Annotated in this window: 51 protein-coding genes (2 of these 51 only partly in view); 21 read left to right on the plus strand and 30 right to left on the minus strand. The window is 66.8% G+C overall.

The features are described from left to right. The 6 genes from HF203_RS09655 to HF203_RS09680 all read left to right on the plus strand — a co-directional run. Positions 1-572 carry the 3' portion of a DUF3683 domain-containing protein gene (locus HF203_RS09655; RefSeq protein WP_168669088.1) on the plus strand. 3,286 nt of this gene lie to the left of the window's left edge, so the window shows 572 of its 3,858 coding nt (coding positions 3,287-3,858); its start codon lies off the left edge, out of view; the stop codon is at positions 570-572. A 487-nt stretch (positions 573-1,059) separates the two neighbouring features. Next, positions 1,060-1,983, plus strand: a complete 924-nt coding sequence (locus HF203_RS09660; RefSeq protein ID WP_168669090.1) for a chemotaxis protein CheV — start codon at positions 1,060-1,062, stop codon at positions 1,981-1,983. A gap of 111 nt (positions 1,984-2,094) precedes the next feature. Further along, a complete protein-coding gene (locus HF203_RS09665; RefSeq protein WP_281349814.1) occupies positions 2,095-2,388 on the plus strand; it encodes a PilZ domain-containing protein in 294 nt (97 codons plus the stop codon). Positions 2,389-2,456: 68 nt separating this feature from the next. Beyond that, positions 2,457-4,199 carry an AAA family ATPase gene (locus tag HF203_RS09670; RefSeq protein WP_168669094.1) on the plus strand — a complete coding sequence of 581 codons (1,743 nt, stop codon included), beginning with the start codon at positions 2,457-2,459 and terminating at the stop codon, positions 4,197-4,199. After that, complete coding sequence (locus HF203_RS09675) at positions 4,196-4,678, plus strand: retropepsin-like aspartic protease family protein (protein ID WP_168669096.1); 483 nt, start codon at positions 4,196-4,198, stop codon at positions 4,676-4,678. The genes HF203_RS09670 and HF203_RS09675 overlap by 4 nt, the downstream gene beginning before the upstream one ends. Before the next feature lie 118 nt (positions 4,679-4,796). After that, positions 4,797-5,471 (plus strand): putative metalloprotease CJM1_0395 family protein, encoded by a 675-nt coding sequence (locus tag HF203_RS09680; RefSeq protein ID WP_168669098.1) that lies wholly within the window; start codon positions 4,797-4,799, stop codon positions 5,469-5,471. A gap of 97 nt (positions 5,472-5,568) precedes the next feature. Here the strand turns inward: HF203_RS09680 and HF203_RS09685 are convergent, their stop codons facing one another. Next, on the minus strand, positions 5,569-5,799 hold the full coding sequence (locus HF203_RS09685; RefSeq protein WP_168669100.1) for a putative motility protein: 231 nt from the start codon (positions 5,797-5,799) through the stop codon (positions 5,569-5,571). A 430-nt stretch (positions 5,800-6,229) separates the two neighbouring features. On the opposite strand from HF203_RS09685, the gene HF203_RS09690 reads away from it, so the two are divergent. The 5 genes from HF203_RS09690 (at position 6,230) to HF203_RS09710 (ending at position 10,284) form a co-directional block, all read left to right on the plus strand. Beyond that, positions 6,230-6,511, plus strand: a complete 282-nt coding sequence (locus HF203_RS09690; protein WP_168669102.1) for a hypothetical protein — start codon at positions 6,230-6,232, stop codon at positions 6,509-6,511. 70 nt (positions 6,512-6,581) lie between these two features. After that, entirely contained in the window at positions 6,582-6,872 is a 291-nt protein-coding gene (locus tag HF203_RS09695) for a PilZ domain-containing protein (RefSeq protein ID WP_168669104.1), read from the plus strand. 182 nt (positions 6,873-7,054) lie between these two features. Beyond that, positions 7,055-7,990, plus strand: coding sequence for a hypothetical protein (locus tag HF203_RS09700; protein ID WP_168669106.1), 936 nt, complete (start codon positions 7,055-7,057; stop codon positions 7,988-7,990). A 110-nt stretch (positions 7,991-8,100) separates the two neighbouring features. After that, a complete protein-coding gene (locus HF203_RS09705) occupies positions 8,101-9,312 on the plus strand; it encodes an HDOD domain-containing protein (RefSeq protein WP_168669108.1) in 1,212 nt (403 codons plus the stop codon). Between the two features lie 114 nt (positions 9,313-9,426). Further along, complete coding sequence (locus HF203_RS09710) at positions 9,427-10,284, plus strand: HDOD domain-containing protein (protein WP_168669200.1); 858 nt, start codon at positions 9,427-9,429, stop codon at positions 10,282-10,284. A gap of 6 nt (positions 10,285-10,290) precedes the next feature. Here the strand turns inward: HF203_RS09710 and HF203_RS09715 are convergent, their stop codons facing one another. From HF203_RS09715 to motA, 4 genes are all read right to left on the minus strand, one after another. Next, entirely contained in the window at positions 10,291-11,019 is a 729-nt protein-coding gene (locus HF203_RS09715; protein WP_168669110.1) for an OmpA/MotB family protein, read from the minus strand. Next, positions 11,016-12,107 carry a hypothetical protein gene (locus HF203_RS09720; RefSeq protein ID WP_168669112.1) on the minus strand — a complete coding sequence of 364 codons (1,092 nt, stop codon included), beginning with the start codon at positions 12,105-12,107 and terminating at the stop codon, positions 11,016-11,018. Before HF203_RS09720 ends, HF203_RS09715 begins: the two co-directional genes overlap by 4 nt. Before the next feature lie 178 nt (positions 12,108-12,285). Then, a complete protein-coding gene (gene motB, locus HF203_RS09725; RefSeq protein WP_168669114.1) occupies positions 12,286-13,149 on the minus strand; it encodes a flagellar motor protein MotB in 864 nt (287 codons plus the stop codon). 6 nt (positions 13,150-13,155) lie between these two features. Continuing rightward, the gene (motA, locus tag HF203_RS09730) at positions 13,156-14,016 is read right to left on the minus strand and encodes a flagellar motor stator protein MotA (RefSeq protein ID WP_168669116.1); all 861 of its coding nucleotides are present in this window, start codon (positions 14,014-14,016) and stop codon (positions 13,156-13,158) included. Positions 14,017-14,204: 188 nt separating this feature from the next. Between motA and HF203_RS09735 the strand changes: the two genes are divergently transcribed. After that, on the plus strand, positions 14,205-15,638 hold the full coding sequence (locus HF203_RS09735) for an HDOD domain-containing protein (protein WP_168669118.1): 1,434 nt from the start codon (positions 14,205-14,207) through the stop codon (positions 15,636-15,638). On the opposite strand, the gene HF203_RS09740 is transcribed toward HF203_RS09735, so the two are convergent. The 3 genes from HF203_RS09740 to HF203_RS09750 form a co-directional block, all read right to left on the minus strand. Beyond that, positions 15,595-16,593 (minus strand): response regulator, encoded by a 999-nt coding sequence (locus tag HF203_RS09740; protein WP_168669120.1) that lies wholly within the window; start codon positions 16,591-16,593, stop codon positions 15,595-15,597. The genes HF203_RS09735 and HF203_RS09740 overlap by 44 nt on opposite strands. Positions 16,594-16,599: 6 nt before the next feature. After that, a complete protein-coding gene (locus HF203_RS09745) occupies positions 16,600-20,700 on the minus strand; it encodes a response regulator (RefSeq protein WP_168669122.1) in 4,101 nt (1,366 codons plus the stop codon). A 396-nt stretch (positions 20,701-21,096) separates the two neighbouring features. Continuing rightward, positions 21,097-22,035: a 2-dehydropantoate 2-reductase gene (locus HF203_RS09750; RefSeq protein ID WP_168669124.1), complete on the minus strand. Its 939-nt coding sequence runs from the start codon at positions 22,033-22,035 to the stop codon at positions 21,097-21,099. Between the two features lie 280 nt (positions 22,036-22,315). On the opposite strand from HF203_RS09750, the gene HF203_RS09755 reads away from it, so the two are divergent. Continuing rightward, positions 22,316-22,606, plus strand: coding sequence for a hypothetical protein (locus HF203_RS09755; RefSeq protein ID WP_168669126.1), 291 nt, complete (start codon positions 22,316-22,318; stop codon positions 22,604-22,606). A gap of 187 nt (positions 22,607-22,793) precedes the next feature. On the opposite strand, the gene HF203_RS09760 is transcribed toward HF203_RS09755, so the two are convergent. The 6 genes from HF203_RS09760 to HF203_RS09785 form a co-directional block, all read right to left on the minus strand. Continuing rightward, entirely contained in the window at positions 22,794-24,524 is a 1,731-nt protein-coding gene (locus HF203_RS09760) for a nickel-dependent hydrogenase large subunit (protein WP_168669128.1), read from the minus strand. Positions 24,525-24,582: 58 nt separating this feature from the next. Continuing rightward, positions 24,583-25,890: a (Fe-S)-binding protein gene (locus tag HF203_RS09765; protein WP_168669130.1), complete on the minus strand. Its 1,308-nt coding sequence runs from the start codon at positions 25,888-25,890 to the stop codon at positions 24,583-24,585. Further along, positions 25,887-26,549 (minus strand): hypothetical protein, encoded by a 663-nt coding sequence (locus tag HF203_RS09770; protein ID WP_168669132.1) that lies wholly within the window; start codon positions 26,547-26,549, stop codon positions 25,887-25,889. The genes HF203_RS09765 and HF203_RS09770 overlap by 4 nt, the downstream gene beginning before the upstream one ends. Beyond that, complete coding sequence (locus HF203_RS09775; protein WP_168669135.1) at positions 26,546-27,643, minus strand: hydrogenase small subunit; 1,098 nt, start codon at positions 27,641-27,643, stop codon at positions 26,546-26,548. Before HF203_RS09775 ends, HF203_RS09770 begins: the two co-directional genes overlap by 4 nt. Before the next feature lie 17 nt (positions 27,644-27,660). Continuing rightward, the gene (locus tag HF203_RS09780) at positions 27,661-28,101 is read right to left on the minus strand and encodes a hydrogenase expression/formation C-terminal domain-containing protein (protein WP_168669137.1); all 441 of its coding nucleotides are present in this window, start codon (positions 28,099-28,101) and stop codon (positions 27,661-27,663) included. A 97-nt stretch (positions 28,102-28,198) separates the two neighbouring features. Then, positions 28,199-28,711: a hydrogenase maturation protease gene (locus HF203_RS09785; protein WP_168669139.1), complete on the minus strand. Its 513-nt coding sequence runs from the start codon at positions 28,709-28,711 to the stop codon at positions 28,199-28,201. A gap of 77 nt (positions 28,712-28,788) precedes the next feature. Between HF203_RS09785 and HF203_RS09790 the strand changes: the two genes are divergently transcribed. After that, positions 28,789-29,019: a HypC/HybG/HupF family hydrogenase formation chaperone gene (locus tag HF203_RS09790; RefSeq protein WP_168669202.1), complete on the plus strand. Its 231-nt coding sequence runs from the start codon at positions 28,789-28,791 to the stop codon at positions 29,017-29,019. A 9-nt stretch (positions 29,020-29,028) separates the two neighbouring features. Here HF203_RS09790 and HF203_RS09795 read toward each other — a convergent pair whose 3' ends face one another. After that, positions 29,029-29,487 carry a hypothetical protein gene (locus tag HF203_RS09795; RefSeq protein WP_168669141.1) on the minus strand — a complete coding sequence of 153 codons (459 nt, stop codon included), beginning with the start codon at positions 29,485-29,487 and terminating at the stop codon, positions 29,029-29,031. A gap of 419 nt (positions 29,488-29,906) precedes the next feature. On the opposite strand from HF203_RS09795, the gene ppsR reads away from it, so the two are divergent. The 5 genes from ppsR (at position 29,907) to HF203_RS09820 (ending at position 35,235) form a co-directional block, all read left to right on the plus strand. After that, the gene (ppsR, locus tag HF203_RS09800) at positions 29,907-30,743 is read left to right on the plus strand and encodes a posphoenolpyruvate synthetase regulatory kinase/phosphorylase PpsR (RefSeq protein ID WP_168669143.1); all 837 of its coding nucleotides are present in this window, start codon (positions 29,907-29,909) and stop codon (positions 30,741-30,743) included. Positions 30,744-30,940: 197 nt separating this feature from the next. Next, the gene (locus HF203_RS09805; protein WP_168669145.1) at positions 30,941-32,035 is read left to right on the plus strand and encodes a Re/Si-specific NAD(P)(+) transhydrogenase subunit alpha; all 1,095 of its coding nucleotides are present in this window, start codon (positions 30,941-30,943) and stop codon (positions 32,033-32,035) included. 44 nt (positions 32,036-32,079) lie between these two features. Continuing rightward, positions 32,080-32,376 (plus strand): proton-translocating transhydrogenase family protein, encoded by a 297-nt coding sequence (locus HF203_RS09810; protein ID WP_168669147.1) that lies wholly within the window; start codon positions 32,080-32,082, stop codon positions 32,374-32,376. Between the two features lie 13 nt (positions 32,377-32,389). Continuing rightward, on the plus strand, positions 32,390-33,790 hold the full coding sequence (locus HF203_RS09815; protein WP_168669149.1) for an NAD(P)(+) transhydrogenase (Re/Si-specific) subunit beta: 1,401 nt from the start codon (positions 32,390-32,392) through the stop codon (positions 33,788-33,790). A 287-nt stretch (positions 33,791-34,077) separates the two neighbouring features. Beyond that, positions 34,078-35,235 carry an AI-2E family transporter gene (locus HF203_RS09820; protein WP_168669151.1) on the plus strand — a complete coding sequence of 386 codons (1,158 nt, stop codon included), beginning with the start codon at positions 34,078-34,080 and terminating at the stop codon, positions 35,233-35,235. An 81-nt stretch (positions 35,236-35,316) separates the two neighbouring features. Here HF203_RS09820 and ppsA read toward each other — a convergent pair whose 3' ends face one another. Next, positions 35,317-37,692: a phosphoenolpyruvate synthase gene (ppsA, locus tag HF203_RS09825; protein ID WP_168669153.1), complete on the minus strand. Its 2,376-nt coding sequence runs from the start codon at positions 37,690-37,692 to the stop codon at positions 35,317-35,319. A gap of 792 nt (positions 37,693-38,484) precedes the next feature. Here ppsA and HF203_RS09830 point away from each other — a divergent pair. Continuing rightward, positions 38,485-39,444 carry a hypothetical protein gene (locus tag HF203_RS09830; protein WP_168669155.1) on the plus strand — a complete coding sequence of 320 codons (960 nt, stop codon included), beginning with the start codon at positions 38,485-38,487 and terminating at the stop codon, positions 39,442-39,444. Positions 39,445-39,697: 253 nt separating this feature from the next. Here the strand turns inward: HF203_RS09830 and lpdA are convergent, their stop codons facing one another. The 4 genes from lpdA to fusA all read right to left on the minus strand — a co-directional run bounded on the left by lpdA (position 39,698) and on the right by fusA (position 48,350). Further along, entirely contained in the window at positions 39,698-41,389 is a 1,692-nt protein-coding gene (gene lpdA, locus HF203_RS09835) for a dihydrolipoyl dehydrogenase (protein ID WP_168669157.1), read from the minus strand. A gap of 115 nt (positions 41,390-41,504) precedes the next feature. Beyond that, on the minus strand, positions 41,505-43,217 hold the full coding sequence (gene aceF / locus HF203_RS09840; RefSeq protein ID WP_168669161.1) for a dihydrolipoyllysine-residue acetyltransferase: 1,713 nt from the start codon (positions 43,215-43,217) through the stop codon (positions 41,505-41,507). A gap of 32 nt (positions 43,218-43,249) precedes the next feature. Continuing rightward, positions 43,250-45,904, minus strand: coding sequence for a pyruvate dehydrogenase (acetyl-transferring), homodimeric type (gene aceE, locus HF203_RS09845; protein WP_168669162.1), 2,655 nt, complete (start codon positions 45,902-45,904; stop codon positions 43,250-43,252). A gap of 397 nt (positions 45,905-46,301) precedes the next feature. Next, positions 46,302-48,350: an elongation factor G gene (gene fusA, locus HF203_RS09850; RefSeq protein ID WP_168669165.1), complete on the minus strand. Its 2,049-nt coding sequence runs from the start codon at positions 48,348-48,350 to the stop codon at positions 46,302-46,304. Between the two features lie 374 nt (positions 48,351-48,724). On the opposite strand from fusA, the gene HF203_RS09855 reads away from it, so the two are divergent. Next, a complete protein-coding gene (locus tag HF203_RS09855) occupies positions 48,725-49,213 on the plus strand; it encodes a YbhB/YbcL family Raf kinase inhibitor-like protein (RefSeq protein ID WP_168669167.1) in 489 nt (162 codons plus the stop codon). A 44-nt stretch (positions 49,214-49,257) separates the two neighbouring features. Here the strand turns inward: HF203_RS09855 and ccmI are convergent, their stop codons facing one another. From ccmI to rlmKL, 10 genes are all read right to left on the minus strand, one after another. Then, positions 49,258-50,544 carry a c-type cytochrome biogenesis protein CcmI gene (ccmI, locus tag HF203_RS09860; RefSeq protein ID WP_168669169.1) on the minus strand — a complete coding sequence of 429 codons (1,287 nt, stop codon included), beginning with the start codon at positions 50,542-50,544 and terminating at the stop codon, positions 49,258-49,260. 6 nt (positions 50,545-50,550) lie between these two features. After that, a complete protein-coding gene (locus tag HF203_RS09865; protein WP_168669171.1) occupies positions 50,551-51,042 on the minus strand; it encodes a cytochrome c-type biogenesis protein in 492 nt (163 codons plus the stop codon). Continuing rightward, complete coding sequence (locus tag HF203_RS09870) at positions 51,039-51,584, minus strand: DsbE family thiol:disulfide interchange protein (RefSeq protein ID WP_168669173.1); 546 nt, start codon at positions 51,582-51,584, stop codon at positions 51,039-51,041. Before HF203_RS09870 ends, HF203_RS09865 begins: the two co-directional genes overlap by 4 nt. A gap of 26 nt (positions 51,585-51,610) precedes the next feature. Further along, entirely contained in the window at positions 51,611-53,602 is a 1,992-nt protein-coding gene (locus HF203_RS09875) for a heme lyase CcmF/NrfE family subunit (RefSeq protein ID WP_168669175.1), read from the minus strand. Beyond that, a complete protein-coding gene (ccmE, locus tag HF203_RS09880; protein WP_168669177.1) occupies positions 53,602-54,069 on the minus strand; it encodes a cytochrome c maturation protein CcmE in 468 nt (155 codons plus the stop codon). Before ccmE ends, HF203_RS09875 begins: the two co-directional genes overlap by 1 nt. Beyond that, positions 54,066-54,239, minus strand: a complete 174-nt coding sequence (gene ccmD, locus HF203_RS09885; RefSeq protein WP_005221019.1) for a heme exporter protein CcmD — start codon at positions 54,237-54,239, stop codon at positions 54,066-54,068. The genes ccmE and ccmD overlap by 4 nt, the downstream gene beginning before the upstream one ends. Then, on the minus strand, positions 54,236-54,994 hold the full coding sequence (ccsA, locus tag HF203_RS09890) for a cytochrome c biogenesis protein CcsA (RefSeq protein ID WP_168669186.1): 759 nt from the start codon (positions 54,992-54,994) through the stop codon (positions 54,236-54,238). The genes ccmD and ccsA overlap by 4 nt, the downstream gene beginning before the upstream one ends. 27 nt (positions 54,995-55,021) lie before the next feature. After that, complete coding sequence (ccmB, locus tag HF203_RS09895) at positions 55,022-55,696, minus strand: heme exporter protein CcmB (protein WP_168669188.1); 675 nt, start codon at positions 55,694-55,696, stop codon at positions 55,022-55,024. Between the two features lie 7 nt (positions 55,697-55,703). Then, positions 55,704-56,321 (minus strand): cytochrome c biogenesis heme-transporting ATPase CcmA, encoded by a 618-nt coding sequence (gene ccmA, locus HF203_RS09900; protein ID WP_168669190.1) that lies wholly within the window; start codon positions 56,319-56,321, stop codon positions 55,704-55,706. 128 nt (positions 56,322-56,449) lie between these two features. Next, positions 56,450-56,611, minus strand: the 3' portion of a protein-coding gene (rlmKL, locus tag HF203_RS09905) for a bifunctional 23S rRNA (guanine(2069)-N(7))-methyltransferase RlmK/23S rRNA (guanine(2445)-N(2))-methyltransferase RlmL (protein WP_168669192.1). Its footprint extends 2,025 nt past the window's final position; 162 of the gene's 2,187 nt are visible here — the last part of the coding sequence; its start codon lies beyond the right edge, outside the window — the gene reads right to left on this strand; its stop codon occupies positions 56,450-56,452.

Genomic DNA, 56,611 nt, shown 5'->3' on the forward strand with positions numbered 1-56,611 from the left:
ACTACATGGATATCCGTACCGTGGTGGTCTCCTGCGGGACCTGTATGGATCAGCTGCTCAAGTACGAGTTCGAGCGGATCTTCCCGGGCTGCCGGCTGCTCGATATCCACGAGTGGCTGATGGAGAAGGGGATGAGCCTGCAGGGCGTCGACGGGGTCAAGTATCTCTACCACGACCCCTGCCACACCCCGATGAAGACCCATGCGCCACTCAAGGTCGCCTCGAGTCTGATCGGCGATCCGGTGACCCTTTCCGACCGTTGCTGTGGTGAGGCCGGGACGCTGGGTTCGCAGCGTCCTGACATCGCCAACCAGGTGCGTTTCCGCAAGCGTGAGGAACTCGAGGCCGGGATCCGTGCGCTCACCGGAGCCCCCCGTGTCGAGCACGGCGAGGCCAAACTGCTGACCGCCTGCCCGGCCTGTCAGCAGGGGCTGGCGAAGTATCGTGACGAGACCGGTCTCGAGACCGATTACATCGTCGTCGAGATGGCGCGTCGTCTGATCGGCGAGGACTGGCAGCAACGCTTCATCGAGCAGGCCCGCGCCGGCGGCGTCGAGCGCGTACTGCTCTGATCCAGCGGCTATGCCCGGCCGCCAGCCGCCAGTCAGTGTGGTGGGTTGGTGCGCGGCGGCGGGGCGCCGATGAGCCGGCGACTGGCTGCTGGAGGCCGCCTTGGGTGCGGATCAGCCTCTAACGGTCAGCCTCCGGTCGACAGTGGAGGCGCTCGGCGCTCGTGGCCGGCGGGTGACAGCCAGGATGCCCCTTGCCGTCCAATCCCGCCGGTCGCCGGTCGCCGGTCGCCGGTCGCCGGTCGCCGGTCGCCGGTCGCCGGTCGCCGGTCGCTGTCCCCTTTGCGCCCTTCGCGCCTTTGCGGTTCAATCTTTCTGGCCGCTGGCCGCTGGCCGCTGGCCGCTGGCCGCTGGCCGCTGGCCGCTGGCCGCTGGCCGCTGGCCGCTGGCCGCTGGCCGCTGGCCGCTGGCCGCGCAATCTTGAAAGCGTGCGCGAGCGCCGTGTAGCATCGCCCGATACCTCTAGTGTCTGAAGCGGTTGAATTTACTCATGTCGAAGCACAACACCGGGTCGACCCTCGAGTCCAATCAGGCCGCTGGCACCCGGCTCGAGCTGCTGTTGTTCCAGCTCGAACACCAGCAGCTGTTCGGGATCAACGTCTTCAAGGTCAAGGAGGTGATCCCTTACCAGCCGCTAACGCGACCGGCTGGCGCCCATCCGCTGATCAAGGGGATGGCGACGCTGCGCGGGATCACCATGCCGATCATCGATCTGTCGCAGGCAGTCGGCGGTCCGGCGATGGCCGAGCCGGAGCGGGGCTATATCATCATCACCGAGTACAATCGCTCGGTGCACGGCTTCCTGATCCGACGCGTCGAGCGTATCGTCAACACCCAGTGGGATCAGGTCCAGCAGTTGCCCTCGCACCTGGGCAAGAACGTCTATGTCACTGCGGTGACCCTGATCCAGGAGCAGTTGGTCGAGATCCTCGATGTCGAAAAGGTGCTCGATCAGGTGGTCCATGTCAGTACCGACGTCTCCCAGGACCTGAGCCGGCGGATTCACGCCGAGAACCGTCGTGTGTTGGTCGTTGACGACTCGGCGGTGGCGCGCCATCAGATCCAGCGCGCGCTCGAGCAGCTCGGTATCGAGTGCACCCTGCTCACCGACGGTAAGCATGCGATCGACCTGATCCGCCAGATGCAACAAGAGGGTATCGATGTCGCCGAGCATTTCAGCATGGTCGTCTCCGACATCGAGATGCCGGAGATGGACGGCTATCAGCTCACCACCGAGATCCGCAAGGATCCGCGCCTCGCGGAGCTCTATATCCTGCTGCACTCCTCGATCAGCGGGGAGTTCAACGTCGACATGGTGAAGCGCACCGGGGCGAACAAGTTCATCCAGAAGTACAGTCCGGACGACCTGGCCGAGGCGGTGCTCGATCGGCTCGGTCATGGCGCCGTGTCCTGAGGTGTGATCAGGGCCCAGGGGTGTGCTGGGCTCGAAGGGTCGGGGCCGAGTGCTCGCGGGTGCTCGCCCCCTGCATGAGAGAGGGTCCCTTTCAACCATTGAGGAGGCGCTATGCTGGTCGATGACGAACGTCGTAGATTCTTGAGACTGACCGCAGATACCGAGGCCAACGTCAAGCGTCTGAACGACAGCGAGATGCTCTCGGTGCGGATGATCGATCTCAGCCCATCAGGGTGTGCGCTGGTCTGTGATGCCCCCTTCGCCCCGGGTGATCAGCTCGAGGTGGGCATCAGCAGCCCCAGCGAGCGGATTGCCCCCTTGGTCTGTAATGGCCGTGTGGTGCGTGTCGATCGCAACGGCGACCATCATGTCGTCGGTATCGAGTTCACTGCCGACGCCAGTTAACCCGCCCCTTATAGGTCTGGGTCGGTGCCTTCGGGCCCGGCTCGGACCGCTTTCCACGACAATCACCGATGGCGCTCGACCCCGATTGCTTGAGCCGGTTGCGGCTGAACCAGGACCCCTTCGACGAGCGCGCCGGCGAGGCCTTCCTTTACACCGATCTACTGCTCGATCAGCTGCTCGAGTCGGCCGCCGAGGCGGTGCAGGCCCCCGGTGCGGTGCTGGTGCTGAGTGGGCCGGCGGGGAGCGGGCGTACCCTGCAATTGATGCGCCTGCTCGGCATCCTGCCGGGGCGCTTCGAGTTGATGGCCTTCAGGGCGCGCCCCGGGACCTCTCTGGAGATGCTCGAGGCGACCATTCGCGCCCAACTCGGTGCCGACGCTCGCGTGCTGCGCTCGCTCGAGCAGCTGCTCGCGCAGCTGCTACGAACTGGCGCCGACCTCTGTATTGCGATCGACGATGCTCATCACCTCGGACTGGATCTGGTTCACGCCCTGTTGCGGCTGCGCTATGCCTTGCTCGAACAGACCGGTGACGCGCCGCGCCTGGTGTTGGCCGGAGATCCGACCCTGACGCGCATGCCGCTGCAGCTCGAGGCCGATGATCCGGGACGGATCACCCGTCTCGGCCTGCGTCCGCTCAACCGCGAGCAGGTGTGCGCCTATCTGTGCCATCGGCTCGAGGCCGCCGGGTTGGTCAATCCCCTCGGGTTGTTGGGTGATGATGACATCGAGTCACTGCATGCCCGCAGTCAGGGGTGTCCCAAGGCGCTCAACCGGCTTGCCTGCGAATGGTTGAGCGCACGCTGTCGTGATGCCGAGGGCCGTGCGCTCGAGGCCGGGGCGGAGACGACGAGCCGCGCCCCGGCGGCGGCTGAACTGACCCCTGAGGAGCTGATCGCAGAGCGCATCCGAGCGCTGTCGGCGAGTCTCGACGAGGAGCATCGCCCCCCGTCGACCAAGACTGCGGGAGGTCGTGCCGCGAGCGATGGGGCCGCAGCGAGGGCGAGCAGCGACGGCGAGATCGCGGCGCGCTCGTCGGGGCGGGGGCTGTTCGAGTGGCTGCGACGTTTCGGGCGTACGCCGTCGTTGCCGCGCTCAAGCAAGGCCAAGCGCCGCGTCGCGCCGCCCCCGTCGACGCCGATCTGGAACCGGCGTTGGTTCGTGCCGGCGATCGCCGGAGGTGCCGCGCTGGCAATCCTGTTGCCGGTGGTCTTTCAGCTGCAGGGGCAGGATCCACGCCCGCAGCCGTCCTCGAGCCCACGTGATCGTGCCCGTCTGCTGCTCGACTCGGCCGAGGTGGCACCTCCTCCGCGTCCCTCGCTGACCCAGGCACCCGGCGACCTGAGTCGCCCCGAGCCGCCGCTGGTCCGAGCTCCGGCGCCGCGGCCGCCACCGCGCGAGCCGATACCGGCTGCTCGGCAATCGCCGCCAGCCCCCGAGGCGAGGGAGTCGCCACCACCGTTGGTATCCGAGACGCACTCGGAGCCGCCACCTAAGCCGCCGCAACCACGGCGACCGGACCTGAACGCCGATCGCGCCTGGTTGGTGGGGCAGAACCCTAACCGCTACACCATCCAGCTGATCGCTGTCAGCAGCCTGGATGCCGCGCTCGACTACGTAATCCGCAACGGCCTTGAGGGCGTGCGTTTCTTGCCGATTCGCTCGCGTGACCGTGACTTCGTGGTGGTGCTTGCCGGCGCCTTCTCCACTCGCGCTGAGGCCGAGCAGGTCTACCGCGCCCTGCCGGAGGCGGTACGTGCCGATCGGCCTTGGATTCGTGCGGTCGGTTCGGTGCAGGGGTCACTACGATGAGCAAGGCGTATTGCTGGTCGCTGGGTGTAGTGTTGTTTGTGCTGTCGGTGGCGTCCGTGGCAGCACTCGATCCCTGCTCGGCGGGTATGGCGAGGGCAGCGGGTGGGGAGGCGCGGTTCTATCGCGACAGCAGCGGCGCTCATCGGTTGCGGGGGCGGATCGGTCGCACAGCGGTGACCTTCGAGCTGGCGCCCGCGGTCGACACCCTGGTGCTCGGAGAGCGTGAAGCGGCCCGACTCGGGCTGCGCGCTCAGCGCGGGGGGGTGGTGCGCTATCGGGATTCCAGCGGGATTCGGGTGGCGCATAGCCTGGTGCTCGATAGCGTCCAGGTCGGCGACATCGTGCGCGAACGGGTGCGCGCGGTGGTCGTGTCCGGTGAGGATGCGGGGGTGGTCTTGCTCGGACAGAGCTTTCTGCGTGGGCTCGCGCGCTGTCGCGACGCCGGAGCGGTGGTGCTGTATCAGGCGCGGCGTCGATGACGGTGCGCCGATGCGTTGCTATACGCCGAGCGACCTGGGTCGCAGTGTCGGGCCGAATCGATACGGTTTCGTCGCTCAGCAGCTAGACTGAGAATCAGTCGATGTCCGGTGAGCGCCTATGGAGATCCATGCCGGGCTCGGTATGTCGCTTCGTCCGTATCAATCGCCTGGCACCGAATCCGCTGGTGCCGACGCCGCGCACCAGGAAGGAACGGCATCCTCTGCCGGGCGAGAGACCCAGACCGAGGCACATGCCCAGTCCTCAGAACAGCCCCATACCCCTGATGAGCTGCGTCTGATCGAGCAGCTGCGCCAGCGTGATCGCGAGGTCCGCGCGCACGAGCAGGCGCATGTCGCAGCAGGCGGACGCTATGTCACCAGTGGCCCTAGCTACGACTACCAGACGGGGCCTGATGGACGCCAGTACGCAATCGGTGGCGAGGTACAGATCGATACCTCCGAGGAGCGTGACCCAGCGGCCACGCTCGAGAAGGCCGAGGCCTTGCAGCGTGCTGCCCTGGCGCCCGCCGAGCCCTCAGGACAGGACCTGCGGGTGGCGGCACAGGCGCGGGCGATGCAGATCGAGGCCCAGCGCGAGTTGCGCGCACTCGAGCAGGCCGATCAGCAGCTGCGCCAGCTCGATGGAGAGCAGACGGCGTCGCGGGCACGTCAGCAAGGGCAGGAGGTCGACACCGGTGCGGCGGCACCGACTGCACAGGCGCGGCTCGAGCGCCGGATCGCCGGGTTGTTCGCGCCGGCGGTGAGCGGTGAGCGGCTCAATCAGTTCGCCTGAATGTGCAACACCATCGTCACTGCGGGTGCGGTGACGATGGTGAGATGCCGTGTTGGGGAAGGGCCCCGCACCTCTCGAGGTGCGCGGTGTCGGGAGGTCATGCGGTAACGTTGATGTTGCGTCCGACGTTCTCCGGGAGCCCGCGGGTGCTGGAGGGTTCCTGAGGTGCCTGTTGTGGTGTCAGGGTGTTGTCGACCTGCCCGGCAGCCTGTTGCCCCTGGGTATCGAGCGCCTGGTTGAGCGACGCTGCTCCCGCATCGTTTGCACTCTTGCTGCCTGCCATCGTGTTGGTCACGGTGGCGACGCCTGCCATCGATGAGATGTCCATGATCGAGTCCCGTGTTCTGTTGTGTTTGGTTGGCGATGTCGGTTTGGGCAACCGGGCGGTCCGTTGCGTCTGCGCCTGTCCGTCACCGCAAGCGACCGTCGCCGGATCCCCGGCTCTTCCACGGCCATTCCGCGACATCCTCTGTATGACTCGGAGGCGAGCCTCGACGATCATTGCGGTCTACTTAAACTGTAGACCAAGGCGTCTATCCTTGAAGTCGGATAGCGCACAGTCTAGCCGAGGCAGGGGGCCGTGGCTCAGCTTATCGGGTGAGGGCGGGAGGTTGTAGACTCAAGTTCGAGGGATGTCGGTCGTTATCGATGGGGAAGGTGATGCAGACGTTTCTGTATGGGCGCTGTATCAGGTCCCGACGACCACCATCCTGGAGTCGAAGATGCTCGAGCAAGGCCCTCTCTGTGCTCATCCTGTCATGGCGACATCCGCTGCGATGCCGCCACTGCCGCAGTCGTTGATGAGCGGTTTTCGTCCCGCCTTTCGTGATATGCGCAGTGGAGAGGTTCGGTTGTGTCGTACCCTGGAGGGTGCTCTCGCTGAGGCGCACACGCTCGATCATTTACCGCAGGAGTGGGTGCTCGAGTGTGATGGCGGTGGACGTCCCTTGCAGTTGCGCCCGGAGATCCGGGCCGGGTTCCTGCGTGGGATCGATTTCTGGCGACTCGCGGATCTGTTACGGCCTGCGCTCGACGGCTGATCGTTCGGTGAGCCCTGGTCCCCGAGCGTCGCTGACGAGTGCCTGAGGCGCTCGGGGCAAGGGGGTAAGGATGGGTTCAGATAGGCGGCGTCATCCGCGCTTGCCGATGCAGGTCGAGGTCGATCTTTTCCGACCTGGGCACCCGGTGCGCCGGGTGTGGACCAACGACCTCAGCGGTGGTGGCGTGATGATCCTGATCGATGACGTCGATCGTCCTCCGGTCGGCACCTGGGTGCAGTTGCAGGTCGCCGGGACTCTGGGGAGTGGCGAGACGCCCCCCCTGGTCGAGGCGCAGGTCGTGCGCCACCTCGCCGATGGGGTGGCGCTCTCGTTTAGCGGACAGGATGAGGGTGCCGACTGAGATTCCCCTAAAGATCTCACCTTGGCAGCCGTTGTTGTCTCTGGGACGACATCTGCGGTCCGTTCTCGCTGTTGTGACAGACGGACTCGAGCGGGGCGTGCTCGGACTGGGGTCCGCACGCCGATCAGCGCGCGATCCCCCATGGATCCGTCTCGTTCGCGCGCGCATCGGGAGTCGATGTCATGCTTGCCACTCGCACCACCCTGTTCGCAACCGAGCCCTTTCCGATGCGACCAGCCCGGCCGCTGGCCGCCTCCACAACGGCCCCGCTGGGGATCTCCACCCCACCGGCCGATTTGGCCGCTCAGGTTGCCACCCAGGTCAATGCCGACCACGATCTGCAGATCCTGCGTAAGTCGTTCGATCTCACCACTGTTGACCACGCCCCAGCCGACGATCCTCCCAGAGCGATCGATGCGCGGGCGATGCACGGCAAGGGGCGGGTGATGAATGCCCAGGTCAGACTGGCCCAGGAGCAGATCCAGCGCCGTCTGACCGAACTCGAACTCTCTTGGCAGAGCAGTAGTGCGCTGCATATCGACCCCCTACCTCGACTCGATTTTGCTCAATGGCAGGGGTTCAGCATGAGCCTGCAGGTCGACGCCACCGGAGGTGTCATGGTACGCGACCCCTTGGTACTTGATCTCTCGGGTGAGGGCATCCAGACCACCGGGATCGAGGCAGGGGTGAGCTTCGACCTCGACGCCGATGGTCAGGCCGAACAGGTCAGCTTCGCCACTGGCGGGACCTGGGCGCTGGCGCTCGATCGCAACGGTAACGGGCGCATCGATGACGGTCGCGAGCTGTTCGGCGATCAAAACGGTGCCGCCCATGGCTTTGCCGAGCTGGCGCGCTACGATGACAACGGCGACGGTCGCATCGATGCCAATGACGCGGTGTTCAGTTCCCTGCGCCTGCTGCAGATCGGTGCCGACGGGAGCCAGGTGCAGCGCACCCTGGCCGATGCCGCCGTACAGTCGCTGGAGACCGGCTATCAGCATACGCGCAAGGCACTCAACGCCTATGATGTCGTCGCCCAGACCGGTGAATTCGTCCGTGAGGACGGCTCGCGGGGTGAACTCGCCGACGTGCTGCTGGGTTATCAGGCCAAGGCCTGAGGATACCGCTGTCGGCATGCGACACCGTTGACGCGCAGGGATGCTAGACGCGGGTGCGATACTGCTAGACTATGTGCGATCACCGCCTTGTCGACTGCAGGTTGCACTTCATGTCCCAGACGCTCGAGGTCCTCTCGTTGCTTGCCGAGATGGACATCACCAAGGATCTTCCCGAGGCCGCGCGCAAGGATCTTGCCGCGCAGTGTGGCTTTGGTGAGGTCCAGGCCAAGCAACGTATCCGACTGACCGATTCCGGGGGGCAGCGGCTGTTTCTGGTCGATGGGCATTTGGTGCGCCTGGCCGCTGGGGGCGGTGAGCGTTTCCAGAGTTTTCGCGGTCTGAGCGATCCGATCGAGGTCTTCGACGGGGTGACCCGGGGTGAGGCCATGATCGTGACCGAGAGCCCCTGCCTGCTCCTGAAGATCCCTTCGGCGGCCCTGGAGGCGGCGCTCGAGGCCGGTCTCGAGGTCAGCGACATCGAACTCGATGCCACCGAGGGGGAGTTCCTTGCCGAACTCTATGGTCTGATCTCCAACAACCAACTTGAGCTACCGGCCCGGCCCGAGGTTGCACTCAAGATCCAGGATCTTACCAACGACCCCGACTCCGGCATCGTCGAGTTGACCGAGGTCATCCAGAGCGATGGCACCATCGCCGGTGCCCTGTTGCACGCCACCAACAGCCCGCTGTTTCGGGCGACCAAGCAGATCCAGTCGGTGCGTGATGCGGTACTGCGGCTGGGGTTCCGCAACACTCGCATGCTCACCACCAACCTGGCGTTGCGTCAGGCGTTCAAGGCCCGTCACACGGTGACCCGCGAGGCGATGCAGCAGGTCTGGGCCGATGGGGTGCTGTGCTCGGCTTACAGTTATCTGCTGGCCGAGACGCTCGGGTTGTTGCATCGCGAACGCGCGCTGCTCGCAGGGCTGGTTGCCGGTATCGGGGCGGTGCCCATCATCCAGTTCGTCGAGGTCCGTGATCCCGACCCCAGCCCTGAACTCATCGTCTCCCTGGTCGACAAACTCAGTGGCATCACCGGGGTGTTGGTGATCAACTATTGGGGGCTGGGTGAGGATCTGGTGGCGGTGGCCGAGCACTCGCACGATTGGTCTTACACCGCGCCCGAGCCCGATTATGCGAGCATCGCTATCGTCGCCCGCTGGGCGGCATTGCAGAGCGAGGGCAGGCCACACCCGGAGGCGACTCAGGTGCCCGCCTTCGCCACCTTGGGGGTGACCCCACCCGCGCCCGGCGAGCCCATCGGCGAACTGGCCTCGAGCACGGAGACGCTGGAGTCGCTGAAGATGATGTTCGATGTCTGATCCATTCCGCAGGCGCGCTTGTCCCGGCTTGCTGTCCGGCTGCGTTTGCGATCCCGAGGCCGTCTCTGTGATCCGGCACTCGGGGCGACACTGGAGGATTGGCGCGTGTCCGCGATGACCATCGATAGCCTGGTAAAGAACACAGGGCGGCTGCTGGCCATCCCCCGGGTGGTGGGCGAGGTGATGAAGCTGCTCGACGATGCCGACAGCCCGCAGCGCGAGATCGCTGCTCGGCTGGAGCAGGACCCGGGGCTGGTGGCGATCCTGCTGCGGCTGGCCAACAGCCCGGCGTTCGCCCCGGCGCGCACGGTCGATTCGGTCGAGCGCGCCTTGGCGTTGCTCGGGCGCGAACACGTGCGGCGGCTGGTGATCGCCGGGGCGGTGACCCAGGCATCGGATCGGCTGCCGGTGCAGAACCTGTTGCCGCTAGAGGTCTTCTGGCACCACTCTGCCTACTGTGCGGTGATCGCGCGGCTGCTGGCGGAGGATCGTTCACGGGCCCTGGCCGGTACCGTGTTCCTCGGTGGGTTGCTCCATGACCTCGGCCAGCTAGTGCTGTTTTCCGAGGTGCCAGAGGAGGCCCATCGTGCCTTCCTCAGCAGTCTCGACGCCCCTAACGAAACCTCGCCACAGGCCGCTGAGCAGGCCGAACTCGGCTTCGACCATGCCGAACTCGGTGGCGCCCTGGCCGAGTGCTGGGGGCTACCCGAGTCGCTGTGCGCCTGTCTGCGCTATCATCACGCCCCCCTGGAGGCGCCCGCCGAGCACTTCGAGGCGGTTGCCATCGTCCATATCGCCAATACCGGCGCGCATCTCGCTGAACTCGACTCGCGCGATTGGAATGATGCCCCGCCGGTCGTCGTCGCAGTCTGGGAGCGGCTTGGCATCACCCCGGAGCGTTTGTTGGCGGTGATCGACGAGGCCCAGTACCAGGTCAGCGCGGTCGAGGCATTGCGCGATCCCGGCAGCTGATCCGACTCAGGGGCTCGCGGCGACATCGAGCCCGGTCGGGGCCAGCAGCCGGTCCTCGAAGTTGGTCAGCACACTGAACTCGACCCGACGCGAGGCGATCGGGTCCTCGTGTCCGGTGGCGTCGAGCACCAGCCGTGACGAGGACAGTCCCACCGCGGCCACCCGATACCTGAACCACTGCTCGTGACGCAGCGCCTCGAGCCCGTAGGCGAAGCGCAGCACCGCGCGGGTGCGCTCCTGACTGAGTTCCATGTTGGCGAAATAGGCCTCCAGCGGGCTGCTGCCCGGCGCCCACTCGCTGGAGGTGTGGCCCTCGATGCGGATCTCGCGGATCACCGCGCTGAAGGGGCGCAGCCGCGCGACATAGCGTGGTAGGAAATCGCTGAGGATGGCCTCAAATTCCGGCTTGATCCGTGCCGAGTTAAGGTCAAAGAGCACGTCTGGTTCGCGAAAGCGCAGTGTCAGGGTGTCGCGTTCGAGTTCGGCATGCCAGCGCGGCAGGTCGTCGATGAACTCGTCTTCGAGTGCGAGATAGATCGCCTGGCGCAGTTCCGCGGCGGTGGTGCGTACCTCGGTCTCGACCTCGTGGGCACGCTCGATCTGCACCATGTGTAGGAGAGCGAGGAAGAGGAAGATCATCATCAGCGAGGCCATCAGGTCGGAGACCACCAGCCAGTGGCTGTCTCCCTCGTGCTGCCGGCGCCGCCCCGGGAGTCGTTGCGACACCGTACTCATGCCCTTGCCTCCGCGGTCAGGGCCGCACCGCGCGTGGGCGTGGCCTGGGCGATGCGCCGTTGTGCCTCGAGCGCCGAGAGCACCGCGTTCTCGATGTTCTCGAGCATCGCCTTGAGTCGCGAGTCCATTGCCGGGAAGGCCTCCTTGGCGCGGTCACGCAACTCGGCGATACCGCTGAGTAGCGCCTCGAGTTCCATGGTCTCGCGCCTCAACCCGGCCATGGTCGTCTCCTGGTCCTCGACATGACGCGAGATCTGCATTGCCTGGTGGGTGAGGGCCTCGAGCGCGGTCTGTGACTGGCCGACGGCGCCGACGGCGTGGTCGAGCTGATCGCCGAGCACCTGCATGTGCTGGCGATACTGCTCCTGCCATTGCAGCAGCTTGCCCACCGAGTCGTCGAGTCGGCGGAAGTTCTCGCCGAACTGCACCCCGAGCTTGTCATTGAAGTCGCGGATCGCGCCCTCGAGGGCCTCGATGAGCTGGCGTGAGCCCATCTCGCCGAGCCGGCGGGCGAAGTCATCGAGCTGGCCGAGCAGCTGAGCGTGGTGGGACTCGAGGGTCTGGATCAGGTCGGTGTCGAGCCGTTCCAGCCGCTGCTCGAGGGCGCGGGTGGCGGCGAGTTGAGCGCGCGCGCCCTCGGTCTGGTGCTCGCCGAGTGCGATCAGTCGCTCGAGCGCCGCCAGCTGTGCCTGCCCGGCATTGGCGCCGGTCTCGGTCGGTTGGGTCGTCTCCGCGTTGTCGGTCCCGAGCAAGAGGACCAGGCGCAGGATGGCGCCGAAGAGGATGCCGATGATACTGGTGACGAAGGCGAGCTTGAGCCCGTCGAGCAGCACCGGGATGCTGTACTCGATGTCGCGCACATCGAACTCCAGCAATCCGATGGCGATGCCGAGAAAGGTCCCGAGGATCCCCAGGGTGGTCAGCAGCGTGGGTGCGCCACGATAGAATTCCTCGCCCCGCCCCCGGCCGATCGCCGCCAGCGCCGCACCGAAGAGGGCGAGCAGCAGCAGGGTGAAGGCACCGATCACCGCCATCGCGTTGAGCTGGTGAAGGGCGGAGAGTACGCCGAGTGCGATCGATTCGAGCATGGTTGGGTGTCCGTCGGTTAGCGGGTTCGGGCCATTGGGCCAGGGTCTGGAGACTGTGAAGCACGAAATGCGCCATTCGCACTGGGTCGGGTCAGGCCTGGGGGCGGGGCAGAGCGTCAAGAAGGTGGCGTTTTGGTGGGGGTAACGCGACCGGGTGTCGCGATGACGACGCCGCTGCTTACTCGGTGCCGATCTCGAGGGTCTCGTTCTCGAAGGCGGCTTCGGCTGCATCCAGGCTCATCACCACGATACTGATACGACGGTTGACCGGGGCCTTGGGGTCGTCGGGCTCGAGCGGGGCGCTTGAGCCCAGGCCGACGATGCGTCCGACCTGCGACTCGGCCATGCCGCCGTCGATCAACGCTCGCCGCGCGGCGTTGGCACGATCGCTCGACAGCTCCCAGTTGGTGTAGTCGGGGCTGGTATAGGGACGGGCATCGGTGTGGCCGGTGATGGCGGTGGGGTTGGGTACCGTCTCGATCATGGCGCCGATCTCGCCGAGGATGGCGGCGGCGTGCGGGAGCAAGCGTGCGCTGCCGAGGTCGAACATCGGTCGGTTCTCGCGATCGATGATCTGGATGCGCAATCCCTCGGGGACTACGTCGACCAGCAACTGCTCTTGATAGGGGGCGAGAGCGGCGCTGTCGTCGATCGCCTCCTGCAGGCTGAGGCGCAGGGCCTCGAGCCGTGCGGCGTCGAGCTGGCGGGCCAGGGCCTGGAGTTGGGCCGGGGTCATGCCCTCGGGTTGGATCGCGAAACCGCCGCCGAAGTCGATGATCGACGGGGCGTTGCCGGTTCCCTCACCGGCCGGGACGGTGAGCACCGGGCTGCCGGGCTCGAACAGGGTCGGGTCCTGGAAGTAGCTGGCGATCGCTGCGCGTTGTGGGTCGTCGGTGGCATTGAGGATCCACAGGAGCAGGAAGAAGGCCATCATCGCGGTGGCGAAGTCGGCATAGGCGATCTTCCAGGCGCCACCGTGATGTCCCCCCTTGCGGATCACCTTGCGGACGATGATCGGTTGTCTCTTGGACTCGAGCGACATCCTCGCCTACCTCGCGCGTCCGCCACGGAGATGGCGTTCGAGTTCGGCGAAGCTCGGGCGCAGGCTGTCGTGCATCGACTTGCGTCCGAACTCGACGGCGATCTGGGGGCTGTAGCCCTGGACGTTAGCGAGAATGCAGGCCTTGATGCAGGTGAGAAACTGCAGCTCTTCCTCGGCGCGGTGCTCCATCGCGGTAGCGATCGGGCCGATGAACCCATAGGCGATCAAGACCCCGAGAAAGGTCCCGACGAGGGCTGCGGCGACTAGTGCGCCGATCTCTTCGAGCGCCCCGCCGAGAGCGCTCATGGTCTTCACGATGCCGAGGACCGCTGCGACGATGCCGAAGGCGGGCAGGGCATCGGCGCTACGCTGCACCGCGTGTGCCGCCGCGGTGCGTGATTCGTGATGGGCGCTGAGATCGACCTCCATCAACGCATCGAGTTCGAAGGGGTTCATGCCGCCGCTGACCACCAGGCGCATGTAGTCGGAGATGAACTCGAGCGCGTGAGGGTGCTGGAGGAGTCGAGGATGGGCGCGAAACAGGGGGCTGTGGCGCGGCTCCTCGATATCGGCCTCGACCCCCATCAGGCCGTCCTTGCGGATCTTGCCGAAGAGTTTGAACATCAGCGCCAGCAGGTCGAGATAGTCGGCCCGGGTATAACGCGGCCCGCGCAGAAGCTGTGGCAGGGCGGTTAGGGTCTCGACGATGGTCGTGCGTGGGTTGGCGATGATGAAGGCGCCGAGTGCCGCGCCACAGATGATCACGATCTCATAGGGCTGCCAGATCGCCAGCAGGTTGCCGCCGTGAGCAGCAAAGCCACCGAGTACGGCAGCGAGGGTGATCAGTGCGCCGAGTAGTAGCTTCATCGCCCCCCCCCTGTCTCGTCGGCTGCGGTGTGAGGCGGCTGCCGCAGTGGTGCGACTGGGCCGCTGGGGTTGTCGCCGGACTGGGTGCGGGCGAATAATTCGAGCCCTGGGTGGCGGGCGCAATGCGCCTTGCGGCAGGGGGCGAGCGGGGGGCTGATGCCACGATGAAGCAGGACTGGATAGGGCGATTGAGTGCTAGCGCGGACCCGGCTCGGCTGCCAGTGCTGGCGCACGCTCGGCAGCGGCTGGCGGCCCTGCTCGCCGCCGCCGAGCCTCCCTCGCGCCAGCACCTGGCGGCGGTCTTGCTGGACGATCCGGCGCTGGCGCTGCAGGTCCTGCAACGGGCCAATGCCGTTCCCCATCGCCATTTCCGCGCCGAGGTCACCACCCTCGAGGATGCCGTGCACATGCTCGGTACGAGCGAGATCGCGGCGCTCGTCGAGCGTGCCGTTGAGGCCGAGCGAACGCTGACCGGGGAGCGTCTTCGTGCCTATCGTCACGCTTCGGCACGGGCGGCGCTGGCCGGGGCCTTGGCCGCTGATTGGGCGGCTAGTGATCGCGACATGTTTCCCGCCGAGGTGGCCGCTGCGGCGCTTTTGCACAACCTCGGTGAGCTGTTCTTGCTCGCCGTCGGTGATCGGCGAATTGGGCGTTATCTGCAGCTCGTCTATCTCCATCACGTCTTGCCGCACGAGGCCGATTATGTCGCGCTCAGCGACAGTCTGGGAAGCCTGGGCCATCGTCTCGCCTGTCAGTGGTGTTTACCCGAGATGGTGCGCGAGACGATGCGCCCACACAATGCAACCTATCAGCGCGCGCTGGGGGTGATGCTCGCGACCCAGGTGGCGCGTGACGCCTGCTCGGGGTGGCAGCACCCTCTGCTGGGGCGGGACCTATGGTTGGCGAGCGAGCAACTGGGACTTTCCCCGGAGTCGCTGGCCACGCGCGTCAATCGGGTCATCATACAGGTACTCGGGCGCCTGCCGGTTCTTGCCGAGACCGCGCTGACAACGCTACCGTCGCCGGCGGCAGCGCCAGCGGTCTGGGGGCTGCGCGCGCCCTATCGGGCCCCCTTCTGTCTGGCCCCGCGTGCCGACGAGCTGGCGCTGTGTCGATGTCGGCTCGAACAGGCCGACGCCGAGGACGACTCGCACCTGATCGCGACCCTGTTGCGTGGGTTGCATCGTGGCCTCGGGCTCAATCGGGTCGCCTTCTTCGCCTGTGACCCCAGGGAGCAGCGGTTGCGTCCGCGGTTGTTCGTGGGCTCGGAGTTCGAGCCTGGTTTCAACCAAGGGGGCGGACAACAACGGGTGCAGGTGCTGCTGGAAGGGTTGCTCGAGGCGCCTGGTGTGGTTCGGGTCGGCGAGGGTGGTGCCTGGCCGTTGCCCGATGCGTTGGCCGAATGGCTCGGGGTCGGTGCCTTCCTGGTGATGCCGCTGCGTCGCCGGATGGTTACGCTGGGCCTGGTCTATGGGGATCGCCGTAGTGCGTGCTGCGCGCTCGATCGGCAGGTGGAGTCGGGGTTTGCGGCCATGGTCACGGCCACAGCGGCAGCCTTGGCACGGCAGTCGCTCGACCTCAGTCGAACTCATCGACCTCCCGGGCGTCCCAAGTCGCCTTGATCTCGAGGATGCGATCGAGTGATTCGTTGAAGCGCTCGATCAGCTCGGGGTCGAAATGATGCCCGGACTCGGCGTTGAGGGTCTCGACCACGCGCTCGACGGGCCAGGGTTCCTTGTAGGGACGGCGCATGCTCAACGCATCGAAGACATCGGCGACGGCGACGATGCGTGCCGACTGCGGGATTGCGGTGCCGGCGAGGCCGTCGGGGTAACCGCTGCCGTCCCAGCGCTCATGGTGGTGCAGCGCGATCTCGGCGGCGAGCTTGAAGATGCGGGCCTCGCTGCGAGCGAGGATGTCGTGCCCGATCTGGGCGTGGGTCTTCATCACCGCCCACTCGGTGGCATCGAGCTTGGCCGGTTTCTGCAGGATGGCGTCGGGGATACCCATCTTGCCGGTGTCGTGCATCGGGGCGGCAAGCTTCATCAGTGCCACCTCGTCCGGGGGCCAGCCGCAGGCCTCGGCGAGCAGGGTTGAGTAGTCGGCCATGCGCCAGATGTGGACGCCGGTATCATTGTCGCGGAAGTGTCCGGCACGTGCCAGCATGTCGATGGCGTCGCGCTGGCTGCGTTCGAGGTCGGTGGCGCGCACCAGTGAGAGGTGGGTGCGTACCCGCGCCTTGAGGACCAGCGGCGAGATCGGCTTAGTGATGAAGTCCACCCCGCCGGCCTCGAAGGCCTCGTTCTCATCGATTTCGTCGGAACGCGAGGTGATGAAGAGCACGGGGATCTGAGCCCCGGCAGGTGTGGCCTTGAGACGACGGCAGACCTCGTAGCCGTCCATGTCTGGCATCTGTACGTCGAGCAGCAGCATCGCCGGCTGGTGTTTGGCCACCGCCGCCAGTGCCTCCTGACCATTGCGTGCGAACGCTAGCCGATAGTCCTGGCCGAGAATCTCGTCGATCAGGCCAAGGTTGCTCGGCTCGTCGTCGACCACCAGCAGCTTGCCGTGTTGCATGCTTGATCACCCGTCTAGCGTCATGTCCAGTGTCTCGGCGAGGCGTCGGGTCGCCTGCTCGGCGGCGCGGAAGTCGAAGTCCTCGATACAGGCACGGATTGGACTCAATTGTGCTGCCGTGATCCGTTGTTGCAGACGCTCGAGCAAGGGACGCACCAGGGCCGGTTCGTCCTGATCGAGTGCGATGAGCAGTTCGCTCAGCAGCGGCTCGATCTCCTCGCGTGTTGCGGTGAACTCCGGGGCTGGCGGTGGCGCCGGTTGCTGGTCGAGATAGGCCGTGATTGCCTCCTGGCTGGACTGCAGGGTATGCGCCAGGGCCTCGATGGCTGCCGCTGTCTCGTCTGCCTGCTGTGCCCGTAGTCGGGTCTCCAGCGCTGCGGCTACGCGCTGCAACGCCTTGAGACCGAGGTTTGCCGCCGCGCCCTTGATCTTGTGCGCCAGTGCTGCGGCAGCCGGTGTCTCGCCGGTCGTAGTGAGACGCTGCAGCGTTTGGGACAGATCGGTGTACTGCTCGGCGAAACGCCGTAGATTGCTGTTGTAGGTCTTGGTGTCGCGCCAGCGGGTCATGGCATCGGCGAGGTCGAGCAAGGGGACGGCCCCAGTGTCATGGTGTGAGGGCGACGGTGGCACGATTCCCTGGCCGTTCGTCGGCTCACGTCCGGTATGGCTGCGGATGGTGGCGATCATCTGATCGACATCGAAGGGTTTGGAGAGGAAATCGTTCATACCAGCGGCGAGTGCGGCCTCGCGTTGCGGCTGAAAGGCCCCGGCGGTGAGTGCAATCACCGGCAGCTGGGGCAAGGCGAGTCGTTCGCGCAGCTCATGGGTCGCCATGTAGCCGTCCATGACCGGCATCTGGATGTCCATCAGCACCAGGTCGACCCGCTCGGGGTCCTGCTCGACCCACTCGACCGCCTCGCGTCCATCGCTGGCCTCGTGGATCTTGGCGCCTTCGCGCTCGAGGATGCTGCGTGCGACCTCGCGGTTGATCTCGCTGTCATCGACCACCAGCAGCCTCAGCCCCTTGAGGCGTGGTTCCTGTGCCGGAGGGGCGGGAGCGGGTCTCGGCGCTGTCGCTTGGTCCGGGGATGGCACCTGTTGCTCGAGTTGTTGCATGGCGTTGTAGAGGGCTGAGGGGGTGATCGGTTTGTGGATGAGCGCGTCGATTCGTGCTGAGAGGCCTGGGTCGAGGCCATAGGCCGTGGCCATGATCACGCGTGGCATTCGAGCGGCGCCGAGCATGTCGCGGGCGCGTTGCACGGTCTCGATGCCGTCCATCTCCGGCATTCGCCAGTCGATCAGGAGCAGGTCGAAGGGGTGCGGTCCGTGTTGGCGTTCGCGCAGGATCCTGAGCGCCTCCTCTCCCGAGCCGGCGGTCTCGGTGCTCCAACCGAGATCCTTGGCGCAGGCGTTGAGTGTGGTGCGTGCCGCCTCGTTGTCGTCGACCACCAGGACGTTGAGCTTGGGCAACGCCGGGCGCTGTGTCAGTGGGGGGGCGGGCTCGTAGGGGAGGGTGAACCAGAATTCACTGCCCTGACCGACGCTGCTAGTCGCCCCCAGGGTGCCGCCCATCGCCTCGACCAACCGGCGGCAGATCGCCAGTCCCAGGCCGCTGCCGCCGAAGCGTCGGGTGGTCGAGGTGTCGGCCTGGGTGAAGGCCTGGAAGATGGCCTGCAGCTTGTCCGGGGCGATGCCGATACCGGTGTCCTTGACGCTGAAGTGTAGCCGCGGGTGATCGCGTTCGAGGTCATCACCGCCGACCCGTACCACCACCTGTCCCTGCTCGGTGAACTTGAGGGCATTGGAGACCAGGTTGGTGAGCACCTGCTGTAGCCTCAGCGCATCACCGTAGAGGGTATCGACTCCACTCGGGGGGACGCCGACGATCAGCTCGACGCGATGATCGCCGGTCTCCGGGGCCATGATGGTGGCGATGTTCTCGAGGACTTCGCCGAGACGGAAGGGGGTGTGTTCGAGTTCGAGTCGACCGGCCTCGATCTTGGAGAAGTCGAGGATGTCGTTGATCAGGGTCAGCAGGGCGCGCCCTGAGCTATGGATCTTGGTGAGCAGGCGGTGTTGCTCCTCATCGAGCGCGGTCTGTTCGAGCAGGTAGGCCAGGCCGAGCACGGCATTGATCGGGGTGCGGATCTCGTGGCTCATGTTGGCGAGGAAGTCACTCTTGGCCTTGGTGGCCCCCTCGGCCTGACGGACCGCCTCGCGCAGGCGCTCGTTGAGTGAGAGCAACTCGTGGGTACGTTGCCCGACCTTGAGTTCGAGTTGACGGTTGGCGTCGATCAACGCCTGCTCGGCCTTGAACTTGTCGGTCACATCACGGTTGATGCCGACCATCTGCTGGGGGCGCCCGTGTTCGTCACGCTCGATCAGTGCGGCCGAATGAAGGTGGCGGACCTCGCCGTTGGCGCGCTGGATGCGGAAGTTGAGCTCGCCGAGCTCCTCACCGAGGAGGTGACGCCGAAGCCGTTCCTCGACATAGTTGCGATCGAGTGGATGGATGCGCGAGAGCCAGAAGGTGTAATCAAGGGTGTCGACCTCGTCGCGTGCGTGCTCGATCCCGTAGATGGCGAACATGCTCTGGTCCCAGGTCAATCGGTTGTCGCAGAGCTGCCATTCCCAGATCCCGATCCTGGCCGCGTCGAGCGCCAGGCGCATGCGCGAGAGAGTGGAGCGCAATTGGCTCTCGAGCCGGTGATAGTCACTGAGATCGCGGACGATATAGGACAACCCGATGATCCGTCGCGCGCCATCGTGTACCGGCGAGATGGTGGTCGCCAGCTCGATGAGGCTACCGTCGCGATGGCGGTGCTGGATGCCGAAACGCCGGACCGTACGCCCGGCGCGTACCTGTCTGAGTCCAGCCTGCCAGGCCTCGGCCTCGCCCTTGGCGTCGAGCACTGGTGGCTCGCGCCCGATCATCTCCGCGGCACGATAGCCGAACAAGCGTTCTGCGGCCGGGTTCCAGCTGACGACCCGGCCATCGAGTCCCTGGCCGATGATGGCATCGTCGGTCGACTCGATGATGGCGGCGAGTCGACTGCGCGACTCGGCCGCCTGCAGCCGCTTGCGGGTGTTGTCGAGATAGATCCACAGCAGCCCCGAGAGCAGCACCGAGAACAGGGTGATCAGGCCGGCGACATGATGCGGGTTGCGTAGGTTGAGGTTGGTGACGAAGGCCGGCAGTGCCTTGATCTCGATCAACCAGCGCCGTCCGTAGAGTTCGATGACGTGGCGCTCGATCAGGGTGTCGATCACCGGCGTGGTGCTGCCCGGCGAGCTGTAGAAGGTCTCGTGTTGGTCACTGACGTCGAGATCACCGAGGGTGAGACAGAACTCGCCGCCCCGGAAGTCGAAATCGGCCAGAACCTCGTCGATCACCAACGGGGTATAGGCCCAGCCGACGACGGTTGCCGACTCCTGGACGGCGTCCCGTGGATCGAGCGTCAATGGCGGTTGGTAAACCGCCAGCAGCAACAGGAATGAGCGCAATCGCTTGCCACTGGCCTGGACCAGGGTGATGGGTGCGGTCAGGGTCGGTTGGCCACTGTGCATGGCGGCAACCGCTGCCCGGCGTCGGCTGGGTTCGGAGGCGATATCGAGCCCGACCGCTTCGCGATTGTGCTCGAGCGGTTCGATGATCTGGATCACGAAGCGCTCACCGTCGTGGGCGGCGATCTGGTGGATGTCGAAGTCGGGACGTCCATCACGGCGGACACGCTCGATAAAGGTCGCCGTCTGGCTGGCGGGAACGCGGCTGATATAGCCGAAGCCGCGTGATCCCGGAAACTCGCGCTGGTGCTCGCGCGAGGTCATGTAGCGCTGAAACTCGGCGAGCCGGATCTGATCGCCGCCGGCGCTGATGATAGCGCCTCGCGCGCTGCGCACGCCGTATTCGTAGATCTGCATCCGTTCCTTGAGTTGATCGACGACGCGCTCGGCAAGAAAGGTGAAGCGCTCGCGCTTGGTCGCCGCGTTCTCGGCGCCGATCTGGGCATCGACCACCGCGGCGAGCGCCAATCCGGCGGCGAGCAGCAGCGAGGGGAGATGCAGCGGAACGGTGGCGACGAACTGAGGGAGTCGCGAGATGGTCATGAGCTCAGGTGTGCGTGTGCGACGCGTACTGTGGGCTCAGTGCATGACGAGATCGCGAGGCGCGTTGCCAGGATCTCGGAGAGGAGCGGGTGTGGTTCGACGTCATCGGTTCCTCCGCGAGCCGCTGGGGCTGTCCTTGACGGGGTCCTGCCGTTCCTGCAGGGAAAAATCGTTTGCGGCACCGCGTCAGTGTGCTGGTGCCGGCTCACGGGTCGATCGTGAAGGTGTCGATCGATGGTCGCGGACGCGCCTACCGTGACCGGCGTCGGCCATCGACCCATTGACCGATGGTGGCGACGGTTGGATTGGCTTCAAGCGCCATCGGATGGCCCCGGCGGAAGGGGCCTCCCGGTCCGACCAGCGTCGGGGTGACGGGGTAGACCGGGTGGGTGCGGATCAGTCCTCGGCGCGGTTGCTCCGGTCGCGGAAGGCCAGGGCATCGGCCAGGGCCGAGATGGTGGGCAGCTGGGCGCCGTGGTGTTCAGCCTCGCGCAGGGGGCGTCGATACATGTATTCGAGTTCGAGCGGACGTTTGGCGAGATAGTCCAAGCGCATGCTCGGGGCGTAGGGGGTCATCTGCTCGGTGAAGTGCATCAGCCGCTCGAGGAAGCCCGGGGCAAAGGGGTGGCCGCAGGCGTTGGCGCCGAGTGCGACCTCGGCCATCAAACGCTCGGCCAGTCGCCGGGCGTCGGGGTCGGCGATGATCCGGTCGGTGTTGGCGTCGAGCAGGACCGAGAGGCCATTGAAGGGGATGTTCCAGCCGAGTTTGCGCCAGCGTGCCTGGTGCAGATCGGGCAGGGACTCGACCTCGACGTCCCCGGCCGAGAAGGCCTGCATCAGCGCGGGGAGGCAGTCGCGGTCGGCCTCGTCGAAGGGGGCGAAACTCACCGTGCCGTAGTCGAGGTGGACGATGTGTCCGGGCCCGACCTTGTTCGAGCACAGATAACACATCCCTGCGATCACCCGTGCCTCGGGGAAGGCGGCGGCCAGCTCGTCCTCCATGGTCAGGCCGTTTTGCAGGTTGAGGATGATGGTTCCGGGACGGATCAGGGGGCGCAGCAGCGCTGGCAACCGCTGGTTCTGGATGGTCTTGAGCGCGACACAGACCACGTCGCTCGGGGGGATGGCGTCGCTGTCGCGATAAACCTCGACCGGGTCGAGATGGAGATCGCCGAGGGGCGAGTCGACGCGCAGTCCGTCGCGGGCGATGGTCGCCGCGTCGCTGCGGGCGATGAAGCGCACGGTGGCGCCTGCCGCTTGCAGGCGCGCCCCGTAGAAACCGCCGAGTGCGCCGGTGCCGAGAATGGTGAAGCTGAGATCAGTCGATGCGGTCATGTCTTGCTGGTGGTGCGTTCGGGGACGCACGGGGTGGATTGCAACGCTTCAGTATACGTCAGCTCACCGTTGTCCGTGTCGAGCGTCAGCGTCGTCGGTTGCTGACGCCGGATGGAGGAAACGGGACCCGGGTCGCGGCATGTACCGCTCGGCTAGATTAGGCTGAACCACAGGAACCAAGCGATGGAGTCTGGCTCCGCTGAGCCGCCTCTGGCGGTCTCTCGGTACCATGACCGTCTCATCCCCTCCCGGTGTTTGCGGCAGGCGACGGACTGACCTCGTGCGCGCATCGATCAAGCTGTGGAGTTCGATCGTGACCTACTTCTACCAATCCTTCGGCGTCATCCCCGCTTGGGCCTTCGCATCCGGTTGGATGCTCGGTCTGTGCTCACCGGCGGCCTATCGTTGGGTTCCGAGTGCCTTGGGGATGAGCGATGGCGAGCGCGCGACTGCAGCGCTCGGCGCGAGTGCCTCGCGGCGACGAGCCGGTGAGCGCTCGGTGAGCACTCGCCCGAGTAGCCGTACCCGTCGCAACAGCCGTGGCGATGCCACGCTGCGCGCCGCTTCCTGAGCTGTGCCGGTCCGTGATGCCACCCCCTCTGGATCATCACGGGCCTGAGTGTCGCGCGTCGTTTCCCTGCCCGTGTTCTCGGTCGTCTGGCGTACCGTTTCGCCCCTGTCTTCTGTGCCGTCGATGAGGCGGTCGCATCCCCTTCGACACCCGTGTGCCCTATCGGCGGCGACCCCAGGTGTGCCGCTCAGCAGACCTTGATCTCCAGTTGCTCGCCGGAGTCGGGGTCGGCCAGGTGCACGGCACAGGCGATGCAGGGGTCGAACGAGTGGATGGTGCGCAGGATCTCCACCGGCTGTCTGGGGTCGACCAGCTGGTGGTTGTGCTCTAGCGCCGCCTCGTAGGCGCCGGGTTGTTCCGCAGCGTCGCGGGGGCCAGCGTTCCAGGTCGAGGGCACCACCGCCTGATAGTTCTCGATCCGACCGTCGCGGATCACGATCCAGTGGCCGAGTGCGCCGCGCGGGGCCTCCATGTAACCGGCGCCGCGCGCCTCGCGCGGCCAGGTCTCGGGGTCCCAGGTGCGGGCGTCGAAGGTGCGGGTGTCGCCGGCGCGAATGTTGTCGATCAGGTCGCGATACCAGTCGTCCATGGCGTCGACCAAGAGGCGGGTCTCGAGCGCGCGCGCGGCGGTGCGCCCGAGCGTCGAGTAGAGCGCGGTGAGTGGCAGCTCGAGTTGGCGCAGCGCCTGGCCGACCAGCTCGCGGGTCTGCTCGTGACCGCGGGCGTAGAGGAGCAGCACCCGCGCCAGCGGGCCGACCTCGACCGCGTGGCCCTTCCAGCGCGGCGACTTCATCCACGAATAGCCGTCGGCGACGTCGAGCTGGGTATAGGGCGGTCGCACCCCGCCGCGCCCGTCGTAGTCGAGCCGGGTCTCGCCGGCATAGGGGTGCAGGCCTTGATCCTTGCCGCCGGGATAGTCGTACCAGGCGTGGGCGACGAACTCCTGGATCTGCTCGGGATCGTCGAGATCGATCTCGTGGACGGTGTCGAGGTCGCGCCCGAGGATCACCCCGCGCGGGAACAGGAGGCCCTCAGGGCTCAGCGTCTCGCCGCTGGGCAGGTCGCCGTAGCAGAGGAAGTTGCCGAGTCCCTCGCCGCGCTCGGCCCAGTCCTTGTAGAAGCCGGCGATGGCCAGGGTGTCGGGGAGATAGACCTGCTCGACGAAGGTGCGCATGCGCGCGATGATCGCGGCCACCTCGGCCAGTCGGCTGGCGTCGAGCGCCGAGTCGGAGTCGAGGTCGATGGGGCAGGGCACGCCGCCGACGACGAAGTTCGGGTGCGGGTTCTTGCCGCCGAAGATGGCGTGCAGCCGTGAGGCGTCGCGCTGCCAGGCGAGCGCCTCGAGATAGTGCGCCACCGCCATCAGGTTGGCCTCCGGTGGCAGCCGATAGGCCGGGTGCCCCCAGTAGCCGTTGGCGAAGATGCCGAGCTGGCCGGACTCGACGAAGCCGCGCAGCCGCTTGCGCACCTCGCTGAAGTAACCCGGCGAGGACTTCGGCCAGGGGCTGATCGTCTGGGCCAGGGTCGAGGTCGCCGCCGGGTCGGCCTCGAGCGCCGAGACCACGTCCACCCAGTCGAGGGCGTGGAGGTGGTAGAAGTGCATCACGTGGTCGTGGATGTACTGCGCGCCGATCATCAGGTTGCGGATGCGCTGGGCGTTGAGCGGCGGGGTGATGCCGAGCGCGTCCTCGACCGCGCGCACCGAGGCGATGCCGTGGACCAGGGTGCAGACGCCGCAGATGCGCTGGGCGAAGGCCCAGGCCTCGCGCGGGTCGCGACCGCGCAGGATGGTCTCGATGCCGCGCACCGAGGTGCCCGAGCTGTAGGCGCGGGCGATGCGGTCACCGGACAGCTCGGCCTCGATGCGCAGGTGCCCCTCGATGCGGGTGACGGGGTCGACGACGACACGTTGACTCATGGAACTGGCTCTCCTGCTGCTGGCCGGCTCTCCCGGCCTGGCTCATGCGCGGGTTGGCTCAGGCCGGCTGGCCGGACTCGGTGCCCGGTTCGGGCTCGGCGGCCGGTCGCTCGACCAGGTGCTCGGCGATCATCTCGGTCAGCCCGACCACCGGGATGTCCATGTTGAACTCCTCGAGCCCCTCCTCGAGCTGGGTGCGGCAGGTGGCGCACATGGTCACCATGCGCTCGGGCTCGACCGCCTCGATCTGCGCCTTCTTGCGCTTGAAGGCGGCGAGCTTCAGCGGCTCGGCGCGCTCGTTGGAGCTGACCCCGCCGCCGGCCCCGCAACACCACTGGAAGCGCCCGTGCTCGTCGAGGTCGACGAAGTGCTCCGCCACCAGGTCCATCAGCGCGCGCTGCTCGCCGATCACCCCGCTCTTGCGTGCGAGGTTGCAGGGGTCGTGCATCGACAGCCGGTCTGCCTCCTTGCCCTCGGTGTGCAGCCGCCCGTCGCGGCGCAGCTCGTCGAGCACCTCGATGATGTGGAAGACGCGGAAGGGGTAGGGACGCCCGATCAGATTCGGGCCCTCCCAGCGGATCGCGGTGAAGGCGTGACCGCACTCGGGGCTGATCACCCGGCTCACCCCGAGCGCCGAGGCTGCGACCACCACGCGCTCGACGAGCTCGGCGGCGATGTCCTTGCTGCCGATCTGGATGCCGGCGTTGGTGGCCTCGAAACACTGGGTGGAGAGCGTCCAGCGCACCCCGGCGTGATCGAAGATGCGGGTGATCGCCTCGAGGTACTCGGGGAAGTTGATGATCTCCATCGACGAGAGCATCACCAGGTACTCGGCGCCGGCGCGATCGACCGGCACCGTCAGCCCGGTGCTGCGCTCGACGTGCTGGATCTGCACCGCCAGCGTCTTCCACTGCAGCCCCATCGGGCTGCCGGTGCGGATCGCCCGCACCGAGGCGGCAACCAGTCCCTCCGGGGCATGCCCGGACTGCACCATGCCCTCGCGGGTCTTGCGGATCATGTAGACGAGATCGTTGCCCACCGGGCAGACCATGGAACAGCGCCCGCACAGGCTGCAGCTGTCGTAGACCAGCGGTTCCCACTCGGCGAGCATGGCATCGCTGACCTCTTGCCCCAGTCCCAGCCAGCGCTTGATCCGTCCCCACAGGGTGAACTCCGCCTCCCATACCCGTCGTAGCGGTTCGAGCTTGAGGATCGGGGTGTAGCGCGGGTCGCCGGTCTCCAGATAGAAGGGGCAGGACTGGGCGCAGAGCCCGCAGCGCACGCAGCTCGAGAAGAAGGCCGCCACCGGGGCGTCGATCTCGGCGCGCAGCGCCGCCAGTCCACGTTCGAGAGAGAGTTCGCTCATGACCGCACCCCCTTGCGGCCGAAGGCCGCGCCGTTGTACCAGCGCGCGAAGACGGTGGTGAAGATATGGGTGAGCTTGGTGAAGGGCAGACAGATCAGCAGCAGCTCGGCGCTGAGGATGTGCATGCCGAGCGCCAGCGGATAGGGATCGACCAGCCGGTGATAGGCGAGATAGCCGGTCAGCACCACGGCGAAGGTCAGTGCCCACACCAGATAGTCCTGGGGGATGCTGATCCGGCGCTTGACCGGATGGAGCAGACGGTGGAGCAGTGCGGCGACCAGCCCGGCCAGGGTGATGGCGGTGAGCAGGTCGATCACCGGGTTGGGCAGGGTCGGCCAGGAGACGCCGAAGACCCCGGCGACCAGCTCCACATGCGGCACGGAGAGCAGCAGCACGATGATGAAGCCGAGGTGCCAGATCCAGCCGACCAGCACGTCGAAGGGTGCGCGCCTGAAGGTGCCGGGGTCGGGGATGGTGCGGGTGAAGACGGTGCGCAGCCCCGGCAGCCACTCGCCGGCGCGCGCCTCGGCATGGTTGGTGGCGCGCCCGAGCAGCAGGATCTCGAACAGCCGCGCCAGCATCCCCACGGCGAAGATGCCGAGTGCGATCTGGAACATCGGCCCCTTGGTCCACAGCAGGAATTCCATCGCGCCGTTCATAGCCTCTTCTCCAGCGCCTCGACGGTGACCGGTTCGCGCTGCTGCTGCTCGTGGCGGGTGAAGCGCCTGGCGGCCAGCGCGGTGCCGGCGCCGAGCGCGGCCCCGGCGGCGCCGGCACCGAGCAGCGCCTCAGCGTTCACCCGTGGCGGTACCGAGACGGCCTGGTAGAAGCCGCCGGCGTCCCAGAAGGCCGGCTCCGAGCAACCCAGGCAGGGGTGCCCGGCCTCGATCGGCCAGCTGGTGGCGCCGTTCCAGCGCTGGGTGGCGCAGGCGTTGTAGGTGGTCGGACCCTTGCAGCCGAGCCGGTAGAGACACCAGCCCTGGCGCGCGCCCTCGTCGTCGAAGGACTCGGCGAACAGGCCCTGGTCGTAGAAGGGACGACGATAGCAGCGGTCGTGGATCGACTCGCCGAAGAAGGCCAGCGGTCGGCGGTAGGCGTCGAGCTCGGGCAGCCGGCCGAAGGTCAGGTAATGCGCCAGCACCCCGGTGATCGCCATCGGGATCGGCGGACAGCCGGAGATGTTGACGATCGGCTTGTCGTCGACCAGCTCCATCACCGCGCGCGCGCCGGTGGGGTTGGGCGCGGCGCGCGGCAGCCCGCCGAAGGCGGCGCAGGTGCCCACCGCGATCACCGCCGCGGCGTGCTCCACGGTCTCCATCAGGATCGCGTGGTTGCTGTGCCCGGCGACAGTGGAATAGCCGGGGTTGGCCTCCGGGCCGGGGATGGAGCCGTCGACCACCACTAGATAGGCCCCGGCGTTGTCGCGCATCGCCTGCAGTCGTGCGGCCTCGGCCGCCTCGCCCGAGGCCGCCTGCAGGGTGTGGTGGTAGTCGAGCGAGATCGCCTCGAAGATCAGCCCCTCGAGGGTCGGGGCATGGCTGCGGGTGAGCGACTCGGTGCAGCCGGTGCACTCCTGGAAGGAGAGCCAGATCACCGAGGGGCGGCGCGCCGCCTCCAACGCCTCGGCGATCCTCGGGATCAGGCTCGGCGGCAGCGCCATCAGCGAGGCGGTGGCGGCGCAGAACTTGAGAAAACCACGCCGCGAGACCCCTTGGGCACGCAGCTGCTCGGCGAGTGTCTGGGTGGCGGCCATGATCCCTCCTCGTGGCGTCAGGACGGTGGAGACGGGTCGCCCGCGCCGGCCAGCCCGGCGTCGAGGCGCTGCAGACCGGCGTTGAGCGTGGCCCGATCGGTGCGCAGGATCTGCGGTACGGAGGCGATCTCGAGATGCAGTGCGAGCCGTTGGTCGTCGGCGTCGCGGTAGTCGACGACCCACACCCCGGGGGTGGCCGACTCGTGGATCCGGGTCGGTCCCATGGCATCGATCCGTGCCTCGACCTCACCGCGACCGATGAAGGCCAGCAGCTGATCGATCAGCGTGGTGTTGAGCGGCAGGGCATGGAGGTCGATGCGGTGTTCGCTGCCCTCGTCGATGAGTCGGGCGAGCGCGTAGCGCACCTCATGGAGCAGCGGGACCAGTGGTCCGGGTAGGGGGGGGAGAGCGTCCGTGTCCGTGTCCCCGACGGGGGCGATGGATTCCAGCGTGGGCATGTCGCTCACCTCGGACTGACCTTGGCTAGGGAGTCTAGGTGCTTTGTGTGCGACCTGAATTGATTTGGCGCAGCTATTTTAGAAAGTTAGCAACCTCCTATATTCTCGGGGTTTTTCTAGTAGATCGTCTGCCCCAGCGCCTCAGCAGGGCGTGGATCGCGGCCGTGACCGCGGGCAGCGCGGCCTCGACCGGTGGACTCAGGTGCTCGCCCCAGTCGACCCGCTCGGGCGCGACCGTCACCAATGCGCGTGGTTGCGGCAGGCTGCCGGTGAGTCGGGCGATGTCGAGCAGATCGGCCAAGCCGACCTCGTGTACGCTCCTGGCGTGAGCGCGTAGATGCGCGTCCAGCACCGCGTCCTCGAATACCCGGAGGGTGCCGGGTGGCTCGCCCAGTGCGGCGGCATCGACCACGATCAGGCGGGCGCAGGCGGCGATGTCGGTGGCTAGGGTGAAGCCCAGGGTACCGCCGTCGAGACAGCGAAAGGGCGCGTTCGGACCGGAGTCGACCTCGAACCAGCGGATCAGGCGTGGGCCGAGGCCCTCGTCACTGAGCAGCAGGTTGCCGATGCCGAGGATCAGGGTGTCGGGCTCGGATGGGGCCTGGTGCATGGTCTGGGTCCATCCTGTAATTGGATGTGGGCGCGCCGGGCTGGAGGGACGGCCTCGGGTCGTCGGGAGAGGGCATGATGTGTTTCGGGATACCGATGCGAATCCGCGCGATCGACGGCCTGATCGCGCACTGCGAGGCCAAGGGCGTGGAGCGACAGGCCAGCCTGCTGATGCTGGCGCACGAGTCGCTCGTCGTCGGTGACTACGTGGTGGTCCACCTGGGGCACGCGATCGAGCGGGTCGACCCCGATACCGCCGCCGAGGCCTGGCGTCTCTACGACGAGATGCTGGTGGCAGGGCGGGTGTAGCGGCACGCTTCAGCCCTGGGCGGTGCCGGCGAGCGCGTACTGCGCCTCGACCTCGGCCGACTCCGAGCGCGTATCGTCCTCCATCATCGCGCAGTTGACCGCCATACGCGCCTGCACCGCCGCCTTCCAGGCCGGGTTGCGGGCATCGCGACGTACGTCCTCGGGGGCGAGCGCGGCGCTGGCGGCGGCGGCGACGAAGTGCTCGGCCTGGGCCATCCAGTCGGTGTCCTTGCCACAGTCGGTATAGGTGCGGGTGGCGTGCGCCTTGGCGATGCGGAAGGCCTCGGCGAGCGCCTCCGGCGGGCTTGTCGGGTCGACCCCGATGGCGATTGCCTGATGGACACGGGCGTCGCCGCACAGTGCGCCGACGCGCTCGGCGAAGCGGCAGCCGAGGACGCGTCGCTGGCGATACGAGAGCGCGTCGAGCGCGGCGCGGAGGTCCTGATCGGTCTCGATACGGATGGCCATGGTCGGCTCCTCGCGTTGGCGGGTCAGGGACCGCTGAGATCGCGTCAAGAGTATCAGCAAATGATCATATTGCCAGCCGCCAAGAGTGCGTGAACCGCAAAGACACAAAGGACGCGAAGGGGGGAAGCCGCCAGCTGTCAGCGTCCTGTGGTGCGCGTCCTCGACGGCAGCGCAGATGGCTACAGTGCTTTACGACCAGCTGGCGCTGAGCACGTATTCTTGGCGCTACCGATGGCAGGTGAGCCACTCTGGCTGGTCAGCTGGAAACGCTGATTCCCTTTGCACCCATCGTGTCTTTGCGGTTCGATCATTCCCATGACATCGCTCGCTTCGCGGTTCGCGGACGGCGTGCGAGGATAGGGACAGTGACCGGGGGGCCCCGGTCGCGGGTGTCTTCCTCCCCGTCTGGAATCGAGTCTATGAACAGAACCGTCTTCTTCGTCTCCGAGAGCACCGGCATCACCGCCGAGACCCTGGGGCACAGCCTGCTGTCGCAGTTCGACACCATCGACTTCGAGCAGGTCTACATGCCCTACATCAACACCGAGATGCGTGCCAAGGCGCTCACCCAGCGCATGCAAGAGGCGGCCGAGCGTGATGGGGTACGTCCGATCGTCTTTGCCACCATGCTCAACGACGAGATTCGCGACGTCCTCAAGACTGGCAACTGCTTCTACATGGAGCTGTTCGAGGGCTTCGTCGAGCCGCTTTCGGCCGAACTCGGGGTCTCACCGAGTCGCGAGTCCGGGCGCAGCCATGCCATCACCCGGCCGAACTTCTACACCAAACGGATCGAGGCGATCAATTTCGCCATGGCCAACGACGACGGCGTGCGCCCAGATAATTTCAACCGTGCCGATGTCGTGCTCCTCGGCGTCTCGCGCTCGGGCAAGACCCCGATTTGTCTCTATCTGGCGATGCACTACGGGCTGCGCGCGGCCAACTACCCGATCACCGAGGAGGACTTCGAGCACGGTGACGTGCCCAAGCAGGTGTGGGACTGTCGTGACAAGCTGTTTGCGCTGATCATCGATCCGCAGCGACTGCAGCTCATTCGTGAGGAGCGTCGTCCTGGTAGCCCCTATGCCTCGATGACCAGATGCCAACAGGATCTGCGCCACGCACAACAGATCTTTCGCCGGTTGCAGGTACCGGTGATCAACACCACCAGCCAGTCGATCGAAGAGGTCTCGGCGCAGATCATCAAGACCTTCAAGGAGAATCAGGACCGACAGCTGGCCCTGCGGGTACGCTGAGCGACCGTGACCCGGTGTCGGTGTCATCGGGCGACGCAGAATAAGCAATTCGGCATATATTGATTTTAAAGTGATCGCTGCGGTCTCAGGGTTTTCCCCGCCCCCTGGCGGGGCGGTTGCGATCCTGTTTTTTGGCACTGATAATGCTGTAGTTTTAGCGTCACGATGTGGCGGTGGCGAGGGAGAGGCAATCGCGGATGAAGATCGGAATTCCTCTGGAGCGACGTCCCGGCGAGGCCCGTGTGGCCTCGACCCCGGAGGTGGTACGTAAGCTGGTGGCCAAGGGCCTGGAGGTCTGGGTCGAGCAGGGTGCCGGCGCGCGTGCCGGTTACCCCGATGCAGACTACGCCGAGGCCGGTGCGACCCTGGGGCCGCGCGAGTCGGTCTATGACGCCGACCTGGTGCTCAAGGTGCGTCGCCCCGAGCCCGAGGAGGTCGAGCTGATGCGCCGCGGCGCGCGTTATCTCGGTTTCCTGGAGGGCTGCGGCGAGGACGCGTTGTTGGCGGCGATGCAGGCGCGCGAGCTGCTGGTCTTTCCGCTGGAGCGGATGCCGCGTACCTCGCGTGCGCAGTCGATGGACGCGCTCTCCTCGCAGAGCAGCATCGCCGGCTATCGCGCCACCCTCGAGGCGGCGAGCCGCTATGGGCGCTTCTTCCCGATGATGATGACCTCGGCCGGCTCGGCCAAGCCGGCGCGGGTGGTGGTGCTCGGCGCCGGGGTCGCGGGCCTGCAGGCGATCGCCACCGCACGGCGGCTCGGCGCCGATGTCCACGCCTATGACGTGCGTCCCGAGACCCACGAACAGATCCGCTCGCTCGGTGCGCGCCCGATCGAACTCGATCTCGGTGAGAGCGGCGCGGGCGAGGGTGGCTATGCCCGCGAACTCTCCGACGAGGCCAAGGCCCGCCAGCAGGCCGCGCTCGCCGATGAGCTGGCGCGCGCCCAGGTGATCATCACCACCGCCCAGATCCCCTGTCGCCATGCCCCGGAGCTGATCCCGGAGACGGTGGTCGAGCGCATGCGCCCCGGTTCGGTGATCGTCGACCTGGCCGCCGCCAGTGGCGGCAACTGCCCGCTCACCGTCGCCGACGAGGTCGTCGAGCGGCACGGCGTCACCCTGGTCGGGCTGACCAACTACCCGGCGCTGCTTGCAGCCGACGCCAGCGCCTTCTACGCGCGTAACCTCGCCAACCTGCTCGAGCTGATGATCGAGACCGGGGCGTCCGGACCCCAGCTCAGGGACCCGGCGGACGACGAGATCACCGCCGCGATGGTGGCGTGCGCCGACTGAGCGCGCGCCCGCCATCCGTCCACCCATTGCCAACGGAGAGACTCATGCCGGAGTTGCTCGACCCAACGATCATCGCGCTCTACGTCTTTATCCTCGCCTGCTTCATCGGTTACTGGGTGGTGTGGGGCGTGACCCCCTCGCTGCACACCCCACTGGTGGCGCTCACCAACGCCATCTCCGGCATCGTGCTGATCGGCGCGCTGCTGGTCGCCGGTGACCCCGACGCCGGGCTGCTGACCCAGTTGCTCGGTTTCCTCGCGGTGCTGCTCGCCTCGATCAACGTCTTCGGCGGTTTCCTGGTGACGCACCGTATGCTCTCCATGTTCAAGAAGAAGCGATAGGGACGGCATTGCGATGGAGCTTTCAGTCAATCATCAGGCGTTGGCCTATCTGGCCGCGGCCGTCCTCTTCATCCTCGGGCTCAAGGGACTGACCCACCCGGCCACGGCGCGGCGCGGCAACCTCTACGCCATGCTCGGCATGGTGATCGCCATCGCCGCGACCCTGCTCGGCGCTCAGGTGCAGTCCTACGGCTTCATCATCGCCGGCATCGCCATCGGTGCGGTGATCGGCGCGGTGGTCGCGGTGCGTATCCAGATGACCGCGATGCCGCAGTTGGTCGCGGCGCTGCACAGCTTCGTCGGTATGGCCGCAGTGCTGGTCGGCATCGGCACCTTCCTCGAGCGCAGTGCCAGCGGCGGGCTCGACGCCCTGCTGATGAGCGAGATCTCGGCCGGGGTGGTGATCGGCGCGATCACCTTCACCGGCTCGGTGATCGCCTTCGGCAAGCTCCAGGGGCTAATCGGCGGCGCTCCGGTGCGCTTTGCCGGGCAGCACCTGCTCAACGCCCTGATCGCGCTGGCGACGGTGGCGCTGGCGGTGCATTTCGCGCTCACCGGCAGCCTGCTCTCGCTGTTGCTGATGACCCTGCTCGCGCTGCTACTCGGTCTTACCCTGATTATCCCCATCGGCGGCGCCGACATGCCGGTGATCATCTCGATGCTCAACAGCTACTCCGGCTGGGCGGCGGCGGCCACCGGCTTCACCCTGCACAACAACCTGCTGATCATCGTCGGCGCGCTGGTCGGCTGCTCCGGGGCCATCCTCTCCTACATCATGTGCCGGGCGATGAACCGCTCGATCATCAATGTCATCTTCGGTGGTTTCGGTAGCAGCGGGGGCGGTGGCGAGAGCGCTGGCGCTCAGGCCGCCGAGCGCGGGGTCAAGTCGGCGGCGGTCGAGGACGCCGTCTACTGGATGGAGGACGCCGCGCGGGTGATCGTGGTGCCTGGCTACGGCATGGCTGTCGCCCAGGCCCAGCACGCGCTCAAGGAGCTGATGCAGCAGCTCGAGGGTCGCGGGGTGGAGGTGCGTTTCGCCATCCACCCGGTCGCCGGGCGGATGCCGGGGCACATGAACGTGCTGCTCGCCGAGGCCGACATCCCCTACGACAACGTCCAGGAGATGGACGAGATCAACCCCGACTTCCCCGGCACCGATGTGGTGCTGGTGGTCGGCGCCAACGACGTGGTCAACCCCGCCGCGCGCGAGGACGCCTCCAGCCCGATCTACGGCATGCCAATCCTCGAGGCCGGGCGCGCGCGCCAGGTCTACTTCCTCAAACGCTCGATGCGCCCCGGCTACTCCGGCGTCGACAACCTGCTCTTCTACCAGGACAACACCTCGCTGATCTTCGGCGACGCCAAGGACACCATCGAGGCGATCAACGCCGCGCTCAAGGGCGGGGGGCACTGAGGCCCCGGCAGGGCTGCCCGGATCCGGTGCTGGGTCCGGCTGCCCTGCTCGGGCCGGTTCGGGCTGATCCGGCTCGTCTCACTGCCCGATGGCAGGGGGAGTGTCGACCGCTTGTGTCTCTGCTTCGGTCTTGTTCGTCTCGGGTGCCCCGAGCCCAGGTCCTCGACTGCAGCCGCCGATCCCGAGCGGCTATGCTGTGCGCTCACGGGGCGGGGTGCGCAGCCTGTTGATCCCGTCCCCTTCGATGTCGCGCGCCCTGGCGCAGCGACCGCGAGACGAGAACGAAGATGAATCAAGATTACGTCAACAAGACCGTGGTGCTGTTGCTGGCGCTGGGGATCTCGGCGCTGTTCCTGACGATGATCCAGCCCTTTCTGATGGCGCTGTTCCTCGCCGGGCTGTTCAGCGCGCTGGCCAGGCCGCTGTTTCTGAGGTTGCAGTCGCGTTTTTCCGGGCGGCGTCATCTGGCCTCGATGACGACCCTGCTGATCATGGCGGTGGTGGTACTGATCCCGCTCGGGGTGTTGTTCTGGGTGTTGCTGGCGCAGGCGCTTGATGTCAGCTCTGCCATCGGCGAGTGGTTCAAGGGCTCGCTGCAGGACCCCGGGGTGCTCGCCGACCATCTGCACCGTCTGCCCTTCTACGATCAGCTGGTGGTCTACGAAGACGAGATCCTCGGCCAGCTCGGTAGCGCCACCACTGCGCTCAGCAGGCTGTTGGTCGAGTGGGTCTCCGGGGTGACGCTGGGGACGGCGAACTTCGTCTTCATGACCTTTGTGCTGCTCTACAGCATGTATTTCCTGCAGATGGACGGCCCCAAGCTGATCGAGCGCATCCTCTACTACCTGCCGCTCAAGACCAGCGACGAGCGGGTGATGCTGGAGAAGTTCACCTCGGTGACCCGCGCTACGCTCAAGGGCTCGCTGCTGATCGGGTTGTTGCAGGGGACGCTCGCGGGGATCGCCTTCGCCGTCGCCGGTATCGACAACGCGGTGTTCTGGGGCACGGTGATGGCGGTGCTGTCGGTGATCCCCAATGTCGGCGCGGCGCTGGTGTGGGCGCCGGCGGTGGCGATCCTGGTGGTGCAGGGCGAGGTGGTGACCGGGGTGACGCTGGGGCTGTTCTGCGGGTTGGTCGTCGGCTCGCTCGACAACCTGCTGCGCCCGGTGCTGGTCGGCAAGGACACCAAGATGCACGAGCTGATGATCTTCTTCGGCACCCTCGGCGGCATCTTCATGTTCGGTCTGGCCGGGATCTTCATCGGCCCGGTGGTGGCCTCCTTGTTCATCTCGATCTGGGAGATGTACGGGATCGAGTTCGCCGAGGTGCTGCCCGATGTCGAGGAGGTGCTCGACGGCATCGACCTGATCGAGGAGCCGCCGACCGCCCCCGAACCCGCGCCGAGCGAGGCGGGCGGCGATCAGGACGACCCCGGACGGCGCTGAGCGGGCACGAAAAAACCCCGGCCGCCGTGGCGCTCCGGGGTTCATTGCGACCGGCGCCGCAGCGCCGGTGCGGGGTCGACCTCAGAGGGTCTTGGCCTGCTCGGCCAGGTAGAGCCAGGTGTCGATCACGGTGTCGGGGTTGAGCGAGATGCTGCTGATCCCCTGCTTGAGCAGCCAGTCGGCGAAGTCCTTGTGGTCCGACGGGCCCTGGCCGCAGATGCCGACGTACTTGCCCTTGGCGCGGCAGGCGGCGATCGACATGGCGAGCATCTTCTTCACCGCCGGGTCGCGCTCGTCAAAGTAGTCGGCGACCAGGCCGGAGTCGCGGTCGAGCCCCAGGGTGAGCTGGGTCATGTCGTTGGAGCCGATCGAGAAGCCGTCGAAGTACTCGAGGAACTCGTCGGCCAGCACCGCGTTGGAGGGCAGCTCGCACATCATGATCAGGCGCAGCCCGTTCTTGCCGCGCTCCAGACCCTGGGCGGCGAGCGCCTCGCTGACCGCCTTGGCCTGACCGAGGGTGCGCACGAACGGGATCATGATCTCGACATTGGTCAGGCCCATGTCGTCACGCACCCGCTTGAGCGCCTCGCACTCCAGCTCGAAGCACTCGCGGAAGTGATCGGCGACGTAGCGCCCGGCGCCACGGAAGCCGATCATCGGATTCTCTTCCTCGGGCTCGTAGCGCGGACCGGCGATGAGGTTGGCGTACTCGTTGGACTTGAAGTCCGACATGCGCACGATCACCGAGTTGGGCGCGAAGGCCGCAGCGAGGGTGGAGATGCCCTCGGCGAGCTTGGCGACGTAGAACTCGCGCGGGCTGTCGTAGGCGGCGATGCGCGGGGCGATCTGGGCGCGCAGCTCCTCGGGCAGCTGGTCGTACTCGAGCAGCGCCTTGGGGTGGATGCCGATCATGTTGTTGATGATGAACTCGAGTCGCGCCAGACCGATACCCGCGTTGGGGGTAGCGGCGAAGGCGAAGGCCCGATCGGGGTTGCCGACGTTCATCATGATCTTGACCGGGATCTCGGGCATGGCCGAGAGTTCAACACGCTTGTGCTCGAAGTCGAGCTTGCCGTCGTAGATGAAGCCGGTGTCGCCCTCAGCACAGCTGACGGTGACCGCCTGACCGTCCTTGACCACCTCGGTGGCGTTGTTGCAGCCGACCACCGCCGGGACACCCAGCTCGCGGGCGATGATGGCGGCGTGGCAGGTGCGCCCGCCACGGTTGGTGACGATGGCCGCAGCGCGCTTCATCACCGGTTCCCAGTCGGGGTCGGTCATGTCGGTGATGAGCACATCACCGGGCTCGACGCGGTGCATGTCGGCGATGCTGTTGACGATCTTGGCAGCACCCGCACCGATGCGGTTGCCGATGCTGCGCCCGGTGGTGAGCACTTCACCCTTCTCTTGCAGGGTGTAGCGCTCGATGACGTTGCCCGAGCGGCTCTGCACCGTCTCGGGACGGGCCTGGACGACGTAGAGACGACCGTCGATGCCGTCCTTCGCCCACTCGATGTCCATCGGGCGACCGTAGTGGCGCTCGATCAGCATCGCCTGCTTGGCCAACGCCTCGACCTCGGCATCGCTGATGCTAAAGCGCAGCTGCTCGGCCTCGGGCACCGGCTCGGTGCGCACCAGCTGGTCGCTGTCGGCGTCGTTGTAGACCATGCGCACGGCCTTGTCGCCGACACTGCGGCGCAGGATCGCCGGGCGACCGGCCTCGAGCGTGGGTTTGTGGACGTAGAACTCGTCGGGGTTGACCGCGCCCTGGACCACCATCTCGCCGAGCCCGTAGCTGGCGGTGATGAACACCGCGTCGCGGAAGCCGGACTCGGTGTCGAGGGTGAACATCACGCCGGAGGCGGCGAGGTCACTGCGCACCATGCGCTGGATACCGGCCGAGAGCGCGACGTTGTGGTGCTCGAAACCCTGGTGGACGCGGTAGGAGATGGCGCGGTCGTTGAACAGGGAGGCGAAGACCTCCTTGATCCGGGTCTTGATGTTGTCGAGTCCCTGGACGTTGAGGAAGGTCTCCTGCTGTCCAGCGAAGGAGGCGTCGGGCAGATCCTCGGCGGTGGCCGAGGAGCGCACCGCCCAGGACACCGCCTCGCTGCCGGCCTCCTCGACCAGCTTGGTGTAGGCGGCGTCGATGGCCGACTCCAACCCCTCGGGGAAGGGCTGCTCCATGACCCAACCGCGGATGCGCGGGCCGACCTCGGCGAGGGCGGCGACGTCGTCGACATCGAGCGCATCGAGTGCTTCCCGGATGCGCGCGTCCAGCCCATCCTTGGCGAGGAACTCGCGATAGGCGTCGGCTGTGGTGGCAAACCCGCCCGGCACCTGGACACCGACATCGGTCAGGTTCTGGATCATCTCGCCCAGGGAGGCATTCTTGCCCCCGACGATGGGCACGTCATCCATCCCGAGGTCGCTCAGCCAGCGGACGTAGTCGGTCATTGTGTTCTTTCTCCGGTCTTAGAGGTTGCGCCTTCCGGATCTGTGGCCGGAGGTCGCGGTTCGTTGCGAGGCGATGATACGGCGGGTGCGACCCGCGAGTGACGGCAGGTTTGATCGATCAGCCCCAGAAGAATCATAGGAATATAACGTATCGCCTACATGACCGTCCTGCGGCTCAATCAATAGTAAGGATTGATTATTTAAAATCTTTAGTCATTTTTGCCCCCCTGACGACGGCCCGTGGAGTCAGGGATTCTCCCTTGAACCCTTGCGTCTATTCAGGCAGCCTAGGCAGGCTACGCAAACACTGATCGCATGTTGTCGCCCCTGACATCCTGCACGTTCACGAAGAGGACCAGTTTGATGAATGAGAGCGCGACCCCGCTCGCAAAGGCGAGAGGCCCCTTGGAGTCGGTCGATATCGGAAAGATTGCCGTCTGGGCAGTTGGTATCGCCGTGATTTGCGGTGGCATCTATGCCTTCGTTGCCCAGAAGCAGGCTGAGGATCGCGTTGCTCCTTCGCCGGTTCAGGTCGCCGAAAATCTTGCGCCCATTGGTTCCGTCAAGCTGACGCCAGCCCCTGAACCAGCTCCGGCCCCTGCTGCGGTCGAGCCTGCTGAGCCGGCCGAGGCGTCCGCAACGGCCGCCGCCGAGCCCGTTGAGGCCGAAGTTGCCCCGGTTGAGGAGACTGCCGAGCCTGCCGTTGCCGAGGCCGCCGAGGAGGCGCCTGCCGCTGCCGAGGAGGCTGCACCGACCGCGACCTCGAAGCCGCAGCCGGCCTGGATGGAGCACATGGCTCCGCTCAAGCCCAAGGCTGAGGTCGCCGCCGAGGAGACCGCCGCACCGGCCGAGGCCGAGGCTGCTGCCGAGCCTGCCGTCGTCGAGGCCACCGAGGAGGCGCCTGTCGCCGCCGAGGAGAGCGCTGCACCGGCTGAGGCCGAGGTCGCCGAGCCTGCCGTCGCCGAGGCTACCGAGGAGGCGCCTGTCGCTGCCGAGGAGAGCGCTGCACCGGCTGAGGCCGAGGTCACCGAGCCTGCCGTCGCCGAGGCCACCGAGGAGGCGCCTGTCGCTGCCGAGGAGAGCGCTGCACCGGCTGAGGCCGAGGTCGCCGAGCCTGCCGTCGCCGAGGCTACCGAGGAGGCGCCTGTCGCCGCCGAGGAGAGCGCTGCACCGGCTGAGGCCGAGGTCGCCGAGCCTGCCGTCGCCGAGGCCGCCGAGGAGGCGCCTGTCGCTGCCGAGGAGAGCGCCGCACCGGCTGAGGCCGAGGCCGCCGAGCCTGCCGTCGCCGAGGCCACCGAGGAGGCACCGGTCGTCGCCGAGGAGAGCGCTGCACCGGCAGAGGCCGAGGCTGCTGCCGAGCCTGCCGTCGTCGAGGCCGCCGAGGAGGCACCGGTCGCAGCTGAGGAGAGCGCTGCTCCGGCTGAGGCCGAGGCTGCTGCCGAGCCTGCCGTCGTCGAGGCCGCCGAGGAGGCACCGGTCGCCGCTGAGGAGAGCGCTGCTCCGGCTGAGGCCGAGGCCGCCGAGCCTGCCGTCGCCGAGGCCACCGAGGAGGCGCCAGTCGCCGCCGAGGAGAGCGCTGCACCGGCAGAGGCCGAGGCTGCTGCCGAGCCTGCCGTCGCCGAGGCCACCGAGGAAGCGCCTGTCGCTGCTGAGGAGGCCGCTGCCGAGCCGGTCGCCGAGGAGCCTGCGCCTGCCGCCAAGCCGATCAACAAGCCGATGCCGGCCTGGATGATCCACTTCCAGTCGCGTTGATCCCTGCCGTCGTCGGGCCGCCCGTCTGGTCGGTCCGACGGCAACTCGATCAGGCCGTCTCTCCGATGGCTCGATCGCCTCTCGAAGATGACCCTATCGACGACTTGAAACCGACGGGCACGACCTGTCGGGGGTGTTTACGTGTCCGATAGACGCGTGCGCCGGCGGCATCTCGCCATGTTGTCTGGTCTGGGAGCGGGGCGGGATTGCGCGCCGCGCGCCCTGGTGGGCCGCGACGCGCGTTGGCTCGAGGTCAGCGCTGTTTCGGCGGGAGCAGATCGGTGATCGAGCCGTGCGCCATCTCGGCGGCCAGCCCGATGGTCTCGTTGAGCGTCGGATGGGGGTGGATGGTGAGGGCGATGTCCTCCATGTCGGCGCCCATCTCGAGCGCGAGCACCGCCTCGCCGATCAGCTCGCCGGCGTTGGGGCCGACGATCCCGGCGCCGAGGATGCGCTTGGTCTCGGGGTCGAACAGCAGCTTGGTCATGCCCTCGGTGCGATGGATGCCGAGCGCACGACCGCTTGCCGCCCAGGGGAAGACCCCCTTTTCGTAGGCGATGCCCTCGGCCTTGGCCTTGGTCTCGGTCAGTCCCATCCAGGCGACCTCGGGATCGGTATAGGCCACCGAGGGGATGGTGAGCGGGTCGAACAGCGCCGGCTGTCCGGCGATCACCTCGGCGGCGACCTTGGCCTCGTGGGTGGCCTTGTGGGCGAGCATCGGGCCGCCGACCACGTCGCCGATGGCATAGATGTGCGGGACATTGGTGCGCATGTGCTGATCGACCTTGATGAAGCCGTGCTGGTCGACCTCGACGCCCGCCGCCTCGGCGTCGATCAGCGCGCCATTGGGGCGGCGACCGACGGCGACCAGCACCTTGTCGTAGGTCTCCTCGCCGTCGTGCTTGCCCTCGAAGCGGACCTGGATGCCATCATCGGCGGCGGTCATCGCCGCGACCTTGGTCTCGAGCATCAGCTTGCGGTAGCGCTTCTTGGCGACCTTCTCGAAGCTGCGCACGAGATCGGTGTCGCACCCCGGCATCAGCTGCGACTGCAGCTCGACCACGTCGATCTCGGTGCCGAGCGCGGCATAGACGGTGGCCATTTCCAATCCGATGATGCCGCCGCCGACGATCAGCATGCGCTCGGGGATGTCGCGGATCTCGAGCGCGTCGGTCGAGTCCATCACCCGGGGGTCGTCGTGTGGGAAGCCGGGGATGGTCATCGGCGAGGAGCCGCAGGCGATGATGCAGTGATCGAAGCGCACGGCGCGTTCTCCCTCGGCGGTGTCGACGAGGATGCGGTTGGGGCCGCTGAACCGGCCCGTGCCCTGGATTACCTCGACCCCGCGCTGCTTGGCCATGCCGGCCAGTCCGCTGGTGAGCTTGGCCACCACCTTGTCCTTGCCGGCGCGCATCTTGTCGAGGTCGATCTCGGGGGTGGCGAAGGTCACGCCCATGGCGCTGAGCGCCTTGGCCTCGTCGATGATCGCGGCGGTGTGCAGCAGCGCCTTGGAGGGGATGCAGCCGACGTTGAGACAGACCCCGCCGAGGGTCGCGTGACGCTCGATCAGGGTGACGCGCTTGCCCAGGTCGGCGGCACGGAAAGCGGCGCTGTAGCCGCCGGGGCCGGCGCCCAGCACCACCACCTCGGTGACCTGCTCGCCGGGTTGCGCGGTCGCCTCGGTCTCGGTTGCCGAATCGGTGGCCAGTGGCGCCAGGGTCAGGATGGTGGCGCCCTGCGAGACCCGGTCACCGACGCCGAGATGGATCTCCTGAACACGCCCGGCGTGCGGTGCGGGGATCTCCATGGTCGCCTTGTCGCTCTCCAGTGTGATCAGCGAGGCCTCCTGTTGCACCGTGTCGCCAGGGGCGACCAGGACCTCGATGACCTCCACATCCTTGAAATCCCCGATGTCCGGGACCGTGACCTTGATGGTGTCGCTCATAAGTCTACTTGCTTCTCGATGGGCCGCGATGGGCGCTCTATGGGTTCTCGGGTTCGGCGCCTCATCCTATACGATCCCAGGGGCCAGGCGAAGGCTGCCCCTCGGGATCAGTGGGTCACAGTAGCAGTTGGCGAATGTCGCCGAGCAGTGTACTGAGTTCGGTGATGAAGCGGGCCGCGTCGGCGCCGTCGACCACCCGGTGATCGTAGGAGAGCGAGAGCGGCAGCTGCAGGCGGGGGACGAAACGCTCGCCGTCCCAGGCCGGACGAGTGGCGGCGCGGGAGACGCCGAGGATGGCGACCTCTGGGGCGTTGACGATGGGAGTGAAGGCGGTGCCACCGATGCCGCCGAGGCTGGAGATAGTGAAGCAGCCGCCCTGCATCTCGTCGGGGCGCAGTCGCTGAGCCCGGGCCCGCACGCTGAGGTCGGCGAGTTCGTCGGCGAGTGTACGCAGTCCCTTGTGATCGACGTCGCGCACCACCGGCACCACCAGCCCGTTGGGGGTGTCGACGGCTACGCCAATATGGGTGTAGTGGCGGTGGATCAGGTGTTCGCCGTCATCATCGAGCATGGCCTTGAGGATCGGCATCCGTGCCAGCGCGGTGGCCACCGCCTTGAGCAGAAAGGGGAGCAGGGTGAGCTTGGCACCGGTCTCCTCGGGCGCGCGCTTGTGGGTGGCGCGGAAGGCCTCGAGTTCGGTGATGTCGGCCTCGTCGAACTGGGTGACATGGGGGATGCTGGTCCAGCTGTGGTGCAGGTGGCGTGCGCTGATCCGGCGGATGCGCCCGAGTTCGACCCGTTCGACCGGGCCGAAGCGGGCAGGGTCGGGTTGGGCTGGCGTCGTCGCAGGGGAGCGGCTCGATGCGTTGGGAGACAGCGATGTGGCCGTAAGTGCCTGTTTGACGAAGGCGCGGACATCCTCCTTGAGCACCCGCCCCTTGGGGCCAGACCCCGTGATCGCGCCGAGTTCGACACCGAGCTCGCGGGCGAAGCGGCGCACCGCCGGACTGGCGTGGGCCTTGCGCCCGCGGGCAATCGCGGCGACGTCCTCGGGGCGTGGTAGCACTGGGGCCTTGCGTGGCACCGTCTCGCCCGGCTGCGGCGCAGCGCTGGGTATGGACGGCGACGGCGACGGCGACGGCGACGGCGCTGCGCTGTCGGTGGTGGGGCCGGTGCTCGGTGGGATCGGTTCGGGTGTTGCGGGTTCGCCGGTCTCGGCAGGGGCGTCGGCGCGCAGCATCAGGATCAGGTCGCCGGTGTTGAGGGTGTCGCCGACGGCGACCGCAAGCTCGCTGACCACCCCGGCGGTGGGGGCGGGGATCTCCATAGTCGCCTTGTCGCTCTCCAAGGTGAGCAGCGACTGGTCGAGCTCGACCCGGTCGCCGGGGGCGACCAGGATCTCGATGACCGGGATGTCGGTGAAGTCGCCGATGTCTGGCAGCAACACCGCAGCGTCCTCCGTCGTCGTCGCGGCGGCGGGCGCTGCGCTTGGCGCCGGCGTCTGTGTCGCCGCCATGGTGGACGACGTAGCGCCAGGAGGGGGCGGTTCGAGCGCGGGCTCGGGGGGCTGCGCCTTCGTTGTGGTGTCCTCGGTGCTGATGCTGAGTAGTGGGGCACCCATGCTCACCCGGTCGCCGACGGCGACCTTGAGGTGTTCGACCACCCCGGCGCGCGGCGCCGGGATCTCGATCGTCGCCTTGTCGCTCTCGAGGGTCAGGATGGATTGCTCGGCCTCGATGCGGTCGCCGGGGGCGACCAGGATCTCGATGATCTCGACATCGGCGAAGTCCCCAATGTCGGGCAGCAGGATGTCTTCGACGGTGGCCACTCGATGTCCTCCAATGCTCTGTACGGGCGGTCTCAGACCGTCGTCGGGTTGGGTTTTTCCGGGTCGATCCGATAGCGCTCGATCGCCTCGCTGACCCGCGTCGGTGGGAGGGTGCCGGCGTCGGCGAGGGCCTTGAGCGCGGCGAGCGCGATGTAGTGGCGATTGACCTCGAAGAAGCGGCGCAGCTGGCTGCGGGTATCGCTGCGCCCGAAGCCGTCGGTGCCGAGGGTGACATAGGCGCGCGGGACGTGCGGGCGGATCTGCTCGGCATAGGCGCGGATATAGTCGGTGGCGGCGATCACCGGTCCCTCGGTGGCGGCGAGCTGGGTCTCGACATAGCTGGTGCGCGGGGGTTGCTCGGGGTGGAGTCGGTTCCAGCGCTCGACTGCGATACCGTCGCGGCGCAACTCGTTGAAGCTGGTCGCGCTCCACACGTCGGCGGCGATGTCGAAGTCGCGTGCCAGCAACTCGGCGGCGGCGAGGGTCTCGCGCAGGATGGTGCCGGCGCCGAGTAGCTGTACCCGGTGTGCACCCTGCTCGGCGACATGGACGCGATGCAGCCCCTTGAGGATGCCGGTCTCGGCGCCCTCGGGCATCGGCGGTTGGACGTAGTTCTCGTTCATCGCGGTGATGTAGTAGAAGCGGTCCTCCTGCGCCTGGTACATCCGCCGCATCCCGTCCTGCACGATCACCGCCAGTTCGTAGGCGTAGGCAGGGTCGTAGGTAATGCAGTTGGGGATGGTGGCGGCGAGCACCGGGCTGTGACCGTCCTGGTGCTGCAGCCCCTCGCCGGCGAGGGTGGTGCGCCCGGCGGTGCCGCCGATGAGAAAACCGCGCGCGCGCATGTCACCGGCAGCCCAGGCCAGGTCGCCGATGCGCTGGAAGCCGAACATCGAGTAGTAGATGTAGAAGGGGATCATGCTCTGGCCGTGGTTGGCGTAGGCCGTGGCCGCGGCGATCCAGGAGGACATGGCGCCGGCCTCGTTGATCCCCTCCTGGAGGATCTGCCCCTGCTTGTCCTCGCGGTAGAACATCACCTGATCGGCGTCGACCGGCTCGTAGAGCTGTCCCTGCGAGGAGTAGATGCCGAGCTGGCGGAACATCCCCTCCATGCCGAAGGTGCGCGCCTCGTCGGGGACGATGGGGACGACGTAACGACCGATCTCGGGGTCGCGGATGATCAGGGTGAGCAGCCGCACGAAGGCCATGGTGGTCGACATCTCCTTCTCGCCGCTGCCCTGCAGCAGCGACTCGAAGCGCGCCAGCGGCGGGATCTCGAGCGCCGGGGCCTCGACCCGGCGTGCCGGCAGGTGGCCGCCGCGCCGGGCCTCGTGCTCGCGCAGATAGGCCATCTCGGGGCTGTCGTCGGCGGGTTTGTAAAAGGGCGCAGCACCGATCTGGTCGTCGGAGATGGGGATGTTGAAGCGATCGCGGAAGGCCTTGAGCGCGACCTCGCCCATCTTCTTCTGCGAGTGGGTGATGTTCATGCCCTCGCCGGCCACGCCCATGCCGTAGCCCTTGACCGTCTTGGCCAGGATCACGGTGGGCTTGCCGTTCGCCGTGGTCGCAGCGAGATAGGCGTTGTAGACCTTGATCGGGTCGTGTCCGCCGCGATTGAGCCGCCAGATGTCCTCGTCGGTCATGTTGGCGACCAGTTCCTTGAGCTCGGGATACTTGCCGAAGAAGTGCTCGCGGGTATAGGCGCCGCCCTTGGCCTTGTAGGCCTGATAGTCACCGTCGACACACTCCTCCATGCGCTTGAGCAGCAGGCCCTGCTTGTCGCGGGCGAACAACGGGTCCCAGTAACGGCCCCAGACGACCTTGATGACGTTCCACCCGGCGCCACGGAATACCGCCTCCAGCTCCTGGATGATCTTGGCGTTACCGCGCACCGGGCCGTCGAGGCGCTGCAGGTTGCAGTTGACCACGAACACCAGGTTGTCGAGGCGCTCGCGTGCAGCCAGCGAGATCGCGCCGAGCGACTCGGGCTCGTCCATCTCGCCGTCACCGAGGAAGGCCCAGACCTTGCGATCGGCGCTGTCGATCAGACCGCGATGGTGGAGATAGCGCATGAAGCGCGCCTGATAGATGGCCATCAAGGGCCCCAGCCCCATGGAGACGGTGGGGAACTGCCAGAACTCCGGCATCAGCCAGGGGTGGGGGTAGGAGGAGAGGCCATTGCCGTCGACCTCCTGGCGGAAGTTGTAGAGCTGCTCCTCGCTGATCCGCCCCTCCAGATAGGCACGGGCATAGATGCCTGGGGCCGAGTGCCCCTGCAGGAACACCAGGTCGCCGCCGTGCTGCTCGCTGCGTGCGCGCAGGAAGTGGTTGTAGGCGACATCGAGCAGGGTGGCCGAGGAGGCGAAGCTGGCGATGTGGCCGCCGAGTTCGGACGACAGTCGGTTGGCCTGGATCACCATCGCCATTGCGTTCCAGCGCACGAACGAACGCAACCGGCGCTCCATCGCCAGGTCGCCGGGGAAGCGTTGTTCCTGGTGGACGGGGATGGTGTTGAGATAAGCGGTGTTGGCGCTGTAGGGCAGGTAGGCCCCGGAGCGGCGCGCCTTGTCGATCAGCCGCTCGAGCAGGAAGTGGGCGCGGTCGACCCCCTCGTGCTCGAATACGGCCTCGAGCGCGTCGAGCCATTCCTGGGTTTCCTGGGGGTCGATATCGGGCTGCTTGGTCATGACGGTTCCCGGAAGAAGGTCCAATGCAATCGCATGAGCAGGGTGGCAGTATAAGGATCGGCCGGATCAATTAATACTCAGGATCCGTTTTTTTAATATTAATGCCTGCTGATCGATTGCCCCGCAGTGCGCTTCACCTCCCTGCCTGTGACCGTGGCCGCCCAATATCAAGGGGTGCGAAGAAAGGTGTGTACGGGCGGCGTGCCGCTCAAATCCTCTTTTTTCGATCCCTATTGATAAGCTGTTGCTGGGATTGGCCTCTTGCGCATGAGGGGAATGCCCTCGGGGCTCGGGCGGGGGAGCGTCCACGCCGCCCGCGGTCACGATGTGACCACGGCGCGGATGGGGGCGGGGGCGTTGGGTGGCGTTGTGTGTATCCCGCCCCCCGGGGGCGTCGCTATGCCGGTGCCTGTTGGTGGTGTGCCTCGATCAGTTGCTTCTGGATCGTCGCACCGACGGGTTCGTAGTGGCTGAAGTCGATGCTGTAGACCCCCTCGCCGCCGGTCAGCGACTTGAGTCGCGACTCATAGCCCTCGAGCTCGGCCAGTGGCACCTCGCCCTCGATCACCACCCGTCCCCAGGATTTGGTCTCGGTGCCGGTGATGCGCCCGCGTCGTCCGGCGAGATCCCCGGTGAGGTCCCCCATCGCCTGTTCCTGGGCGCTGATTCGGATGTGTACGATGGGTTCGAGGATGGCGGGCCGGGCCTGTTCGATGGCGGCGATGAAGGCCTTGCGCGCGGCGGTGATGAAGGCGACCTCCTTGGAGTCGACCGCATGTGACTTGCCGTCGTAGACGGTGACCTGGACGTCTTGGAGCGGATAACCGGCCACTACGCCCTCGTCGAGGACCTGTCGTACCCCCTTCTCGATCGAAGGGATGAAGTTGCCGGGGATGGCACCGCCGACCACGGCATCGACGAAGCGAAAGCCGGCGCCGCGTGCGAGTGGCTCGACACGCAGGAAGACCTCGCCGAACTGACCGGCGCCCCCGGTCTGTTTCTTGTGCCGGTAGTGGCCTTCGGCGGGGGCGGTGATGGTCTCGCGATAGGGGATGCGTGGTGGTTGGGTGTCAACCTCGACGTGGAATTGGTCGGCGAGTCGTTCGAGTAGCAGCTTGAGGTGGAACTCACCGAGCCCACGGATCACCGTCTCGTTGGTCGCGGCGTGGTGGTCGACCTTGAAGCAGGGGTCCTCGTCCTCGAGCTTGTGCAGCGCCTCGGTGAGCTTCTGCTCGTCACCGTGGCGGCGTGGGGTAATCGCCAGCCCGTAGAGCGGGGTGGGGTAGTCGGTCCGGGCGAGCTGGAAGTGGTCCTCGTCGTGCGAGTCATGTAAGACGGCGTCGAGATGGACCTCGTCGACCCGAGAGACGGCGAGGATGTCGCCCGGTATCCCGTCTGCGACCTCGATCAATTCCTTGCCTTGCAGCCGGTAGAGATGGGTTGCCTTGAACGGTTTGCGGGCGTCGCCAACGAATAGCGCGCTCGTCGGGGTGATGCGCCCCTGATGGATGCGAAAGATGCCGAGTCGCCCGCGGTAGGGGTCGTTGAGCACCTTGAACACATGGGCGATGGCATGACGCCCGGGGTCGGGGCTGACGGTGACCGGCTCGGCGCGCTCGCCCGCGCCCTTGAGGAAGGCCGGCGGGTTGCCTTCGGCGGGGTTGGGCATGAGTTCGGCGATGACCTCGAGCAGCTCGGGGATGCCGGCACCGGTGTGCGCCGAGACGAAGCAGATCGGAATGAGGTGGGTGTCGCGCAAAGCTGCTTCGAAAGGGTCATGCAGTTGTTCGGGCGCGAGGGTCTGGCCCTGCTCGAGATAGGTCTCCATCAGCGCCTCGTCGAGCTCGACCACCTGGTCGACGATCTGTTCGTGGGCCTCATGCACCGAGGAGAAGTCGGTAGCATCCTCCCTGGGGGCGAAGAAGCAGTCGATCACCCGCTTGCCTCCCTCGGCCGGCAGATTGATCGGTAGGCAGGCCGGGCCGAAGCTGTCGCGGATCTGATCGGTGAGGGTGGCGAGATCGAGGTCAGGGGCGTCGATTTGGTTGACGATGATCATGCGGCAGAGCCCACGTCCATCAAGCCGCTTCATCAACCGTGCGGTCATCGGCTCGATCCCGGCCTGGGCGTTGATCACTAGCGCGGCGGTCTCGACGGCGGGCAGCACCGCGAGGCTGCGGCCGAGGAGGTCGGGCAACCCGGGGGTGTCGATCAGGTTGACCTGACGCGAGGTGACGGTGAAGCCGACGATAGCGGCATCGAGCGAGTGCCCGAGGGCTTGCTCGCGGGGGTCCTGGTCACAGACGGTGGTGCCCTTGTCGGTCGAGCCCATGGTGGGGATGGCGCCGGCTGCCGCGAGCAGCGCCTCGGTCAGGCTGGTCTTGCCGGCGCCGGCGTGACCGAGCAGGGCGATATTACGGACGTCATCAGCATTATGGTCGGACATCGTTGCTCCCGTCGTTGCACTGGGTGTTGCAGGGGCGCGGGGTCGCGTCGCAGCAATGGTGTCATGATCGGGACTCGGGCGTATAGCGTGCAACGTCGGGCGGGGAGAATTCCCGCTACGGGCGTGCCAGGTCGGGCGGGGAGGAGGAGGAAAAAAAAGGCGGCCGATCGGCCGCCGAAGGACGCACAGTCTGTCAGGGGTCCGCATGACTTGATGGCGGATGCCCTCGAAACGGTGGCGCCGGGCCGATGGGTGGATTCACCGTCCTGGTGCCATGGACCATTCCGTCGAATGAACGATAATCAAGACGATATCGGTGATGTTTGCGCGTCTTGACTTGAGCGAGAAGGCTAGCACAGAACTGGAGAGCCGCTATGGAACTCGTTCTCAAATCCGCCGCCTTCGTCGACGGTGGCGAGATCCCGGCACGGCTGACGTGTCATGGCGAGGATCGATCACCACCGCTGTGTTGGTCGACCCCGCCCCCGGGTACCAGGAGCCTGGTGTTGATCGTGGACGATCCCGATGCGCCGGATCCGGCAGCGCCGAGGATGGTTTGGGACCACTGGGTGCTTTTCAATCTGCCGCCCGAGTGCTGCGAGTTGCCCGAGGGCGTCGATCCGGCGAGTGGTGCCGGCCTGCCGACCGGCTCCGGGCAGGGACTCAACAGTTGGGGACGGACCGGTTATGGCGGTCCGTGTCCGCCGGTCGGGCGACACCGCTATTTCCACCGGCTCTATGCGCTCGACACCCGTCTGCCCGAGGAGCTAGGAACCCCGACCAAGGATCAGCTGCTGCTGGCGATGGAGGAACACATCCTCGCTCGCGACGTGCTGGTGGGGGTCTATGGCGGGGATGACTGAGACGGGACCGGCGCGCGGCGACTGCCACGCGCCGGAACAGCGGGTCAGGGCAGGGGGTGATCGATGACGACTGCGGTGGTGGTGGTCTCGCGCGTGTCGATCGTGGCGCTCTGGCCCTCGAGATCACCCGGTTGTGGGGCGGCCTCGCCACTTCGCGAGACCCGTGCGGTGACCTGGATCTCGGGATAGGCCGAAAGCTGCATCCCCGGGGCCATGGCCATGCTGTCGTCGAGGCTGAGCGTGACCGGCAGGGCCGCGACCTGGAGACGCTGTGCCGCCAGTGGCATTGCCGGGCCGGCAGGCGCACGGGCGAACACGAACACCGTGTCCTCGGGGGCCACCGTCTCGGCCAGCGTCGGGTCCAGGCTTACCCTCACCTCGAGGTGGGTGGCACCGATCGCCTCGGGCGCCGTCGCCGTCTCGGGTGCCGGCGCGTCTGCGGCGCTTGCCGGTGCTGCGCTGGTTGCGGCGATGTCGGCGCGCCGGTGGGCCTCGTCGACCATCTCCTGCAGGTCCTTGGCCTCCTGGGTCCCGGGCTCGAAGGTATCGAGGACCTGCTGCCAGGTCGCTGCGGCGACATCGAAGCGCCCGTGCTGGAAGGCCATCAGTCCTGTCAGCCAACGGGCGTTGATGTTTTCGGGGTCGCGCTCGAGCACCGCCTGCACCAGCTCAGCGGGTTTGCCGGCGAGGCTGCGATCGGGGCGGTTGGCGGCGATCGCCTCGGCATAGGCGAGCATGACATCGATGCGTTCAGGGGCGAGCCGATAGGCCTTGGTCACCGCTTCGAGACCGGCGGCCGGTCGCTCCAGGGCGAAGTGGGTCCGCCCCAGCATCAGCCAGCCATCGACGTCATCGGGGGTGGCCTCGAGTCGCTCGACGAGCCGTTGCACCAGCGTCTCCATCGACTGATCGGTGTCTTGCTCGGTGGCCGGCAGGCCGCGCGCGGCCAGCTCCATGCGCTCGATCAGCGTCGGCTCGCCGAGCTGTAGATAGAGCAGGGTGGCGCTCCCCGGTAGTGCCGCGGTGAGCAGCAGCGCCAGTGTCCAGCGGCCGAGCCTTGAGGCGCCGTGAGCACGTACCTGGGACTTGCCGTCGACGTCGTGGAGCAGATCGCGCTCGAGGTCGTGACGAGCGGCGTCGTAGCGGGTGCGGTCGAGATAGCCGGCTTCGAGGTCGGCGTCGAGTTCCTGCAGTCGTTGCTTGAAGACGGCGAGATTGAGTGCGTCCTGGGCTGGTTCCTGCTGCGCCGGGGTCGGGCGCAACAGCGGCAGGACGACGAATAAAAGGGCCAGGCCGATGAGCCCGGTGACGAGTATCCAGAAGATGAGCATGGGGCGCTAGTCTCGTTGCGTGTCGCGCGAGGCGATCAGTTGCTGGAGTCGGGCGCGTTCGTCCGGGCTGAGGTCTTGCTCGGGTTCGGCCTTCTTGCGTCTGATCGCGCGCCACAGCAGCAGGCCGGCACCGCCGATCAGGACAAAGGGGCCGAACCAGAGCACATAGGTCGAGGGTTTGATCGGCGGGTCATAGAGCACGAAGTCGCCATAGCGGGCGACCAGGAAGTCGACGACCTCCTCGCGGCTCTGGCCCTCGCGCATCATCGTGTAGACCTCCTCGCGCAGGTCCTGTGCGACCCCGGCCTGGGAGCCGGCGAGTGACTCGTTCTGACAGACCAGGCAGCGCAGCTCGCTGATCAGGTCTCGGAAGTCCTCGAACTGGGCTGGGTCCTCGAAGGTGAATTCCTCGAGGGTATAGCCCTGGGCTGCGCCGGCGATCAGGGCGCCGGCGAGTGCGACCCCCGCGAGCCAGGGGCGGTGATGACGACGGTTCATGAGTTCCTCGCGCGATACTGCTCGACGATCGGACGGATCTCTTCCTCCCACACCTCGGGGGTGATGGGACCGATCTGCTTGTGACGGATGATGCCCTCGGGGTCGACCACGAAGGTCTCGGGGGCGCCATAGACGCCCCAGTCGATCCCGGCCTTGTTGTCCGGGTCGTAGAGCGAGACGGTATAGGGGTCGCCGTATTGACGCAGCATCAGCAGCGCGCTGGCGCGCTCATCCTTCCAGTTAAAGCCGATGACACGGACGTCGTGCTCGCGCGCGATGCGCAACAGCTCGCCATGCTCCTGGCGACACGACGGGCACCACGAGGCCCAGACGTTGACCAGTGAGACCTCGCCGAGCAGCAGCTCGCGATCGAGGCGCTGCTGCGGGTCCTTCAGCGAGGTCAGCTCGAACGCGGGCACGGGCTTGCCGATCAGGGGCGAGGGCACCTTGCGCGGGTCGAGCTGCAGCCCGTAGAAGAGTAGGGCGGCGAGGGCAAGGAAGATCCCCAGCGGGATCAATGCGCGGGTCTTGGAGCCTTTCATTCGATTCGATACCTCGGTGGTCTGGTTCAGGCGACGGCCTCGGCCGCCCCGGCCGGGGCCGGAGCGCGGTTGCGCACGCTACGATAGCGCCGATCGCTGGCAGAGACGGTCGCACCGAGGGCCATCAGGATCGCGCCCAGCCAGATCCAGCGAACATAGGGCTTGTAGTAGAGGCGCAACGCCCAGTCACCACTGCTGCCGATCGGCTCGCCGAGCGAGATATAGATATCACGCAGTAAGCCGGCGTCGATCGCCGCCTCGGTCATCGGCATGCCGCCGGAGAGATAGTGACGCTTCTCGGGGTGGAGGACGGCGATCTCGCGCTCGCCGTCATAGACCACGAACTCGCCGCGCTGAGCACGGTAGTTGGGGCCGGGTACGGCAGTGACGCCGTTGAACTGGAAGCGGTAACCGGAGGCCTCGTGGACGTGGACGTCGCCAGGCGACATCCGCACATCGGTCTCGACCCCGTCGTTGGAGACCATGGTGACGCCGACGATGAACACCGCCAGCCCGAGGTGGGCCAGTTGCATGCCGTAGTAGCTGCGGCTGCTGGGGTTGATGTCACGACGCAGGGCACGTAGCCCGCCCTTGTGTTTGAGGCGATCGCGCAGGCTGGCCAGGTGGGTGACTACCAGCCACAGACTCATGCCGATACCGACGCCGACGCCGATGTCACGCGCCGAGAACCCGGGCCAGGAGACCAGCAGGAAGGCGGCGATGCCGAGTCCGGCGGCGAGCCAGAGCGCGCGTAGCAGTCGCGCCGGCTCGTCATGCTTCCAGCGGGTGTTGGGACCGATTCCGGTGGCCAGTACCAGCAGCGGCGAGAGCGCCACGAACATCTTGTTAAACCAGGGGAAGCCGACCGAGATCTTGCCCCAGCCGGCGGCCTCGTAGATCAGCGGCGCCAGGGTCCCGAACAGGACCAGGATGGTCAGCGCGGTGAACAGCAGGTTGTTGATCAGCAGGAAGCTCTCGCGCGAGAGCAGGTCGAAGCGCCCGCCCCCGGAGATGTCGGCTGCGCGCCAGGCGTAGAGCGCGAGCGAGCCGCCGATCACCACGCACAGGAACAGCAGGATGAAGGAGCCGCGCGCCGGGTCGGTGGCGAAGGCATGGACCGAGGTCAGCACCCCGGAGCGCACCAGAAAGGTGCCGAGCAGCGATAGCGAGAAGGCCGAGATGGCGAGCAGCACGGTCCAACTCTTGAACGCGGCGCGCTTCTCGGTCACCGCCAACGAGTGGATCAACGCGGTGCCGACCAGCCAGGGCATGAACGAGGCGTTCTCGACCGGGTCCCAGAACCACCAGCCGCCCCAGCCGAGTTCGTAGTACGACCACCAGGAGCCGAGGGCGATGCCAATGGTGAGGAACACCCAGGCGATTGCGGTCCAAGGCCGCGACCAACGTGCCCAGGCCGCGTCGAGTTTGCCGCCGAGCAACGCCGCGATGGCGAAGGCGAAGGCCACCGAGAAGCCGACATAGCCCATGTAGAGCATCGGCGGGTGGATCGCCAGACCCGGGTCCTGGAGCAGCGGGTTGAGGTCGCGGCCCTCGAGCGGCGCGGGATAGATGCGCTCGAAGGGGTTGGAGGTCAACAGCATGAACAGCAGGAAGCCGATCGCCACCATGCCCATTACTGCCAGCACCCGTGCCACCATCGGCAACGGCAGGTTCTTGCTGTAGGCGGCCACCGCGGCGCCCCAGGCGGCGAGCATCAGCGCCCAGAGCAGCAGCGACCCCTCGTGCGCGCCCCAGACCGCCGAGATCTTGTAGATCAACGGCATCAGGGTGTTGGAGTTGCTGGCGACATAGATCACCGAGAAATCATCGGTGAGAAAGGCCAACAGCAGACAGCCGAAGGCGATGCTGGTGAAGGTGAGCTGACCCCAGGCCAGCGGGCGCGCCATCGCCATCCAGGTGCGGTTGCCGGTGAAGGAACCGGCCAGTGGCAGCACCGCCTGCACCAGGGTGATCGCGAGGGCGAGGATCAGGGCGAAGTGCCCGAGTTCAGGAACCATCAGTTGGATACTCCGGCCGTCTCCGCGGTGTCCGATACCCCGTCGGCCTGGGCCGTCTTCAGGGTGCTCTCGACCTCGGGTGGCATGTAGCTTTCATCGTGCTTGGCGAGGACCTCGTCGGCGTAGAACACGCCGTCGGGACCGAGTCGTCCCTTGGTGACCACGCCCTGACCCTCGCTGAACAGGTCGGGGAGGATTCCGGTGTAGGCCACGGTGACGGTCTCGGCGTTGTCGGTGACATCGAAGTGCACCGTCAGCCCGTCGTCCTGGCGCTGGATGCTGCCCTCGGTGACCAGGCCACCGAGGCGGAAGACGCGATCCTGGGGGGCCTCGTTGGCCAACACCTGGGTCGGGCTGAAAAAGTAGGAGATGTTGCTGTTGAGCGCGGTCAACGCCAGGGTGGCGGCGGTGCCGACACCGACGATGGCCAGGGCGACGAACAGCAGGCGTTTCTGTCGGGGCTTCATTGATCGTTGGCTCCTGCGTCACGAATCCGCATCAATCGACCAAGCCGGGCGCGAATGGTTCGCTGACGGGCGCGCAATTGCAGCACCTCGATCACCAGCAGCAGGGCGGTCATGCCATAGGCGCCCCAGACGAAGAAGGCGTAACCGCCCTGGGCGAAGAAATCACTCATGCCTTGTCCCCCGTATCGAGCAGGTCGCGCACCCAGACGCTCTCGGACTCACGCTGCAGGATGATGCCGCGCAGTCGCATAAAGCTGGTGGCGAAGGAATAGGTCCAGAATCCGAAGGTCATCGCCAGCATCGCGAAGAGGATGTTGCCGTCGATCTGGGTGAGGTCGGAGCGCTGGTGCAGCGCCGCGCACTGGTTGGGGTCGGGGCAGTTGATCGACCAGAAGATCACCGGGACCATGATCAGCCCAACGATGGCCAGCAGTGCTGCGGCGCGATCGGCGCGGCGCACGTCGTCGATCGCCGAGTGCAGTGCGATATAGCCGATGTAGAGGAAGAACAGCACCAGTTCAGAGGTCAGGCGCGGATCCCAATCCCAGTAGGTGCCCCAGCTCGGTCGCCCCCAGAAGGCCCCGGTCCACAGCGCCAGGAAGGTGAAGATTGCACCGGTCGGGGCGACGGCATTGGCCATCATGAACGACAGCCGGGTGTTGAACACCAACCCGATCGCCGCCCAGCCGACCATCACCACATAGAGCCACATCGACATCCAGGCCGCCGGCACGTGGATGAAAATGATGCGGTAGTACTCCTTCTGGGCGTTGCTGCCGCCGAGTCGGTCGGCGGTCTCGAAGAAGCCCCAGTAGAGCCCGAGTCCGAGCAGGACCAGGGTGATGATCCAGAAGGCCGGGATCAGCCGGCCGGCGATCGGGTAGAAGGAGGCGGGCGAGGCGAATTTGAACCAGTTCAGTGCCATGGCGGATGTCTGCGTTCGCTTGAGGGTTTATTCGAGAGAGATCTTGAGCGCCGCGGCGGCGGCCACCGGGGCGAAGACCAGGGCCACCAGCAGGAAGGCGCCGAGCAGCTCGAAGTAGGGGCCGGTGTCGGCGACCGAGACCGTGGCGGCGACGTCGATCGCCCCGGCGCCGTAGACCAGCACCGGGATGTAGAGCGGCAGGATCAGCAGAGCCAGCAGGATGCCGCCACCGCGCAGCCCCAGGGTCAGCGCCGCGCCGATCGCCCCGAGCAGGCTGAGCACCGGGGTGCCGACCAGCAGGGTGAGCATCATCACCCCGACGGCGGCGCCGCTGAGGTGGTACTGCATCCCCACCAGGGGGGCGATCAGCACCAGCGGCAGTCCGGTCAGTAGCCAGTGGGCGGTGATCTTGGCCAGCACCAGCAGCGCGCGCGGTTGATCGGTGAGCAGCATCTGTTCGAGGGTGCCGTCGACGTGATCGGCGGCGAAGAGACGCTCGAGGGCGAGCATCGAGGCGAGCAGCGCAGCCACCCAGACCACACCCGGACCGAGCGTCTGCAGCACCTCGCGTTCGGTGCCGACGCCGAGTGGGAAGAGGCTGACCACGATGACGAAGAACAACAGACTCGTCAGCACGTCCGTGCCGCGTCTGAGCGCGAGGGTGAGATCGCGCGAGAGGATGCACCAGAAGAGTCGTAACACCGGTGGTTCAGCTCCCGAGGTCGAGTCGCGCGACCTGCCCCGAGGTCAGGGGCACGTCCTGATGGGTGGTGAGCACGACGATGCCGCCGTCGGCGACGTGCTCGGCGATCAGTGTCTCGAGCAGCGCCACGGCAGTGGTGTCGAGGGCGGTGAAGGGCTCGTCGAGCACCCACAGCGGCGCGCGGCTGAGCACCAGTCGCGCCAGCGCCACCCGCTTCTTCTGCCCCTGCGAGAGCATCCGCGTCGGCAGGTCCTCGAAGCCCTGCAGGCCGATGCGCGCGAGTGCCGCCCACAGCGTCTGTTCGTCGAGGCGCTCGCCATCGAGGGTGGTGGTGACGCGCAGGTTCTCGACCCCGGTCAGGTCGCCCTTGATGCCGTTGAGGTGGCCGAAATAGAGGAGGTCGCGGTGGTAGTCGTCGCCGAGCGCGGTGATCGAGGTGCCGCGCCAGCGGATCTCGCCGCGCTCCGGGGTGAACAACCCACACAGGGCGCGCAGCAGGGTGGTCTTGCCGCTGCCGTTGCGCCCGCGCACGTGCAGCAGCGTACCGCTCCCGACCTCGACGTCCAGCGCGCTGAAGAGCAGCCGATCACCGCGTCGGCATTCGAGCTGCACTACCTCAAGCATGTCGTTCAGGGGTCCGGTCCATTGCTGCGGCGCACCCCCCGCGCGGGACGGGTGCAGCCGGTTCTGACGTCTGGCGGGTCGTTGCGGGCCGCCGGGTCGAGCCGGCAACCTTAAACGCTGGTGACGTATTACTCAACATCGGCGCCTCGCGCCGGGTCGCGGCGGCGGATCTGCCAGCAGTTGTGGATGCGCGGGTTGCGCGCGAAGTCGTGGGGTAGGGTCTGCGCGGTGAGGTCGGTGATCTCGAGCCAGGGCAGGGCGGTGTGGTCCATGCGGAAGCCGCGGCGATT

It is taken from the genome of Marichromatium bheemlicum (genome assembly GCF_012276755.1).
Lineage (GTDB): Bacteria > Pseudomonadota > Gammaproteobacteria > Chromatiales > Chromatiaceae > Marichromatium > Marichromatium bheemlicum.

Coding starts and splice junctions, on each gene's coding strand:
- ccsA (WP_168669186.1), bottom strand. CDS start 54,994: ATGGCACTGAACTGGTTCAAATTCGCCTCGCCCGCCTCCTTCTACCCG.
- HF203_RS09805 (WP_168669145.1), top strand. CDS start 30,941: ATGAAGATCGGAATTCCTCTGGAGCGACGTCCCGGCGAGGCCCGTGTG.
- HF203_RS09660 (WP_168669090.1), top strand. CDS start 1,060: ATGTCGAAGCACAACACCGGGTCGACCCTCGAGTCCAATCAGGCCGCT.
- HF203_RS09865 (WP_168669171.1), bottom strand. CDS start 51,042: ATGAACCGTCGTCATCACCGCCCCTGGCTCGCGGGGGTCGCACTCGCC.
- ccmI (WP_168669169.1), bottom strand. CDS start 50,544: ATGCTCATCTTCTGGATACTCGTCACCGGGCTCATCGGCCTGGCCCTT.
- HF203_RS09750 (WP_168669124.1), bottom strand. CDS start 22,035: ATGACCGCATCGACTGATCTCAGCTTCACCATTCTCGGCACCGGCGCA.
- HF203_RS09875 (WP_168669175.1), bottom strand. CDS start 53,602: ATGGTTCCTGAACTCGGGCACTTCGCCCTGATCCTCGCCCTCGCGATC.
- HF203_RS09695 (WP_168669104.1), top strand. CDS start 6,582: ATGGGTTCAGATAGGCGGCGTCATCCGCGCTTGCCGATGCAGGTCGAG.
- HF203_RS09830 (WP_168669155.1), top strand. CDS start 38,485: ATGGCTCCGCTCAAGCCCAAGGCTGAGGTCGCCGCCGAGGAGACCGCC.
- HF203_RS09740 (WP_168669120.1), bottom strand. CDS start 16,593: ATGCAACACGGCAAGCTGCTGGTGGTCGACGACGAGCCGAGCAACCTT.
- HF203_RS09760 (WP_168669128.1), bottom strand. CDS start 24,524: ATGAGTCAACGTGTCGTCGTCGACCCCGTCACCCGCATCGAGGGGCAC.
- motB (WP_168669114.1), bottom strand. CDS start 13,149: ATGTCGCTCGAGTCCAAGAGACAACCGATCATCGTCCGCAAGGTGATC.
- HF203_RS09795 (WP_168669141.1), bottom strand. CDS start 29,487: ATGGCCATCCGTATCGAGACCGATCAGGACCTCCGCGCCGCGCTCGAC.
- ccmD (WP_005221019.1), bottom strand. CDS start 54,239: ATGAGTGATTTCTTCGCCCAGGGCGGTTACGCCTTCTTCGTCTGGGGC.
- aceE (WP_168669162.1), bottom strand. CDS start 45,904: ATGACCAAGCAGCCCGATATCGACCCCCAGGAAACCCAGGAATGGCTC.
- HF203_RS09680 (WP_168669098.1), top strand. CDS start 4,797: ATGGAGATCCATGCCGGGCTCGGTATGTCGCTTCGTCCGTATCAATCG.
- HF203_RS09715 (WP_168669110.1), bottom strand. CDS start 11,019: ATGAGTACGGTGTCGCAACGACTCCCGGGGCGGCGCCGGCAGCACGAG.
- fusA (WP_168669165.1), bottom strand. CDS start 48,350: ATGTCCGACCATAATGCTGATGACGTCCGTAATATCGCCCTGCTCGGT.
- HF203_RS09765 (WP_168669130.1), bottom strand. CDS start 25,890: ATGAGCGAACTCTCTCTCGAACGTGGACTGGCGGCGCTGCGCGCCGAG.
- HF203_RS09675 (WP_168669096.1), top strand. CDS start 4,196: ATGAGCAAGGCGTATTGCTGGTCGCTGGGTGTAGTGTTGTTTGTGCTG.
- HF203_RS09700 (WP_168669106.1), top strand. CDS start 7,055: ATGCTTGCCACTCGCACCACCCTGTTCGCAACCGAGCCCTTTCCGATG.
- HF203_RS09665 (WP_281349814.1), top strand. CDS start 2,095: ATGCTGGTCGATGACGAACGTCGTAGATTCTTGAGACTGACCGCAGAT.
- HF203_RS09810 (WP_168669147.1), top strand. CDS start 32,080: ATGCCGGAGTTGCTCGACCCAACGATCATCGCGCTCTACGTCTTTATC.
- lpdA (WP_168669157.1), bottom strand. CDS start 41,389: ATGAGCGACACCATCAAGGTCACGGTCCCGGACATCGGGGATTTCAAG.
- HF203_RS09855 (WP_168669167.1), top strand. CDS start 48,725: ATGGAACTCGTTCTCAAATCCGCCGCCTTCGTCGACGGTGGCGAGATC.
- HF203_RS09790 (WP_168669202.1), top strand. CDS start 28,789: ATGTGTTTCGGGATACCGATGCGAATCCGCGCGATCGACGGCCTGATC.
- HF203_RS09720 (WP_168669112.1), bottom strand. CDS start 12,107: ATGCTCGAATCGATCGCACTCGGCGTACTCTCCGCCCTTCACCAGCTC.
- HF203_RS09785 (WP_168669139.1), bottom strand. CDS start 28,711: ATGCACCAGGCCCCATCCGAGCCCGACACCCTGATCCTCGGCATCGGC.
- ccmA (WP_168669190.1), bottom strand. CDS start 56,321: ATGCTTGAGGTAGTGCAGCTCGAATGCCGACGCGGTGATCGGCTGCTC.
- HF203_RS09780 (WP_168669137.1), bottom strand. CDS start 28,101: ATGCCCACGCTGGAATCCATCGCCCCCGTCGGGGACACGGACACGGAC.
- HF203_RS09710 (WP_168669200.1), top strand. CDS start 9,427: ATGACCATCGATAGCCTGGTAAAGAACACAGGGCGGCTGCTGGCCATC.
- motA (WP_168669116.1), bottom strand. CDS start 14,016: ATGAAGCTACTACTCGGCGCACTGATCACCCTCGCTGCCGTACTCGGT.
- ppsR (WP_168669143.1), top strand. CDS start 29,907: ATGAACAGAACCGTCTTCTTCGTCTCCGAGAGCACCGGCATCACCGCC.
- HF203_RS09820 (WP_168669151.1), top strand. CDS start 34,078: ATGAATCAAGATTACGTCAACAAGACCGTGGTGCTGTTGCTGGCGCTG.
- HF203_RS09770 (WP_168669132.1), bottom strand. CDS start 26,549: ATGAACGGCGCGATGGAATTCCTGCTGTGGACCAAGGGGCCGATGTTC.
- HF203_RS09775 (WP_168669135.1), bottom strand. CDS start 27,643: ATGGCCGCCACCCAGACACTCGCCGAGCAGCTGCGTGCCCAAGGGGTC.
- ccmE (WP_168669177.1), bottom strand. CDS start 54,069: ATGAAGCCCCGACAGAAACGCCTGCTGTTCGTCGCCCTGGCCATCGTC.
- HF203_RS09745 (WP_168669122.1), bottom strand. CDS start 20,700: ATGACCATCTCGCGACTCCCTCAGTTCGTCGCCACCGTTCCGCTGCAT.
- HF203_RS09870 (WP_168669173.1), bottom strand. CDS start 51,584: ATGAAAGGCTCCAAGACCCGCGCATTGATCCCGCTGGGGATCTTCCTT.
- HF203_RS09670 (WP_168669094.1), top strand. CDS start 2,457: ATGGCGCTCGACCCCGATTGCTTGAGCCGGTTGCGGCTGAACCAGGAC.
- HF203_RS09685 (WP_168669100.1), bottom strand. CDS start 5,799: ATGGACATCTCATCGATGGCAGGCGTCGCCACCGTGACCAACACGATG.
- ppsA (WP_168669153.1), bottom strand. CDS start 37,692: ATGACCGACTACGTCCGCTGGCTGAGCGACCTCGGGATGGATGACGTG.
- HF203_RS09690 (WP_168669102.1), top strand. CDS start 6,230: ATGGCGACATCCGCTGCGATGCCGCCACTGCCGCAGTCGTTGATGAGC.
- HF203_RS09705 (WP_168669108.1), top strand. CDS start 8,101: ATGTCCCAGACGCTCGAGGTCCTCTCGTTGCTTGCCGAGATGGACATC.
- HF203_RS09815 (WP_168669149.1), top strand. CDS start 32,390: ATGGAGCTTTCAGTCAATCATCAGGCGTTGGCCTATCTGGCCGCGGCC.